We start from the raw sequence: 50,949 nt of genomic DNA, 5'->3' as shown, positions 1-50,949 counted from the left end.
CAGCCCAACGACCAACCTGGCCACCAGTCACACCAAACGCCGTTGCAGTACTAGCACTGCACGGTCAGCCGGGCCTGGCCGAAGCGGTGCGCGGCGAGGTCTTCGGGGCGGATGAGCCAGTAAAGGGTGCCCACGTCGCCCCACTCCATCTCCGTGTCGCTGTCGCTGTCGAACTGGGCCAGCAGTACCCATCGTTCGGCTTCCTGGTCGTGGGACTGGTCGCCCCACGAGTGCGTGCTGCCGAGCGCCCCATGTGCGATCTCGTACTCCACCGGGCCCTGGACGGGTACGGCGTGGCCGCCGATCTGGTGGCCGATGCGGGTGCGCAGGCGGCCGAAGGCACGGAGGAACGGCTTGAGCTCGGCCGAGGTTTCACGGGGGTGGTCCGGCCGGTCCCGGCCTTCGCCGAGCAGAGCTTTCCTGGTCTGTGGCAGCCACAGGTCGGGGGCGCTCTGCTCCATTTCGGCGGTGAGGCCCACACGGGGGAACGGTTCCAGGTCCGGGGGTGCGGGTGTCGGGAAGACCGGGGTGTTCTCCGGGACGTACAGCACCTGGGCCCCGACCCAGGTGTCGGGGTCGTCAGCGGAAACAAAAGCGCCGGCGTCGGTCCGGCCGTCGAAGTAGAAGAAGAGGAGGGTTCCGTCCTGTGGGAACTGCTCGGCAAGCCCCTCGCGTGGCAACTCGTTGCACCGCACTGAAGCGATGAAGGACAGTGGCCCGTGCCCTGGCCACCCGGGCCAGCCGATCCCTGCCGGAAGCTGCGGGTTCCCACCGAGGGTGGCCACGGCCTGCTCGCCGCCCACGGCCCGACGAAGGCGTACACACGGGCGCAGGAGCGCTGTCCAGCGCTGGGCGAAATCGCCGGGAAGGTGCTCGGCGGCAAGCCGTGAGTATCGCTCGTCAGTCATGAAGGCCACTATCCCCGGCACCGCTGACACTGCGGACATCAACCTCCTGTGAAGAAAAGCCGCCTCCGCCTCTTCTCCGCCTCCGCTAACGACGCTTCGCGGAGCAGTGGAACCCGGCGCCCACCCGACACGACAGTCGAGTCATCCCACCTGCCCAACTCGCCGGTCTGCTCGACCAGCACACCCTCGCCGACCGGCAAGAGGAATCCACCGCCTCGTCGCCACCTGATCAACCTGCGGAGGACTTCCTGAGCCGACCACTTGGCCAAGCTGAGAGCCGCCAGGATGCCGTGGTACAGCGCGCCGCCGTCCGCGGTCGACTGTGTAGTGGCCCGGAGGGCCACTGCCCGGTTCTGGTGGGCGCCGTGCCGACGAAGTCCCAGTGCCAGGTCATGGCGGCGTCCTGGAACGGGGACCGACACCCACCGGGACCGGCGTTCAGCTCAGCTAGTGCTCTGACCGGGAAGGTTCGCCGGGTGGGTGGTCGTAGCGGTTGGATGTGCGCTGGCGTCCGTTGATCTGACTGCTGGGGGTTGTGGTGGCTGAGCCTGTCCGTGTGCGCAGGTTGACCGACCAAGAGGGGCGAAAGCTGCAGCAGATCGTGCGCCGGGGCAGCACCAGTTCGGTGCGCTTCCGGCGGGCGATGATGCTGCTGGCCTCGGCCGGCGGGAACCGGGTCCCGGTGATCGCCCAGTTGGTGCATGCCGACGAGGACACCGTCCGCGACGCGATCCACCGGTTCAACGAGATCGGCCTGGCCTGTTTGGACCCTCAGTGGGCGGGAGGCCGTCCCCGCCTGCTCAGTCCTGACGACGAGGGCTTCGTCGTCCAGACGGCCACCACCCGCCCGACCAGGCTCGGCCAGCCCTTCACCCGCTGGTCCATCCGCAAACTCGCCGTCTACCTGCGGAAAGTCCATGGCCGCGTGATCCGGATCGGCCGCGAGGCATTACGGTGCCTGCTCGTCCGCCGCGGCATTACCTTCCAGCGCACCAAGACCTGGAAGGAGTCCACCGACCCCCAGCGCGATGCCAAGCTGGACCGCATTGAGCGCGTCCTGGAGCACTTCCCCGACCGGGTCTTCGCGTTCGACGAGTTCGGACCACTCGGCATCCGCCCCACCGGAGGCTCGTGTTGGGCGGAGCAGGGCCGGCCCGACCGGGTGCCCGCGACCTATCACCGCACTCACGGCGTCACCTACTTCCACGGCTGCTACTCGATCGGCGACGACACCCTGTGGGGCGTGAACCGGCGCCACAAGGGAGCGACGCACTCGCTGTCCGCGCTGAAGTCGATCCGCGCCGCTCGACCTGACGGTGCACCCATCTACGTGATCATGGACAACCTGTCCGCCCACCAAGGGGCAAAGATCCGCGCCTGGGCGGCGAAGAACCGCGTCGAACTGTGCTTCACGCCGACCAACGCGTCCTGGGCCAACCCGATCGAGGCCCATTTCGGACCGCTGAGGCAGTTCACGCTCGCCAACTCGAACCACCCCAACCACACCGTTCAGACCCGCGCGCTCCATCGCTACCTGCGCTGGCGCAACGCCAACGCCCGCCACCCCGACGTCCTGGCCGCCCACCGCCGCGAGCGCGCACGTATCCGCAGCGAGAAGGGCCTTCGTTGGGGCGGACGCTCCATCTCCGACGCCGCGTGATCCGTGCTCAGGCCTCGAAGTCGCTGCCGTCAGCCGCATGCAGGGCGAGGAACCGCGAGGCTTCCTGCCGCACGAGCGATGGCGGGTCGGCCAGCTCCGAGACGATCAGACAAAGATCTCGTACGAGCTCCGGTGACCCGCTCCATACCTCCGGTTGCCGGGTCAGTACCGCACTGAGCAGGTCCCCCTCATACAGGTCGCCCTCCGCCAGCGGGTGCTTCCGCAATACTTCGAGCGCCAGCGGCAGCACGTGGACAAGGCCGACATCCTGCCGGATAAGCATACGCAGGTCCTCGACCGTCAGCGCAACGAGCGGTTTACGACGAAGCGCGTGCATCGTCGCAACAAGGCGGGTCGCCTCACCTGACGGAGTCGGCCAACGATCATGTTCGAGCTCCTCAAGCGAGCGGTCACGGCTGATCTGTCGATTCACCCATCAATGGTCCCATGCCGAAGATCGACATCACCGTCCGAGGCCAAAGGCTAGTGCGGCCACCAACCCGGTGAACGTATGCGGTCACAGCACTAGGCGCACGGATCGATCATCCTCGGGCCCGGGTCCCAGCGGGATACCGGTGTGCTCCACTCCCTCGGCCCGTGGTGCCGGGGGAGTGGAGGAGACTGGTGCGCCGGAATCGGTCGGGAGGTGAGGCCTGACAGGGCCCGCGGCGGTGTGGCGTCAGAACGCCGAGGTGTACGCGGTGAAGAAGGGGGCCTTCACCGGAGTTCCGCCGGGGCCGAAGCAGTTGACGTAGAGCTGGGCGGTACCGCCGGTCCTGGTCCATGGCCTGTACAGGCCGCAGTAACCGGGGCCACTCCCGTAGGCGGTGGCATGAGCGGTGTCCGAAGCGACGGCCACCGACGGCAGAGTGACGGCGAAGGGCGCTCCCGAGCCGCCGAGTGTGTTGGTGGCGCCGCTGGAGTTGTAGTTGGTCAGCGTGGGCAGCGAGCCGTTGTACCAGAGGTAGCCGAACGACTTCGGTGGGAAGGCCGGTCCGTGGACCGCCCGCAGATAGGAGTAGCTCAGGGTCCACTTGGCGTCGTACGGAGCGTCGGACGCGTCGTAGCAGGTGACCACGGCGGTCTGTCCGGTGGAGCCCGGCGCCCATTCGGACACCTTGCAGTGTGCCCCCTGTTTCGGATCGACCGCGGTGACCTGGAAGTTCCCCGCGTGGCTGGACAGTCCGAGACCGGGCAGCCATGCCTTCCAGATGCCGGTCGAGCCCTTGCTCACCGCGTTCGTGGCCCCGGTGGAGTTGTACTGGGTGAGAACCGTGCCGCTGCTGTCGGCGTACACATAGCCGTACGAGCCGGTCGGTGGGGTGGCAGTGCCGCTGCTGCTGGTGTAGAGGACGGTGAAGGTGGAGTTGTCGGGTGCGCCGCTGGGCAGATAGCAGTTCACGTAGACATCTTCACCGGATCCCGAGGGCCGCCAGTCGGCGATCTGGCACCAGTGAGCGGAGGTGTTGACCGCGGTGGCGTGGGCGATCCCGCCCCTGCCGCCGATCTGCGGGAAGTGGACCACGTACGAGCCGAGGCCGAGTTGATCGACCTTGACGGGGTTGGCGGCCGGAGAGGCCCAGCTGCCCCACTGGCGGGAGGGGTCGGGTACGTACCCGGCGGGCGGTGTCGCGTTGTCCAGATAGGCGATTCCCCATCGGTCGGGGACGGTGGCCGGGCCGGCGACGGGCGCGGCGGCGGGGGCGGCGCCGGCTGTGGGCAGGGCTGCGGCCAGGAGCGCGGCCAACATGCCCATGACGAGCAGAACGGCCCGGACGGGTCTGTTCGACAGCGCTGGGTTACGGGTGTGCATAGGTGTCCCCCCTGTGGGTGAGGTCGGTACTGCCTGTGCGGTCCGGTGAGCTGTGCGGAAGTCCGGCGTACGTAGTTCCGGGACGAGCCGCCCTGGCTGTGCTGGGGGCGGCCTTGGAGAGCTGCGCAGGCACGCGTCGCCCGGTGTCTTCCGACGGGGTGCGGTCACATGCTTGGAGCCCGGCGCTCACAGTTCCAGAAGAATCGCCCTCTGTGGCGTTCTTCACCAGCCGTTCCGATATCCGCGACACCTGTCCCAGAGGCCCCGGGGCCCGCTCCACCACCACAGCACGCGGTGCGTGCCGGGCGCTTCGACCGTTCCCCTGTGACCTGTCGTCACATCCCGTCCCGTCTGCCCTATGTCTTCCCCCGAGCAACAGCGCGGCACATGGCCGGAACACGTCTCCACGCCCAGCCCGGACCGCCGTTCAGTGGGTTGCCGCGGCCGACACCGACCTCTCCTCGCTTGCCGGGACGTGGTGACGTCCTGCCCGGCCTCGTACGTCCGCGGTGTCGGTGCCGCCGGTGCGCGGATTTCCGCGCGACCGCGCGGGTGGCCGCACGGCCGTAGTCGACCGGCGCCTCACTCCGTTTGAGGGGCGGTCGGCAGCGGGCTTGAGTGGAGGGTGCCCCGTACGCGTCCCTGGAGCCGGCATGTCGATGGCGTTCGGTTCACCCTTCGGTTCGTCCGATCCTTTCAGCGACGTGCCCAATCGGTTCTTCGGCATGTCACCGGCGTCGTCGCCCCCGGCCGTGCAGCGTGTGCCGATCGGCCGTCTCCTGACGGAGTCGTCGCACGAGCTCCTCAACCTCGCCACCCGCAAGGCCGCCGATGACGGCACCTCCGGCCTCGACACCGAGCACCTGCTGTGGGCCGCGACCCGGGTCGAACCCGCGCGGGGGCTGCTCGCCCAGGCCGGCGTGGACCCCGAGGCGCTCGCGGCCCAGCTCGACGAGGAGCTGCCCCGGGAGTCCGGTGAGCCGTCCGCCGAGCCCGGTCTTACCCCGGCGGCAAAGCGCACCCTCGCTGCCTATGGCCGCTCGCAGGAGGCGGGCGTGTCATGCATCGGCCCCGAGCACATCCTCGCCGCCCTTCTCGACGGCGTCGACTCCGGAGCGAGCCGCCTCCTCGGCGCCGACGACACCGACGTGCAGAAACTGCGCGGCCTCACCGAACGCGCCGCGCACTCCGCCGACGGCAGCCCCGCCGCCGGGAACCAGCAGAAGCAGCCCGCCACCACCCTCGACGAATTCGGCAGGGACCTGACCGAGGAAGCGAAAGCGGGCAGGCTCGACCCGGTGGTCGGCCGGGCCGAGGAGATCGAGCAGACCGTCGAGATCCTCTCGCGTCGCTCGAAGAACAACCCGGTGCTCATCGGTGAGCCCGGCGTCGGGAAGACCGCCATCGTGGAGGGTCTGGCGCAGCGCATCGTGGCGGACGAGGTGCCCGACACGCTGAAGGGCAAGAGGGCCGTCTCCCTCGACCTGTCCGGCATGGTCGCCGGCGCTCAGTACCGAGGGCAGTTCGAGGAGCGGCTGAAGAAGGTCATCGAGGACGTCCAGGCGGCACCGGGCGACATCATTCTCTTCATCGACGAACTGCACACCGTCGTCGGCGCCGGTGCGACGGGCGAGGGCTCGATGGACACGGGCAACGTGCTCAAGCCCGCCCTCGCGCGCGGTGAGCTGCACGTCGTGGGCGCGACGACGATCGATGAGTACCGCAGGCACATCGAGAAGGACGCCGCACTGGAGCGGCGCTTTCAGCCTGTCCTGATCCCGGAGCCGACGGTCGAGGAGACGGTGCGGATCCTCGAAGGTCTGCGTGACGTGTACGAGGCCCATCACCAGGTCCGGTTCGCCGACGGGGCGCTGACGGCGGCGGCCGAACTCTCCGATCGGTACATCAGCGACCGGTTCCTGCCCGACAAGGCCATCGATGTGATGGACCAGACCGGTGCCCGGGTACGTCTGCGGAGCGCCGTCCGTTCCACCGAGGTCGTCAGCCGTGAGGACGCTCTGGCGAAGCTGCGGCGTGAGAAGGACCAGGCCGTGGAAGGCGAGGAGTTCGAGCGGGCCTCGGAACTGAAGCGGCAGATGGCCGAGTTGGAGGGCGAGCTCGCGGGAGTCGAGGAACGCCGTGAGGGTGTCGTCTCGGTCACCGCCTTCGACATCGCCGACATTGTTTCCCGCCGCACCGGCATCCCGGTCTCCCAGCTCACCGCCGACGAGAAGGAGCGGCTGCTCAAGCTCGAAGAGGAGATGCATGCCAGGGTCGTCGGGCAGGACGAGGCGGTGACCGCGGTCTCCGAGGCGGTGCGCCGCAGCCGCGCGGGCATGGGGGATCCGAACCGGCCGGACGGCTCGTGCCTCTTCCTCGGACCCACAGGGGTGGGCAAGACCGAACTCGCCAAGACCCTCGCCGGCCTGCTGTTCGGCGACGAGGACCGCATGATCCGGTTCGACATGAGCGAGTTCCAGGAGAAGCACACGGTCGCCCGGCTCGTCGGTGCGCCCCCCGGGTACGTCGGCTACGAGGAGGTGGGGCAGCTCACCGAGAAGGTGCGGCGCAACCCGTACAGCGTGGTCCTGTTCGACGCGGTCGAGAAGGCGCACTCCGACGTCTTCGACACGCTGCTCCAGATCCTCGACGACGGCCGGCTCACCGACGGACAGGGCCGCACGGTCGACTTCCGGCACTGCGTGATCATCATGACCTCGAACATCGGCGCCCATCGCATCCTCGCTCATGAGGGCGACGCGGCCGAGCTCAAGGACGAACTGATGGGCGATCTGCGCGGCCGGTTCCTGCCCGAGTTCCTCAACCGCATCGACGACATCATCGTCTTCCACAGCCTCACCGAGAAGGACCTGGAGGAGATCGTCGAACACCTCCTGGACCGCGGCAAGCACCGCGTCCACGCACAGGGCCTGCGACTGGAAGTCACCGAGGCGGCGAAGAAGCTGCTGGTCGCGCACGGCTACCAGCCGGAGTTCGGCGCCCGCCCACTGCGCCGCACGAGCCAGACGGAACGCGACAACCGGATCGCCTCACTCCTCCTCGGCGGCGACGCCGAGCCCGGAGACACGATCATCGCCGACGTGATCGACGACTCGCTCCACTGCACCGTCAGCAGCGGAGCCGGGAGCTGACGCACCCGAACGCCGGTACCCCGGCCCGGCGCGGATTGCAGGTCCAGCCCTGCCCCGTGTACGGACCGCTGTGGAGCGGATCCCCGCGGTTCGTCAGGCATCGGCGAGGAGGGGGTCGTACGGGGTACCCGAGCGGCGGCCCGCCATGAAGGAGAGGAAGTCGCCCACGAAGGCGCTCCGGCCGTAGGCGCCGTCGCTGGTGAGGTCGCGGTGGAAGGCGGTGCGGAAGAGGGTTCGGTACTCGTCCGCGTCGATGCTCCCGTTGCCGTCCTTGTCGGTGGCGTCGAAGAGGACCTCGGCAACCCGGATGAGCGCGGGTCCGGCGAGGGAGGGGACGGCGGTGGCGTACTCCGCGGCGCTGACGCGGCCGTCGCCGTCCGTGTCGAGGGCGGCCTGGAGCTCGCGCCACCAGGCGGCGAAGGCGTCGTAGAGCCGGGTCTCCTCGGGTTCGTCCAGGTCGAGGCGAGTGGAGAGTTCGCGTGCCATGGCGGCGAGGTCGGGCCAGTCGAGGTGGCCGTCGCCGGTCTGGTCAAGCACGCGGCGGAAGAACTCCTCCGCCGAGCGTCGGTTCTCCTCTGTGCCCGCCGAAGGCGCCGGGTCGGGGTTGGCGTCGCCACTCAGTGGGGTGAGGAGGCGAAGCAGGGCCGATGCCCGCTTCATGCGGGCACGCAGGGCGGTTACGGTGCGGGCGCGGGGGTCGTCGCTGTCGGGCGAGAGCGAGAGGGCTTCGATGATGCTCTCGGCGTTGATCCAGCCCTCGGGCAGGAATCGGGTGAGTCCGGCGGCGAAGTAGGCGCCCTGCATGAGGGTGGAGGCGCCGGGCATCTCGGGCAGGCCGGCCCGGCGCCGGTAGGGCTCGGGCAGCGAGGCGACGGTGATCGCGCCGAGGAGTGGACCGGCGACAGCGCGGCCGGCCGCCCACAGTGTCGGCGCGCCGTCGAGCAGCGCGGGGGCGGGCAGGTGGTCGAAGAGCCGGTAGAGGATGACGCGGGCCGCCTCGGTGTTCTCCAGCTCGTTCTCGACGACCCGGTCGAAGTATCGCCAGAAGTCGTTCAGGTCCTCGGGGAGTTCTGCGGCGTCGCCGTCGAGCGCGGCGAGGAACGCGCGGTACTCGGCGTACATCCGCTCCATCGTGTCCTGGTCGAGCGGCTGGCCGCTCAGCCGGCACATGGTGACGGCGCTCTCGAAGAGGGTGGCGACCACCCAGGCGCGGGTCGCACGGTCCATCGCGTCGTACGCGCGGCCGCGGGAGTCGGAGCCGCTCATGCGCGTGTGCAGCCGATTGAGCCGTGCGGCCTCCCGTTCGCGTACGGCTGGGTCGGTGCCGAACATGCGCCGCATGCTGAGGAAGGTGTTGCGCAGTCGGCGCCAGGGGTGGGCGACGAAGGTGGAGTTGTCGACGAGGGCGGCGCCGATCTGCGGGTGAGCGGCCTCCAGCACGGTGGCGCGGATTATGGCCAGGGCCCAGCGCGGGTCGTCGAAGAAGGCGCCGAACTGCGATTTCGGGCCGAACAGGGGTGCTTCGTCGGCCATACCCGTGGTTTCGGTGGTCATGATGGCTCTCCGTTCGTATGGGCGGGTACGCCGCCGAAGCGGCGGTCGCGGCGCCGGTAGGTGTGCAGGCAGGCGAGGAAGTCGGGAGCCCGGAAGTCCGGCCAGAGAACCTCGGGGAAGACCCACTCGGCGTAGGCGACCTGCCAGAGCATGAAGTTGGAGATGCGCTGCTCACCGGAGGTGCGGATGACCAGATCCACATCGGGGGTGTCGGGGAAAGGCAGATGGTCCGCGAAGAGCCGCTCGGTCACGTCGTCGGCGGGTGTCCCACTGCGGATCAGCGACCTTGCGGCCTCCACGATGTCCCGGCGCCCGCCGTGGTCGAAGGCGACGGTCAGCGTCATCCCCCGGTTCTCGGCGGTCAGCACAGCCAAGTCATCGAAGTCCTGGGCCAGTTCACGAGGGATGCGGGGATCAGCGACCCCGAGGAAACGGCAGCGGATACCGCGCGCGAGCAGCAGCGGCGCATGCTTGCGTACAACCCGGCGCACCAGGCGCATCAGGAATTCGACCTCGGTACCAGGGCGGTTCCAGTTCTCGGTGGAGAAGGCGTACAGACTGAGCCACTCCACGCCGGCGGAGCGGGCCGCCTCGATGACGTCGATCACGGCGGTCTCCGCGGCCCGGTGACCAGCCGTGCGGGGAAGCGAACGCCGCTGCGCCCAACGGCCGTTGCCGTCCATCACGCAGGCCACGTGCCGCGGCCCCGCAGGCGCCGCCCCCTCGTTCCGTCGCTGCCCGTCGGGTCCGCCACCGCGCTGTCGCCCGCCCGGCCGGTCCTCCGTCACCGCGCGTGCTCGCGGAACGTCGTGGTCCGTCACACCCACCCTGCCTCGCCGCTCCCGCCTCGCCCACGCCCCACCGGCGCGTTGCCTTCCGGGAGTCTGGCAGCGCGAAAGGGCTCTGATCGGCCGAACGAGTGGCCGTCACCCTTGTCTCGTACGTTCGAATCTGTCGGAGTGTTGGAGCGGCGAACTCGCGCACAGGTCCTTTCAAAGCCCCACTCGATGAGCGGGTTGGAGCGTGATCGCATCCAGGCGTCCGCGAACTCGCACGCTTCGCGCAGGCCGGGGGCGGTGGTGGCTGTTCGTGTTGAAGGTCCGTACGCGCCGCCAGGCCGCCCACCGCGCCGATCTCTGCGCCCCACCAGTAGCACCATCACCTGGGACACCACCGACCCCACCACCGTCGACCCCGACGAACTGCTCCCCCGTCTCGCGATGCTGCCCCGGGGCATCGCCCACTGGCAGGCCACCGTCCGCCGGCCCGCAAGTGCTCGCGCTGCGGCCCGATTCGGTTGTGCAGGTGCTGGGTTGAGCCTCTGAAGTGCACTGCTTGAGCATCCGGGGCACAGCGCGTTACCGTCCGGGCGCCGAAACGGAAGACATGCCGGCCGCGCACCGCTCCGGATACTCGGAACGGCACGTCGCCGCCTCCCTGTCGACGGCAGAGACACCGCAATGCTCTCCTGGGTGGAACTGGTTGGAGGAGGGGGAAAGCACGCCTCCGATCGAGGCCGGCCCAGGACTGGCCGCCTCGGACACGGACGCCGAGATGTTCCTTGTGCCGCCCCACCCGAAGACGGGAGAACTCTGGAGCCCGGCCCGCCCAGGCGCGTCAACACACGATCCGGTACCCGGCCTCGCGGTGTCGGCGACACGGCCGGGCCAGTACGAGCCGTCGAACTCCACCACCACAGTCCCGTCTCCCCCTCCCGACGGGAACAGCGTGTCGAGCCGGAATTGGGCCTCTGCGGTGCGAAGCGGGTATTGCTGCTCCCGCCCGTCAGGTGGGTGAGGGTGTCCATTCCGGGCGAACGGGAGCCCTGGCCGTCCGGTGATTTCCCACCGGGATCGCCGGCCGAGGGGCGGTCGAACGTCAGCCGAGGATGGCTTGCATTTTGTCGTGGAGGTAGTCCCCAGCACGTACAGGGCTGTAGGGCCTGAGGCCGAGGGGGGCCGGCAGCGAAGTGATGCGGGTGTGGGGTGCGCAGGCGTGAAAGTACACCAGTGAGGTGAGTTCTTCCTGCGGGGCCTCGGGGGGCGGCGGCAGAACGCGGTGGCGGCCGGAGCGCCAGCGGTCTCCGCTCCAGCGGGCCATGAGGTCACCGATGTTGAGCGTGTAGGCGCTGGGCTCGTAGGGGGCGTCCTGCCAGCCGGATTCATCGTCGTAGATCTGAAGGCCGCCCTTGCCGGGCTGCCGGTTCAGGAGGGTGATGAGGCCGAAGTCGGTGTGCGGACCGACGCGGAACTGGCCGGGTGCAGCGGCACCGGTTTCGTGGGCTGCCGGATACCAGTTGATGGTGAAGTCCCAGTGCGGGCGGGTGGTATGGCGGGTGAAGAGGTCGGTCGGCTGACGCAGGGCAGTCGCCATGACTTCGAGGAGTGTGTCGGCGAGGGTGCGCATCCGGTCGGTGTACGCAGTAACGAGCGGGCGCATGGTGGGGACTTCGTCGGGCCAGTCGCGAGGTATCCGGTGTGCGTTGCCGGGCCGTACGGAGGAATCGACGGCGCATGACCAGACCTCCAGCAGATCCGGCGGGGTGTGGGTGCCTTCGGACCGGGCGGTGGTCACCCGTTCCCGGCCGATCCAGCCACGTCGGTTCTGGTCGTAGTGCCGCTTGGCCGCCTGGGGCATATGAAAGAAGTCGTGTGCCGCGGCGCGTACATGGCCAGGCAGATCAGGTTCGATGCCGTGTCCGGTCACCAGGAGGAAGCCGGTGGACTGCAGGGAGATGTCGACCTGGGCTGCGAGCCGCTCCTGGTCCGCGCTGTGATTCGATGTCCAGCGGCTGAGGTCGATGACGGGAATCGGGGTGGTGGCCATTGTCGGGTCCCTCTCTGAGGTTGCTGTTGGGGCCGGGATACGAGCAAGGCGGACAGGGCCGGGATATGAGCGAGGCTGAAGACGGCCAGTGAGAATGCGGCGGTCTCGGCGTGACACAGGACGTGTCCGCTGAGTGCGTCGTGCCTCAGATCGCCCGGCTCGGCACGGTGGCCGCCGGGATCATTCGATCGCGGCTGTGGACGGTTGGGCGTCAGGGCTGTTTTGGCCTGCGGCTGTTGGTGGGCGTTCTTCCCGGGGCTGTCGGGACAGCCACAGCACGAGAGCGGCTCCGGCCAGGGCCACGGCACCGGCCGCGAGCGCGAGGGTGTTGTGCCCGGTGGCGAACACGCCATGGAGTGTGTGCTCCAGAGAGGCGCGCCGCGTAGCCGGGGCGTGGGCCAGGAGACTGTCGGCACCGCCACCGGAGAGGGTCTGCGCGGTGACGACGGGATCGGCGACCTTGCCGCGGAGGGACGTGGTCATGGTGGAGACGGCCAGGGCGCCGAAGCCGGCCACTCCGAAGGCGTAGCCGAGCTGTTCGAAGGTGCTGTAGGTGCCGCTGGCCGTACCCGCGTGCTCGGCCGGAACGGAGCTCAGCGCGAGAGTTGCCGCGACCTGGAAGATCAGCCCCATGCCGACCCCGCTCAGGGCCAGGCCCCCCACCAGGACGGGCCAGCCCGACCCGGGTCCCAGGAAGCCCTGGGCGCCGACCCCCAGACCGGCGAGAGCGAGCCCGAGGGCAGCGCCCGAACCGGGGGAGGGCTTGCGTCTGCGGAGTCCGCTCAGCACCGCTACCGATGCGGCAGCCGCCGCGTGCGGCAGCAGGACCAGACCGGCGGCAAGAGGGGACAGGTGCTGCACGGACTGCAGCCACAGCGAGGTGTAGGGCATGATTCCGTAGACGGTGCCCTCGCCAACCGCGATCGTGAGCATGGCAGCGGTGAACGCGGGCCGGCGGAACAGCGACAGGTCCAGCAGCGGGTGCCGGCAGCGCTGTTGCACTCGTAGGAAGGCGACGAATGCGCCCAGTGCTGCTCCCAGCGGCACCAGTGCCCCTGTCGACAGCCACCCTTGGACGTGCGCCTCGGTCAGTGCGTAGACGGATCCGCCTGCACCGATCGCGAACAGTACGACGCCGGGAACGTCCAGGCGCCGTGAGGTGTCCCGCACCGGTGGTGGAGTGCGGGGGATGCATCGGAAGGTCATGGCCAGGGCGATCACGGTGACCGGGACGTTCACGTAGAAGATCCACCGCCAGTCCAAGGTCTGGGTGAGCAGGCCTCCCAGGATCGGTCCCAGGGCGGAAGCGCCGGCGGCCACGGCTGCCCAGGTGCCGAAGGCCAGGGCCAGGCGGCGACCCGAGTACAGGGTACTGATCAGGGACAGCGTGGTCGTGAACATCGCCGCAGCACCCAGTCCCTGCACGATGCGGGCGGCAATCAGTACGGCCATGTTCGGCGACAGCCCACAGGCCACCGATGCCAGGGCGAAGACGACCAGTCCGCCCGCGTACATCCGCCGCCGCCCGTGAAGGTCTGCCAGCCTCCCGGCGCCCAGCAGGGCAGCCGCCACCGCGAGCGCGTAGCCGTCGGCGACCCATTGCAGTTGGGACAGTGACGAGCCCAGCGACTCCGACATGGCGGGCAACGCCACCAGCACGATCGTGACATCGACGAGCAACATGAACGTGCCCAGGCAGACGGCTGCCAACGGCCCCCAGATACGCATTGGTTCCCACTTCCCACACCGGATGGACAACGACCCGGTCACCATCCAGGCTCTTCCCGCTCCGGCCCAAGCCGTACGCTTGAAAGCGGGATCATCCGGCGAAGGAATGAGGTATACCGGTGGATCACGGCACCATGGACGATCTCGACCAGCACCTGCTCCGGGCCCTTCAGCTCGACGGCCGCACTCCTTTCAGCCGCATCGCACGAGACCTCGGTGTCTCCGAACGCACCATTGCCCGCCGATACCAACGGCTGCGCACCCTCGGCCTGCGCATCATCGGACTGCCCGTCTCCTCCCGGCTGGGTCTGACCCGGTGGCTGCTGCGCCTGCACTGCACTCCGGACGCCGCCGGAACCATCGCCGAAGCCCTCGCCCGCCGCCCGGACACCAGCTGGGTCACCCTCGCGTCCGGCGGGACCGAGCTCTACTGCGCGTTCAACGCCCGTACGGTTGAGGAACGCAACGTACTGCTGCTGGAGAAGCTCCCCCGTACCCCGCAGGTGCTCTCCGTCAGCGCTCACTGCATGATGCGGATGTTCGTCGGTGCGACCAGCACCTGGTACGCCACCCGGTTCGAGCCGCAGGGAACTGCAGCCACGGTGGATTCCGGCTCATCCACCACCGACCCGCTCAGCTTGGACGCAACCGACCGTATTCTGTTCACCGAGCTGGCCCGGGACGGCCGTGCGACGCTGCCCGAACTCGCCGCGGCCTCCGGCCGCTCCCCGTCCAGCGTCCAGCGCCACCTCGACCGCCTCCGCGTCGAGGGTGCCCTGAATCTGTCCGTCGACTTCGATCCGCAGCTCCTCGGCTACCACATGGCCACCCGGATCTGGCTGAACGTCACCCCCGCGCACCTGCGCATCGTGGGGGAAGCCCTCGCCACCCACTCGCAGATCGCTTTCGCCGCAGCCGTCACCGGCACTTCCAACCTGGTCGCCAGCGGCATCTTCCGCGACCCGTCCGACCTGTACGACTACATCGACCAGCGCATCAGCCTGCTCCCCGGCATCCAGAGCATCGAAACCGCCCCCACTCTGCGGGAAGTCAAGCGCCTTGTTCCCGCCGTACGGTGATACGGGTCCGTGTGAGGGATCACGCTGGATGCCCCGTGCGCTGCGTCCAGAACCGCGCCCGCGTCGTTCGCGCACGCTACGAACGCCTGGACCGCATGGAGACCGGGCCGGTCACCGGGGCCGTTTGACCTGTCCCGCTCGGTGAGCGACTGGGCACCCGATCCGATGGGCCGGGCCTGATGTGAACCTCCTCACCGCCGGTGACGAGCATGGTGACGTATGGGGACGCGCCGGGGTCCCACTGACCTGCACGATGGTGTCCGCCCGAACCGCCCTGCTGCCGGAGACGATGCTCTGCGCCCATACCCACAGGCTGCGTACGAGTACTGGTGGCGCCCATTTGGGGCTCGGGCGGAGCGCCCCGAATCGGGTCGCGCCCGAAATCGAACAAGTGCTCTAATTGGAGTATGACCTTCCCCTTCCCCGACGACCTGGTCCGGGCCCAGCGCGCGTGGCTCGCCACCTACCGGCAGCTCGCCGTGTCCCGCCCCCGTCACACGACCGCCCTGCGCCGCCGCCTCCTGGACCTGTCCTCCCGGATCCAGTGGCATCCGTTCTGGTCCACCCCGCCCGGCCGGACCCCGGCCGCCCGGGTTGAGCTGCGGCGACTCGCTCACCGCCAGGAGCACCGCGAACGGAGAGCCGCATGAACCGTCGGCCGGATCCGCCCAAGGCCCAGCCGACGCCGCAGCAGGTATACGAGCCGACAGAGAGCGGAGCGGCGTAGCCATGTCCGGCGGCATGTCCGACCTCGACAAGTACCGGACCTTGGAGCAGTGGCTGAGTGGCAGCTGCGGCAGGTCCGCAACCGGATCCGAGGGGCTGGAGGTCAAGGACCAGCAGGAGGCGCGGCAGCGTGCGGAGCAGTCGTGGAGGATCCAGCCGCAGCGGGCCGGGATGACCGCGATGCCGCACTGCGGCAGGGTTGGCGTTTGTCCGTTGGCCGCAGCGGTTCTTGTCTACGGATCGAGCCGACGGGCGTGAGATAGGTTGCCCGCCATGACTGACCTCAGACCCGTCGTCCGGCCACCTGTCCCGATCAGGACCGAGCGGCTTGTGCTCCGCGAGTCCGAGGCCCAAGACCGCGCGTCGTTCATCGAGTTGTTCGCCTCGCCGGAGGTGGGCACCTATACCGGTGGGCCTCGACCGCGTGATGAGCTCGGGCGCGCGGTGCCTATCCAGCCGGTGATGTTGTGGAACTGGGAGTCGTTGTTCTCGACGGGGCCGGCGAGGGCCTTGATCCCGAGGGAGAGCAGGCAGGACGGCGAGGGCGAAGACGATGCTGGAGTGGCTCAGGGAGAACCAGAAGCCGACCGACAGGGGGCGCCTGGCCCTCGTGCATGAGTTTGCGGTGGTGTTGTCGATGGCGGCGATGTGGTCGGCGTCGAAGGCGTGGCGCATGCCCAGGGTGTAGGCGGTGATACCGATCCCGACGCCGAAGGTCTTCTCACCCAGGCTGTAGTGCTCGGGCGTGACGATCGCGACGAGCATGAACCAGCCGATGCGACGACACCAACTGACAGTGGACGATGGGTGCCTGTGGGGTCCTGGTTGCCCCAATCCCACTGGGGGACGGGCCTGCCCGGGACCGGCTGGTGTCAGGGGACGTCGCCGTCAGAGTGTTGCCCGCTGCGCGGGCGGCGGCCTGCCGGTCCCCGGCGCCCAGGGCGCGGGAGATGAGGGAGGCCCCGCCCGCGCCGACGGTGGGGACACCGCGCCGAGCAACAGCAGCAGGGGGGCGACCAGGTTGACCGCGGCCATCGCGGTCTCGCCCACGCCGTAGCCGACGAACCAGGCGTTCGTCAGTGCGTAGATGCCGTACACGCCGACGGCGCCCGTGGTCTGGATGCAGGCGCGCCGCAGCAGGCGGCCCACCGGCTCGGCGCCGAGGCGGGTGGTGCGGTCGGGGGCAGTGGGTGTGGAGGTCACCGGCGGCTGCGGCCGAGCAGGGACATGGCCTCGTCGATCCGGAGGCGGGCCCAGTCGTACTGCTTGGTGTCGGTGTGTCCGCGGTACACGGTTTCGATCGCCATGACCAGCACCAGGTAGAGGCAGTAAAGGCGTCGGCGCACCTGCTGGGTTCCGGTCAGCTCGCCGTGGCCGTAGCCGCGTATGAAGGGTGCCGCGACGCCGAAGGCAGCCATCTGGCTTCCGGTGAACCCGGCTTCGATCAGCGGGTCGCCGTAGAAGGCGCGTTCATGGTCGATGATGCAGACGATCTCGCCGTCGCGGACCATGACGTTGCTGTCCCACAGATCCCACTCGACCAGTCGCGGCTCGGTCACTTCGTCGAGGCTGTCGGCGTGTTCGGCCACGGTCGCGCGGACGACGTCGTCGTCCCAGCCGAGGCCGACGCCCCGGCGTTCACCGTTGACGAGTACGTCCTCGACCATGCCCGTGAACACACGCCTCCAGCTCGGGTCGCCCGGCCCGGCCGGCGGACCGAAGTTCTCGCCGCGAAGGAAGTTGATCTCACGGTTCAGCGCGCCGAGTTGTTCCCTGTACGCCTCGCGTTCGGCGCGGGGGAGCGTGTCGACGATGATGCCGAGGTTATCGGCTTTGATGAACGGCATGAAGAAGTAGTCGGCGTCGCACAGTTCACGGCTCCGGTCCGGCGAAGTCCATGGTGGGAACCGGAACGGACGTACGCGTGCGCAGAAGCTCCAGTGTGGCCAGCTCGATCGACATGGCACCGTTCTCGTAGGCCATCACCTCCACCTCCGACGGCGGGGCGATCTTCAGGACAACCTCGGCGCCGTCGCGCAGGCGGATGCGGCAGGCGACGTTGAACCATCCGTGTCCCAGCTCGCTGATCCAGCCCTCGCCTGTCGGAACCCTGTCGGCACCGTAGGCACGCTCGATCATGAGGCGCAGGGCGGCGGTCGACTGCCTGTTCTTGGTGATGCTTTCCACGTGCTGATCTCTCCTCGGCTGTGTGCTGGTGGCGTCGCGGACAGACGCTGCGCCCGTGTGCCGGCCCTTTCCGGGCGGTCCCGGCGCGGCTGTCGATCAAATACTTACCACTCGGTCGGAATTTACCGCCGGGGGGAGTGTACGTTCGTACTTTCTGGGGTTAAGGTCGTCCGTATGACCGTTGACATCGAGGCACGGCGCCTCCGCGCCGGGCGGCACGCACGGGCCGCAGTAGCCGTCCTGTTCTTCACGAACGGGGCACTGTTCGCCAACCTCCTGCCGAGGTATCCGCAGATCAAGGAAGATCTGGCGATCAGCAACGGCGCCTACGGGCTGGCGGTCGCCGCGTTCCCGGCGGGGGCCATCACGGCGGGCCTCGCGGCAGGGGTACTCATCCGCCGCGTGGGCTCGGCGCAGGTCGCGGTCGTCGGGACCCTGCTGACGGGTACGGGCATCCTGGCCGCCGGTCTTGCCCCGTCGGTGGCGCTGTTCGCGGCCGCCCTGTTCCTGGCCGGAGCCATGGACGCACTCACGGACGTCGCGCAGAACGCGCACGGTCTTCGGGTGCAGCGGCTCTACGGGCGGTCCATTCTCAACTCCTTCCACGCGATCTGGTCCATCGGCGCTGTCACCGGAGGGCTGATGGCCGCCGGAGCAATGTCGCTGGGCCTGTCGCGCGGCGTACACCTCGCGCTCTCAGCGATCGTCCTCGCTGTCGCCGCCGTGGCCGCATGGCGCTTCTGCCTCCCCGGCCCGGACAACGAACCGGAAGAGACCGGCCCGGAACAGCGGAACGCCGAGAGGGGAAACGGCACCTCGCATGTCGGGTACGTGCTGGCGGCCCTCGTCCTGATCGCCATAGCCGGCACTCTCGTCGAGGATGCAGGAAACTCCTGGGCCGCCCTGTACCTGACCGACGCCCTGCACACTTCCGCAGCACTCGCTGCCTGGGGCTTCATCGCCCTGGTGGGCGCCCAGTTCATCGGGCGCATCATCGGGGACCGCCTCGTGGACCGCTTCGGCCGGCGCGCTGTGGCCCGGGCCGGCGGCCTGATCACCGCGGTCGGCATGGGGCTGGCACTGGCGGTGCCGACGCTGCCCGGCACCATCCTGGGCTTCGCCCTGGCCGGATTCGGGGTGGCGACCCTGGTACCCGCGGCGATGCACGAAGCCGACGCTCTGCCCGGCCTCAAACCCGGTTCAGGTCTGACGATCGTCTCCTGGCTCATGCGCCTGGGCTTCCTGCTGTCCCCACCGGTCGTCGGCTACGTCGCCGACGCGACCAGCCTGCGCACAGGTCTGCTGGTGATCCCCTTTGCCGGGCTGCTGGTGCTGCTGCTCGCCAAGGTCCTGCAAGACCGCCGCAGTTGAACTCAACAACCGCGAGCTCCTCGGGTACCGGCACGGTGTGTGCTTCGACGTCCGCGGTGCGCAGCTGCCGGACGACCGAACCACGGAGCGGTGAACCGGGCTGCCCGCTGCGTACCGGTGTACCCGCCGAGCGACGACGGGCAACCGTACGCCCCTTGGCGCCCTCGCCGTCACCCCTGGGCCTTTACGCACTGCTGGACCCTCACTCTGTCGTCGCAGCCCCCGGGAAACCGATGGGCGCCGGTCCTCACACGCGCCCGTCACGCGCGCGGACCGAGCCCACCCGCGGGGAGGCACCCCGGACGGTGAGGATACGCAGTCGTGCCCCACGCAGCCGGTGGGATATGGCGGCTCGGATGACGGTCTTCTACTGCGCGAGGTGCGGCGCCGAACCCTGCTCCGCTCACACACCCGGGCCGCCCCGGAGAGCGTGCTGTTCGGCACGATCCACCCGGTGGAACGAGTGGCCGTCCGGTCTCGCACCTCTGGAGGACACCTGACCCATCGTCGGCTGCGGGGCCTGGCGGAAGGGGGACCGTCCGCGGAGTCGGCGCACCGGCCGAAGCGGCGGTCGAGGACTTGACCCCTGGACGTGCTCAAGGCGGCCCTGGGCGAGCCCGCCGGCGCCGGGCAGGCCCGGGGCCGCCTTCCGTGTGTACGAGCACGACGACAGGGGGGAAGACCCCCAGCCTCGGACCGTGACCATGGTGTTCCGGTGAGTGGGTTCCGCGGCCCGTGCGATCGCGACCTCGAACCCTGCGGATCGTCCGGCGGAAGCCCGGCTGCGCCGGACACGGCGGCATCAACCTCAGCCGCCCACCTGGGAGGTGCTTCCAGCGCGCCAACGGAGTCAAGGGGGATTCAGGGTCAGGCCAGGCGCCCTCGTCGTCGAGTGCCCGGTTCGCAGCTTGGGTGAACGCGCGGGTGGCGAGCTGGCCGGAAACCCGCGTGTGCGCGGCCGTGGCCAGTCCGGCCGACCTCGCTCTCATCGTCAATCTGCGCTCTTTCGAGCAACGTGAGGAAGCGCTGATCCGGATCTCCATGAAGAGCCCCGGCGTCGCCGTCACCGAACGACGGCTGGTGCTGCGGCAGGTGAAGGTCTACGGCCGCCTGATGGACGAGAGCGGCTGGTGCGTCGAGGTGATCCCGCCCGATCCACGGGCAGCAGACCCCGGGCAACGGCCGGCTGACTCCGTTGGAACCTGCTGCGTGTACGCGTACGGAACGGGGCCGGCCTCCTCCGAGTGCCGGAAACCGGCCGGTACATCAGCCCGTGCAACCCTCGATCCGTCCGTTCGGGGTGGGGCCCGCATCGTGAACGTCATCCGCCCGGACCGGTCCCGCGCCCGGCCGACGTACGGGAATGGCGGCCGTGAGCTCCTCGGGAGTCACCGCGAGAGCCTGGGCGAGGTTGGCCGTAAGTGCGGCGTCCAGGCCGTCGGACACTGCGAAAGCGGCGATGATGTGGATCGAGCTCCGGGTGTCGGCGGACTCGGTGTCGTGTCCGGCCCGTCGGCAGCGATGCAACAGCCAGCGAGCGAAGCTGTTGTGGGCAGGCTCGTCGTGGTCGGGCACGAGGCGGTTCCCTTCTTTTCCGGTCACCTGAGGGCCGCGCGCGAGCAGTTGGTTCCCTGAACGGCCGACCCTGGAGCGGCGCTTGCGAACGGGCCCGAGACAGCGGCGGATCAGCGACGGCCGATGGCTGACGAGCGATTGGTGAAGGGGCTCGTCCCGGCCGGTCCGGCACGGAGGTAAGGACTTCGGTCTGCGCCCGCTCGGCTGTGGCGTACGCGCGGACCGCGCCGACGGTGTGCGGGGCAACCGCATCGTGACGGCCCCATGGACGACCACGACCGTCGCGTACGTCGAGGCGTGGCTTCCCGGCCGACCGGAAAGCTCCTGGGCCGCTTTGGCCTGGGCCGATGTCGCGTGTCCTGCCCGGCTCCCGCACCGGAGCTGTCCCTGGGCCGAGCCAGGGGCCGGCGCCCACGCCCACCACGGCCTCGGTCGCTTAGGGCAGCTCGGCCGCCACTCGCGCCCCCACCGCCGATCCCTCCGGGTCTGGCGGATGGCGGGTTCCTCATTCACTTTTCCTCTCTCATTGGTTACGATCGAATAATATACGATCGGTTTGAGATCGAGCAAAATGTTGATGGAGGAGGATCATGACCAACCCACAGCGCCCGGACACGGCTCCGCGCGGACCGGGGGCCGTGCCGCAGGCTCACGGCCCCGTGCAGGGGGATGCGATGAGCGGACGCCACGTATCCGTGGTCATCGTCGGCGCGGGATTCTCGGGGCTCGGTACGGCCATTCGGCTGCTGCGGGAGGGCCACCGGGATGTGCTGATACTGGAGCGGGCCGACGAGGTCGGCGGCGCATGGCGGGACAACACCTATCCCGGGTGCGCCTGCGACGTTCCCTCGCGCCTGTACTCGTTCTCCTTCGCGCCCAATCCCGCGTGGAGTCGGCGCTTCGCCCCGCGTGAGGAGATCGGGCAGTACCTCAGGCGCTGCGTCGACGAGTACGACCTGACGCCGAATCTGCGGCTCGGCTGCGAACTGCAACGCGCTGCCTGGGATTCCGGGCGGCAGCGCTGGGACCTGCGGACCAGCACGGGTCCGCTCACCGCCGGGCTGCTGGTACTGGCTCAAGGCCCGCTGTCGGAACCGGCCGTTCCTTCGTTGCCCGGGCTCGACCGCTTCACCGGCGAGGCGTTCCACTCCGCCAGGTGGAGACACGGCCTTGATCTGAGCACCAAGCGGGTGGGAGTGATCGGGACCGGCGCGAGCGCCATCCAGTTCGTCCCTCACCTGCAGCGCACGGCACGGCAGGTGACGGTCTTTCAGCGCACTCCGCCCTGGATCGCGCCGAGGCGCGACCGGGCCGTCCCGCGGTGGCAGCAACGTCTCTTCCGGCTGGCACCGCCGGTGCAGCGACTGGCTCGCGGCTGGGAGTACGCGGCCCGGGAAGCGACGCTGCCGGCTCTGCTCGGCAACCGCACCATGGCCGCACTCGGCCAACGCGAGGCACTTGGCCACCTGCACCGTCAGGTCGCGGACCTGGGCATGAGGGCCAAACTGACCCCGGACTACGAACTGGGCTGCAAGAGGGTCCTGCTGTCCGACGACTACTACCCGGCCTTGGGCCGGCCCAACGTCGACGTGGTCGCTGATCCGATCACGAGCATCGGGCCCGATGCGGTGCTCACCGCGCCCACCGGCGCGGCGCGGGACGGAGATGCCATCGCCGAGCACCCGGTGGACGTGCTGATCTACGGAACCGGATTCCGCGTTACCGACGCCACGTACGCGCAGCAGGTCATCGGCGCCGACGGACGGTCCCTGAGCGAGGTCTGGGGAGGCAGCCCGCAGGCCCACCTCGGCACCACGGTCGCAGGATTCCCCAATCTCTTCCTGATGGCAGGTCCCAACACCGGCGTGGGCCACACGAGCCTCATCTACATGATCGAGTCGCAGATCGACTACCTGCTCAGCTGCCTGCGGCTGATGCGCAGCCGGGGCCTGGCCGCCGTGGAAGTTCGCGCCGAGGCCCAGTACGCCTTCAACGCGGAGCTGCAGAGCCGGATGGAACCCACCGTCTGGGCCGCCGGCGGCTGCGTCGGCTGGTACCAGGACCGTACCGGTCGTATCACGTCCATCTGGCCCGAACCGACATGGCGATTCCGTCGTCGCACGCGAGTCTTCGACCCGCGGCAGTACGTGCTGACGGCGAAGGGTGCCGCCCCGCCGCGTCCGCAGCCGTCAGGCCGGGCCGCACGGAACCCAGAAGGGTGAGTCCGGGATCGTGACGCGTCCTCGTGCCCGCAGCTGCCGGAGGGCCCCGCTCAGGGAGTTGATCGTGCCCGCCGCGCTGAGCCGTACTCCGGCCACCCGCCTCTTCGCTGCCGAAGCGCTGAGCGCAGTCCTGTTCTCGGTGCCCATGCTGCTGTTCACCACGCCCAGTCACCCCAGAGTGCCCGACTGGTTCCAGTTACTGGGGCTCGGCCTTCTGCTCACGATGATAGGCGCCACCGTGCACACGTGGCGGCGGACCATCGCCGACGAGCTGATACCCGCCGGGCGAACGGGCCCGGCGGCCGGGGGCTCCTGCGGGCGTCTGCGTGAACAGCTCGTCGCGGAGCGCCGGTTGCGCCGGCTGCTGATCCTCTATCCAGCCGTGCTGGTGCTGCTGCTGCCAGTCCCCGATACCTGGGTGACCTTCTGGTTCTGGTCCACGCTGCTGGCGGCCGTGGCCGGGCTGGTCTCGCTCGGCCTGCTGCTGTGCGCCCCCGGCCGTCGCGGGCGCGCATGATCGACTCCGGTGGCAGGGGCCCGGACATGCCGGCGGTGTACGCGCCGGGGCGGCGGAGTTTGCGAAAATGGCAAGGCTTTTTGTCGGCCCTCTGGGCGGTGGTACACGCTCGGGGTGGAGGTGATCGCCATGAGCAGTGGTACGGCGAACGATGCGAAGAGCAGTGTGAAGAGCGGTGTTTTTGACGATGGTGTGTACGACGTGGTGGTGGTGGGTTCGGGTGCGGCTGGTCTGAGTGCGGCCCTGGTTCTGGCCAGGGCCTGTCGCCGGGTCGCGGTGGTGGATGCGGGTGAGCCGCGTAATGCTTCCGCCGTGCATATGCACGGTTTCCTGTCCCGGGACGGGATGTCGGCGGCCGGTCTGCTGGCGGTGGGCCGGGCGGAGGTCGCCGGCTATGGGGTGGACCTGTTCGAGGGCCGTGTGGATCGGATCGATCCCGGCTTCTCCGTCCGTCTGGACGGTGGTGCGGTGCTCGGCGCCCGCCGGGTGGTGGTGGCGACGGGACTGCGGGATGAGCTCCCGGCGATTCCCGGCGTGGGGGATCGGTGGGGCAAGGACCTGCTGTTCTGCCCCTACTGCCATGCGTATGAGGTACGTGATCAGCCGATCGGGGTGCTGGGTACCCATCCGGGCGCGGTGCGGCACGCGCTGTTGTTGCGGCAGTGGTCGCACGATGTCGTCTTCTTCGCGCACACCTTGGTTCTCGGTGCCGAGGAGCATGGGCAGTTGGCCGCGCGGGGCATTGTCGTCGCCGACGGGGCCGTGAAGCGTCTGGTGACGGAAGGTGACCGGTTGCGTGGTGTCGAGCTGGTCGAGGGGCATGTTGTTCCCCGCGCCGCGGTTTTCGTCTTCCCCCGCATGGTGCCCCGCGACACCCTGCTCACCGGTCTGGGGTGCGAGCGGGATCCCAACGGCTGGGTGATCACCGACGATGCGGGGCGGACGAGCGTGTTCGGGGTGTGGGCGGTCGGCAACGTATCCGATCCGAAGGCGCTCGTGATCACCGCTGCGGGGCAGGGGGCGGCGGCCGCGTTCGCCCTCAACCACGACCTGGTCGCCGAGGACATCGAGCATGCCGTGAAGGACGGCAGCTCTTCGTCCCGGGAGCCCCTTCACCTGCCGCGGCCGGTCCCACGAACCGCCTCGTCCGGCTGACCCCCGGTCGTTGAGCCGGCCGGCTACCGGCGGATGCGGTTCCCGGTCGGCCGGAAACGTACACCTACACCAACACACCAACACACCAACAAGGGAGAGTTCACCATGGCCGCAAAGTCCGCAGGCTCCGTGGACAGTGTCACCGAGCAGACGTTTCCCGCCCGCGTACTGCAGGCGAAGCGCCCCGTCCTGGTCCAGTTCTGGGCCGAGTGGTGCGGGCCGTGCATCAGGGTCACTCCCATCGTCGAGCAGGTCGCCGCCGAGCACGCGGGTGTCCTGGACGTCGTCAAGGTCAACGTCGACGAGGAGCCCGGACTGGCGGACCAGCACGGCATCTCCTCGATCCCCGCTTTCGTCGTCTACGCCGACGGCACTCCTGTGCAGGCGTGGACGGGTGCCGCCCCCAAGCCCCTTCTGGAACGGAGCCTCGCCCCCTTCCTTCGCTGAGCCTCGGCGTGCACCTCCCTGCTCGGCGCGGCGGCGCCCGGGCCGAGCAGGGAGTGCACGCCGCCCTGCTGGAACTGGAGGAATCATGAACGCACATCACGATCAGGACATCGAGTGGGACGTACTGGGTGTGCACCGGGAACGCGAGGCAGGCCTGCACGCTCCCGCCCTCGCACAGACGATGGACTGGTTGCGGGATCTGCTGCGGACCAGTGGTGGCGGATGCACGCCCGTCCACCGGGTGCTGGACATCGGCAGCGGGCCGGGCGTGGTCACGTGTCTGTTGGCACACACTTTTCCGGACGCCGAGGTGGTCGCTGTCGACCGGTCGCCCGGCATCCTGGAGAGGGTCCGCTCGCGCGCGGTGGCGCAAGGAATAGGAAACCGCGTCGTCACGCGACTGAGGAAATCCCCAGGTGAGTTCGGATCGCCGGATTCCGCGGATCTGATGTGGATCCGAAACGGCTTCCACCGCATCGGGGACCAGGAAGCGGCATTGCGCTCCGTGGCCGGCTGTCTGCGGCCCGGCGGGCTCGTCGCCGTCGCGGGAAGCGGGCTGCCCCCGCGATTTCTGCCCCGTGACATCGGCATGGGGCGTCCAGGCCTGCAAGCCCGCCTGGACGCCGCCGCCGAGGATGCCTTCGGTGATATGCGCGACCAACTGCCCGGATCGGTCAGGACGGTGGAGGACTGGCCAGCCATGCTCGCCCGGGCCGGGCTCATCCCCAGCGGGACACGCAGCTTCTTCACCGACCTCCCGTCACCCCTCGGAATGTCGGCGCGCGAGCATCTGCAGATGCACCTGAGCCGACTGCACGATCAGATCGGTGACCGGCTGGAGCCGGAGGACCGTACGACCCTGGAGCGCTTGACGGACAGCGACACATATACCGGCATCCTCGGCCGTCCTGACGTCTTCTACCTCACGGCCACCACTGTCCACACAGCCCGCTCCTGCCGCAGCTTCTAGCGGCTGTCCCGCCACGGGCTACGGGACAGCCCTTGTGGCAGTGTCCGTGAACCCGCGTACCAGTGGACAGATGCACGGCAGAGCAGCGCCCTGTTCACGGCAGCGTCATGGCCTGCCGGGGCCTGCGTACGGCCCATGCGGGCCCCTCGTGTGGGCGGTGACCGTGACGGCCACCCGCCCACGCGAGTGGCGGCGCCGCCCACCAGCAGCCCGCCGCGGAAGAGGGCAACCTCTGGTACGCCGCGCCGCTGCGGTCGAGCAGCTCAAGGTCACTCCCTACGACGAGGAATGGCCCGGCCGGTACCCGGCTCTCACGTCCGCATCCGGTACCCGGCTCTCACGTCCGCATCCGGTACCCGGCTCCGTGCTCATCCGTCGCGGCGCTGCCCTGCGGACTCGGTCCCCCCGACAGTCTCGTCGTAGAGGCGAAAGAGGCGGACGTGCTGCTCCGCCGCTGTGCGGGACTGCCCCAGCCGGTCCAGGAGCTGCCAGCACTGTGCGACGAGCCGGCGTGCCTCGGTTCCCGGCCAGGGTTGGGGGAGCAGTTCGGGCGGCAGAAGAGGGTCGGGCTCCATCGCATGGCTGAATTCAGCGGCCAGTTCGACCGCGATGGTCAGCTGCTGGAGCGAGGAGGGGGCGGCCTCGTCCTGGAGTCGGCGCAGCCGCGGCTCGGCCACGGAAGCGAGTCGCCGATAGCGATCGGCGATCTCGTCCTGCGGCCACAGGCTGCGGGCAAGCGCGACCGGATCACGCACATCGCCCTGACGCAGGTCGTCGGTGGTGAGGAGGGTGAGGCGGCCGTGGATGCCGAGCCGGCGAGCCTCGTCCTCGACGTAGGGTTCCCATGCGTTGGCGCTGACGTAGAGGCCGCCCTGGACGGGGGCGCCACCGAGCCGGGTGAGAACGGTGCGCAGTGTGTCGCGCGCCGTGCGGGTGTCTTCGGGTACGGCGAAGGCGACCAGGTGCCAGATGCCGTCCCAAGGGGCGAGGCCCGCGTCCTGCCGGAAAGCGTGCGCGACGAACTCGACGTCCGGCCCCAGGGCCTGCACGGTAGCGCCGGTCGCCCGGAGCAGTGCTTTGCGCCCCCTGCCTTCCTGGACGAAGCGCCCCTCTGCTACGAGCCGCTTGATGCACAGACGTACCTGCTGGTCGGTCATGCCGAGCAGGTCGGCAGTCGCGTAGAGCTCGCCGGCGTCGACCGTGTGGTCGGTACGGATCAGAGCCTCGACCAGCATGCGGGTGGGGACCCGGACGGGCGCTGTCGGCGTGTGGAGCGAGTCGGTCATGAAGTGGCGGGCCTTTCTCGTACGTCCAAGGGTGCGGCGCATCGTGGTGCCGAGCCGCACCTCCGCAGGCCGCGCGGCCAAGAAATGCGCTCGGTATACACGGGACGGTATCCGGGTCGCTCGTACTGTGTCCCGGCGCGGGGATTCCACGCCGACGTCCAGTCCGCCACCCCGGCAGCAGTGCTCCATCACGAGGGCGATCCGAGCGTCGCGGGGAGCGCCACCTCCGCACGCCGTCGCACCTGTCGGAGGCGGGTACAGGCACCCGGGGTACCGAGGTCGGGGCGGGTCACGCCCTGCGGTGCCGTGGAAGCTCCCTCCTCGCTCGAACCGGGGGTGGTTCAGGACCTATCGCCTGTCCCAGAACGAGCCGAGCATGACGGCGACCTCGTCGACGCGCTCGATCTGCGGCATGTGGCCGGTCCGGGAGAACAGGTGGGTGCGTGCCCGGGGGAGAGCGGTCGCGGCGTTCACGAGGTGGGTGGCCGGCAGGATCCTGTCGTGGGTGCCCCAGACGACGAGCGTGGGGATGTCGAGCGCCGAGACCTCGGTGAGCAGCTCCTCGCGCCAGCCGCGGCGTACGCCGCGCCACGAACCGAGGGCATGGGACTGGCGCCGGAACATCCGTGCCGCCCCTTCGCGACGGGAGAGCGCGAGTGCCAGGGCGACCCGTTCGGGTGTGGCGAAGGCCGGGTCGTAGAAGATGGAGCGCTCGGACATCAGCGCGCTGTCCGCATGGGGACGCAGAAGCAGCCGCCAGAGCAGCGGAAGGTCGAGGATGCGCAGGGTCCAGGTGACCTCACGGCCGAACCCTGCGCTGTTGAGCAGTGCCAATGACGCCACCCGTGCGGGGGCACCGGCGGCGAGCCGCATCGCGACGGCGCCGCCCAGCGAATTGCCCACCACGTGCGCGCCGGAGGGAACCCCGAGCACGTCCAAGGCTCCTTCGACGTGCCGGGCCAGTGATGCGAGGCGGCAGTCCGGCAGGGCCTGGGACTGCCCGAAGCCCGCGAGGTCGATGGCGATCAGCCGGTACCCGCTCAGAGCGGCACGCAGCGGCTCCCAGTCCTCCAGGCTGCGGCCCAGTCCGTGCAGCAGGATCACGGGCGGGCCGGTGCCCGTCGCGGCGTAACGGACGCGAAGCCCCCCGACCTCGACGAATTCCGCTGTCCGCACGCCGACTCCTGGTTCCAGTGATGGCACCGTGCATCTCCTCGTTTCAGCGGCTCGGGGTGACGGTGGTGATCACACAGTCGCCGGGGTGGTCGTTGTCGGAGGTGTGGGGCAGGTGGTGGGACAGGTCGAGGAAGAACCGCTCGGGTTCGATGACGGCCTCGGGCGGGTGGACGCCGGGCCGGCCGCCGGTGCCGTCGAGAAGCTGGGCGAGCCCCAGGGCCAGCGGGATTCCGGTCGCCTCTGCCATGTCGTCGATCAGCGCGGTCATACCGGACGTCTCGGCGAGGCGGGACAGGACGGTGACCGGCCGGCCGTCGCGGGTACCCGTGGCCGCTGCGAAGAACGGCGGCAGCGACCGGGGGCCCTTGAGACCCATGGCGCTTGCCACCGCACGCAGGCCGCGTAGAACTGAGGGTTTGGCCAGGTCGATGGCGGCGGTTTCGTTGGTGAGTCTGCCGGCGTCGATGTCCCGGCGCAGAACGTCCAGGTAGGCCAGTGTGCCCGGGGTGATGACCATGAGGTTGGCTGCCTCGCCGGTCGGGCGGAAGCTGCGGTGGAGGGTGACCGGCTCGGGATGGCCGACGGTGTACGCCGTTCCGGAGTGCTCGGGGGAGAGGGCCAGTGTGACCGGAAGGAGCGGCCGTCGGTGTACGAGCTGTCCGTCGCTGACGACGGCCACCTTTCCGCTGATCTGCTCCATCCAGTGCACGGCGGCGGCACTGGGCCGCCCGTCGGGGTCGAGCAGCTGCTCGTCGTCCTGATCGTTGCCGGACACGTCGACGGGCCATGCGGTGTACAGGTCCCGGACATGGTCCAGCTGCTGGACGGCACGTGCGGCCAGCAGGTTGCTGACACCGGGGCTGGCGCCCATGCCCACCACCGCGCAGACCCCGGCGGACCGTGCTTCCTCGTCCAGGTCGAGCATCCGCAGGGTCGGCTCCCAGTCGTCGCAGATGTCCAGGTAGTGCGTACCGGTCGCGATCGCGGCACGCAGCACGGTCAGGCCGAAGCGGTAGTACGGGCCGACGGTGTTGAGCACGACGTCGGCGTCGGCCATCGCGGCGCGGAGGGCGGAGTCATCGGTCACGTCCACCTGCAGGGCTCGCATGGGCGCACCACCGGCACCGGCGAGGTGGCGTACCAGTCTCTGGGCCGCTTCAAGGCGTTTGTCGGCCACCACGATCTCGGTCACCTCGGGCAGCCCGGCCGCCACCCGCACCGCCACCGCCCCCATCGCACCGGGTCCGCCTAGTGCCAGGATCCTCATTCGCTCTTCCTCTCTAGTACGTTACGATCGAAAACTATACGATCGGTTTTGAATCGAGCAAGTGCTGATGAGGGAGGACCATGAACGACCCACAGTTCCCGGACACAGCTCCGCACGGGCCGGAGATCGACGACTGCCCGCCCGTGGACGCCTGCGTACGCGTGCTGGCCGACGCCTTTGCCCGCGAGTCGGCGACCTCCTGGATCTGCGGCAGTTCGTCCGCCACCAGGGAGAAATGGTTCGACGCCACCCTGCGCGCCGATGCCACCATTCCCGGATCGCGCCGCTACGCCCTGACCGGGGACGGCGGCCGACCCATCGCGGCCGCCGTTCTCACCCCGCCCGGACCTCGGCTCTCACCTGCCGCGCAGGCGCAGTGGGCGGCCCGTGCGCTCGCGCGTTGCGGTCCCCGGTCCGTGCAGCGGACCCTGCGCTACCTCGGCCTCACCGAAGCGGGTGCGCCCGAGAATGCCTGGACGCTGGAGTTCATCGGGGTGGTTCCCGCCGCCGCAGGCCGCGGGGCGGGGCGGCGTCTCTTCGACCGCCTGCTGGCCGACACACCAGCCACGGCCGGGATTTACCTCACCACCGCGGACCCCGGAAATGTGGCGCTCTATCAGCACTTCGGGTTCGTCACCCAACAGTGCCTGTCCGTCGGACCGCTGAATGTCGCGACCATGTTGAGAAGGCGTACAAGCAGTCCGTAGCCACGGGCGGCCCGAGTGCGAATGCCATGCAGCAACTCGATGACGATTCCGGTTACTTCGATCCGCAGGACCACCGAGACCGGATCGAACCGCTTCACCGACTCCGAGTTGATCCCGGACACCGACCCGCTCGGGTCGCGCGACAGTGCTGAGGAGCGCTACACCGCCGAGCTGCCGATCGTCGCCATCGAATACGGCGGCCCCGGCACGTACCGGCCCGCTGTCCCATCCACTTCCGCTATGAGGTATATCCGTGCAGGTTCCGACCACGATGCGCAGACGAATGCCGGCTCTCGCCGCCTTCCTGCTGCTCCTCCTCACCGGTATCGCGGCCATGCTGCCGCTGCGTACCTCCGAGCCCCGGCCGGCCTCCGCCCCCACCGGTGACTTCTCGGCGGCCCGTGCGGTCGCACGGCTCGACGGAATCGCGAAGGTCCCGCACCCGGCGGGTTCGGCCGCGCAGTCGGACGTACGGGAGTATCTCGTCGGTGAGCTGCGGAAGCTGGGTCTGAGGCCGGAGGTCCAGAGCCGGGTCGCCCCCTCCGACGCAGACAGTCCGGCCATCGTCGGGTCCGTCTCCAACGTCCACGCCACGATCCCCGGCAAGAAGTCCACCGGCCGGGTCCTTCTTGTCGCCCACTACGACTCCGTGCCGATCGCCCCGGGCGCCGGCGACGACGGCTCCAACGTCGCCGCGATCCTCGAAATCGCCCGCGTCCTCAAGGCCGGAGCGCAGCTCCGCAACGACGTCGAGATCCTCTTCACCGACGGCGAGGAGCACGGGCTGCTCGGCGCGAGAGGTTTCGTCGACGCGGAGGCCAGTACCTACTGGGCCGCTGCTCCCCGGCAGACCGTCGTGGTGAACATGGAGGGCCGGGGCACGTCCGGCCCCGCCATGATGTTCCAGATGGCGGGCACCGGTCTCACCTCCGCCGTGAAGGCTTCCGGTGCGGTCACCACGTCGTTCTCCGCCGCGATCTACGACCAGCTGCCCAACGACACCGACCTGACGGTCTTCGACGAGGCCGGCATGCGCGGTCTCAATTTCGCCTTCATGGACGGCTCCGCGCACTACCACACCGGCCACGACAGCATCTCCCGGCTCGATGCCGGGAGCGTGCAGGACATGGGAGACGCGGCGCTCGGCGCTGTCCGCCATCTCGGCGGCACGGACCTCTCGCAGCGCGGTTCGGACGCCACGTACTTCTCCCTGTTCGGCACAGTCGTGTCCTACCCGGCATGGCTGGCCCTGCCGCTCGCCTTGACGGCCCTCCTCGGTGTGCCGCTGCTGCTGTGGTTCGGCCGGAGCCGAGGTCTGACCCCCGGCGGGGCCGGACGGGCCGCCCTGAGCTTCCCGCTCACGCTGATCGGTGCGGCTGTCATCGGCCTGGCCGGGTGGTCGGCACTGAGCCTGGCCCGTCCGGACTTCGCGCTCAGCGAGGGCAGCGTCCACCACCTCGGCCGGTACGCGTGGGGCGGAGCGTTGCTGCTCCTGGTACTGCTCGCAGCCTGGTACCGCTGGGCCCGCCGCAACGCGTTGCCGCTGGACATCGTGGTGGGTGTGCTCGGCTGTTTCGCGATGATCGCCGTGGTCTGCGCGGTGGCCCTGCCCGGGGGTGCCTACCTCTTCACCTGGCCGGCGCTGATCGGGCTGGCGGTCGTCGCCGTGACGCTGCGGTTCACACGGGCGGACTCCCCGTGGCGTGCGGTGGCCGGAGCGATGGCGGCCGTACCGGTTGTGGCTCTCGTCCTCCCCGTCGTTCTCCTGCTGCTGCCCGCCCTGGGACTGTCACTCATCGCCGCCCCGCTGGTCCTCGCGGCACTGCTCGCAGCGGTACCGCTGAGCCTCCTGGAGCCGCTTCCCCCACGTCGTGCGCTTACCGCCGGGATGCTCGCGGTGACGGTGGCAGGTGTGGGCACGCTGGTCGTGGGCACGGCCCTCGACGGCTACAACGCCGAGGAACCCCGGCCGGTCAGCCTCGGCTACGTCCTGGAGTCCGACACGGGCAAGGCCACCTGGGTCAGCGACGGCGATTCATCCCAGCCCGCCGTCGGCAAGCTCCTCACCGGCGAGCCGGCTCGCTTCGAAGACCGCGTCCCCGCGCTGGACGACGCCGTGCTCGCGAACGGGGCGGCCAAGGCCGCCCCCCTGGACACACCACGTACCGCGAACGTCTCAAGCACCGAGGCCGACGGCGTACGTACGGTCCGGTTCCGTATCCAGGGGCCTGCCGACGCCCACACCATCGCCGTACACGCCGATACCTGTGCCCACCAGATCCTCGACGCCACTGTCGAGGGTGCGAAGATCACCGGCGGACCGAAGCGACCGGGGAGCGGCTGGGATTGGAGTTTCGACTACGCCGCCCCGCCCGCCGACGGCCTCGATGTCGTCGTCCGCATCCGCGGCAAGGGCCCCCTGCCCCTCCGCGTAGTGTCCACCGCGGCCGGCTTGCCGGGCGGAGTCGGTGCGCCCGCTCCGGCCGCGGACCAGAGCTGGGCGAGCTGGCCGTCGGTCGCCGGGCAGACCTTCGTCGTACGGACCTTCCGGCTCTGACTCCGCCCTGGTGGCTGCTGGACGCGAGTCGCACCTCGTGCGGGGTGCGGAGCGCCTACAGCAACAGCTCGTACTGGGTGATCGCGCCCTCCCGATCGTTTCGCAGGGCAGGGCAGGGCTCAGGCGAGCAGGTCGGTTTGCGTTCCGACGCCGTGTTGTTCGGCGTGCTGGTAGGCGAGCCAGGCAAGGGCGAGGTCCTGCCAGGGAAGCCCGACAGGAGCGTAGACGGTGCGTGTCGTGGCGCTGGTGCGGCCCGGGTGGTCATTGCGGAGGAGCTCGCCGAGGGTGGCCTCGGCGGCAGTGGCGGGAAGGCCGGCGGCTGCGAGTGCTCCCATGGAGGCGGCCAGTTCACGGTCGTCGACCACGAGGAGCGAGGATGCCAGCAAGTCGGCGGAGAGTTCTTGCTTGCCGGGCTCATCGGCTCCCAGAGACGTGAAGTGTTGCCCGGGCCGAGTATCGGCAAGGCGCAGCAACGGTCTACGTGCCCAAGTTGCCAGCAGGATGACATCAGCGGCCGAGGCGACATCCGTGGGAGACGCGAGCGCTCGTCCGCCGTGCCGGGCGACAAAGGCGGCGGCGCGGGCCGGATCGGCGTCGTGCACCACGACATCGCGGAAGCTCCGCATGCCGCGTAGTCCGCGGACCATGAGCTCGGCTTGTGCGCCCGCGCCGATCACGCCGAGTACCACGTCCCCTCCCGGGTCGGGGGTCGCGAGGACATGAGTCCCCAGAGCCGCTGCGAGTCCCGTGCGCCAAGCGGTGATGGTGGCGGAATCCATCAGAGCGAGGAGCTCACCGTCATGACCACTGTGGAGACAGATCACGCCACGCAAAGCTGGTCGGGCGGCGGGGAACTTGGCGTTCACCTTCACCGTGTAGGCGTCGATCCCGGGCAGCAGCCCAGGGATCAAAGCTGTAGCTGTGCCGGGAAACGGCAGGTCTGTCAGCACTCGCTGTCCCGTTGCCGGCGAGGATCCGGTACTGCGGAAACCTTCTTTCAGGACGGCCATACAGGCCGTGGGCTCAAGCACGGCTTCCAGATTGCTGCGGGTCAGGATTCGGGTCATGTCCCCATGATCCCCATCATCTTTTCCGCAGGGGAACCAAGGTGAGGAGAGTTCTTTCCCTTCCGTGCCCCGGATCATCAACCGCGAGGATGCGGTCATCGCGCCGGCCGAGCCGGACGTCGAGCCCTGGCGGCTCAGGAACTGCCGCTGCCCACCGTTCGCGATCGTAGTTGTTCATGAATGCGGGAGGCACCCGTCCGGCGGCGAGGGCGATGCTCACGAGCACGGGAGGCGCTCCGAACCGAGCCCCGCTTTCCCGGCGACGGGGACGGTTCCCCGAAGCTGCCATGAACTGGCGAATACCTCGGCGTGATGATGCTCCTGGGAACCTGCCGTCTGGCCAGATCGTTTGATAGGCATGCTGCATCACCAGGACACCCCCTCCGTACGTCCCATCACCGACGCCGACGTTCCGACCGCTGTCGAGACCCTCGCTCGGGCCTTCGCCGACTACCCCTACACCCGGCACGTGGTCGCCGCGGACGACCATGAGGGCCGGATCCGGCGCTTCCAGGAACTTTGCCTGACCCGCGTGGGGATGGTGTGCGGGCGCGTATGGGTTGCCGACGCCGGCCGTGCCGTCGCCGTGTGGGCCACTCCCGACCAGGACCCCTCACCCGCCTTTGCCGAGATCGGCCCGTTGCTGGGCAGCCTTGCCGGTGACCGGGCGGCTGCCTTCGAGTCCGCGGAGCAGGCCGTCGCTCCGTACCGGCCACAGGAGCCCGCATGGTTTCTGAACACGGTGGGAGTCACCCCTGAAGCCCAGGGGCAGGGGCTCGGCAGTGCGGTGCTGGTCCCCGGCATCGAGGCGGCCGCACGCGCCGGGTACCCGGTATTCCTGGAGACCTCCAGCGAGCGGAACGTGAAATTCTACGAGCGCCTCGGCTTCGAGGTCACAGCCGAGGTCGTTCTCCCCGACAACGGCCCCCGTACGTGGTGCATGCGCAAGGACCCCCGATAGAGCTGCGGGGCCGCGGTGTGTGCCGGTCCGGTGTCAGTGAGGTTGCGTCAGTGACGTAGTGTCAGTTTTCGGTGTGCGTCGTGAAGCCGTCGACGCCCTGGCCGTCCTCGCTCCGTCCCTGGCCGAGGCGATGCGGACGATCCGGTAGAAGGCGTCGTCATCCTCGACGGCACCCCGCTCCCGATCGACCGCATCGCCGTTGACACTCCCTACTGCTCCGGGAAACACACGCGCCACGGCGTGAACGCGCAGATCCTCACCGATCCGTTCGGACGGCTGCTCCGGCCTCGCCGGCTCTGCCCGGATCGGCTCACGACCTGACCGCCGCACGACAGCACGGGATCGTCGGAACCCTCACCGAAGCAGGAATCCGGTGTTGGGCGGACAAGGTGTATCAAGGCGTCGGCAGACCCGTCCGAGTACCGTTTCGCGGCCGGCGCCTCAAGCGGTGGAAGGGTCGTCACAACACCTCCCCCGCGAAGATCCGCTGTCTCGGCGAGCAGGCCATTGCCACCCTCAAGCGCCGGCGCCTCCTACGCAAGCTCCGCTGCGGCACCAACCGAATCACCGGCGTGGTGAAGGCCGTCCTCGTACGTCATCACGCCTCAGCGTGAGGTGGGACAAGGCTCAGTGCGTGAAGCGCGTCCAGGGCGTCGGCTGGTGGGTGGGCGGCCTGGACGCGGCTGCCGGCCGCCGACTGGGACACGGCGGAGCTCGGGGTGGCCCGCATTACCCCGTGTGGCGGTGGTGGATCTGCGGATCTCCGCCCTTCTCGCGGCTGATCTCCACCAGCTTCGGATAGTCGACTGCGACTCCCCGCAGCAAGGTGTGCACAGCCTGCTCCGCTTCGTCGTCGCTGGTGACGGCGTGACCGAACAGGGCGCGGTAGTGGACCAGCGAGGCGAGCAGGTCCAGCAGCAGGTCCCTGTCGACGTCGTCGCGCAGGTCGCCGCGCGCGATGGCGGCGTCGAGGGCCTGGCCGACGGCGGTCCGGGGCGGGTCGAAGAGGGCAGTCATGAATGTCTCGCGGCGTTGCGGATCGTCGCCGTATTCGGCGAGCAATGAGGCGAGTACGTCCGGTGGCATGCGCTGGAATGCGGCGACGTACAGCTTGATCGCGTCACTGAGGTCGCAGATCGTGCAGTCGGTTGTGGGGGGTTTGAGACGGCCCAGGCGGGCGGTCAGGGCGTCGAGCACCAGGCTGGGCAGGGTTTTCCAGCGCCGGTAGACGGCCGGCTTTGTCGTGCCGGCGCGCCGTGCCACGGCCTCCACGGTGAGCCGGGCGTACCCGACCTCGTCGAGGAGATCGAGCACCGCGTCGAGGATCGCCTGGTCGATGGATGCGTCGCGAGGGCGGCCGCCCGGGGCCCGACCGCTGGGTGCATGTTTCGCTTCAGCCATCCCACCAGTCTAGTGTTAAGTTACGTTCCGGCACGTAATGAATCTCTCGGAGGGGAAGCATGTGACCACCACAAGCGAGGAGCCGACTGCGTCACCGTCACCAGCCGGATGGGGAGCGTTGCTCGGCCGCGAACACGGGGCGGTCGCGGCGACGCTCGCGGCCGGAGTCGCGCTGCATGCTGTGAATGTCTACCTGGCGACCACCATCCTGCCGTCGCTCACCGCCGACATCGGCGGATCGAACCTGTACGCGTGGGCCACCACGATCTTCGTGTTCGCGTCCGTGCTCGGGTCGACGGCCGCGGCCGCCGTTCTCGGAGCCCGCGGCCCGCGCTCCAGCTACCGCTTCGCGACACTGCTGCTCGCGGCCGGAACGGTGGTCTGCGCACTCGCCCCGACGATGCCCGTCCTGCTGGCCGGACGCCTTGTTCAGGGCGTCGGAGGTGGACTGCTCTTCGCTCTCTCCTACGCCATGGTCCGCATTACGCTGAACGAGGCACTGTGGCCACGCGCCATGGCACTCGTCTCCGCCATGTGGGGCGTCGCGACGCTCGTCGGCCCCGCCCTCGGCGGCGTCTTCGCCCAACTCGACCTCTGGCGCGGCGCGTTCTGGGGGCTTCTGCCGTTCCTGCTCTTCTTCGCCTTCTGGGGCGCGGTGCGACTGCCCACGGGGACGGCGGGGGAGTCGGCCCCGCGCATTCCCTGGGCGAGTGTGAGCCTGCTCGGCCTGGCCGTGCTGCTCATCTCCGCAGCCAGCATCTCGTCCCGGCTCGCCATCAATGCCGCTGGTCTCCTGGCGGCCGCGCTGCTCCTGGTTGCCTGGCTGCGACGTGAGCGGCGTACGACGCTCCGGCTCATCCCGGCCACCGCATTCGGCCCGGACGCGCGGCTGCGGCTCGTCTACGTCACCATGGCCCTGCTGGTGCTCTCCAGTACCGTCGAGGTCTATGTGCCCTACTTCGGGCAGCGGCTTCAAGGACTCGGACCTCTGGCGGCCGGGTATTTGGGCGCTGTCCTGGCGGCGGGCTGGACGCTCGGCTCGATCGCGTGCAGTGGCATGCAGCACCGCAGAGGACTGATCATCAGGACCGGTCCGGTCTTCTCCCTGACCGGGCTCGTCGTACTCTTCTTCACCGGCCCGGTGCACTCCGGCGCGGTCACGACCGTCGTGGCAGTCGGCGCCGGACTTCTCCTGCTGGGCTGGGGCATCGGCATGGCATGGCCCCATCTGCTCACCCGGGTCCTGCAGTTGACGTCGAAGGAGGACCAGGACCTCGCCGGTTCCTCGGTCACGACGATCCAGCTCACCGCGACCGCCTTCGGATCGGCGTTCGCGGGGATGGTCGCCAACGTGATCGGATTCTCCGACGACGCGGACGTCACCGACCTGCAGAGCACGGCACGCTGGATGTTCGGTCTTTTCGCGCTCGCACCGTTGGTCGCTGTGTTGACGGTGCGGCGCGCCCGCCGTTGAGGCGTGGCTCCGCACCATGGCGGCAATCCATCGACGGAGGACGGATACCGGCGGCGGAGGCAAACCGACCCCGCCGCCCAACCCTGGCACGTTCTCTTCGATCGGGGCAACATCATCGAGACCGGCACCGACTCCCACCGCCTTGCCACCACCCGCGCCCGCGCCGAACGGCAGGTCGCTGGCTGACCTCGCTTCATCGGCCGGCAGGGGCCTCGACCCGACTTGTCAGACGTGTGGGGCAGGATGGCGCCATGGCACAGACGATCTTGCCCCCGTCGGAGTCCTGGCACCTGATCGACGCCTGGCTGGCGACGCACGTGGCCGCCGATCTCACGCTCCTCAATCCACCAGCGACATCGGACGAGATCCGACACGCGGAGCGGATCATCGGCGCCCGACTGCCCGGTGATCTCGCTGAGTCTCTGCAATGCCACAACGGTGTGAGCACCTGGACATCCATCCTGCCGGAGCAGTCCCCGCTTGCAGTGAGCGGCATCGTGGAACAATGGCAGACCTGCATGACCGTCGCGGCGGAGAACGACGGCCTGACCGCTCGCCCCTGGGACGACGAGCCTTGGTGGCACCCACTCTGGGTTCCCTGGGCCGAGAGCGCCGATGGCGCGACGCAGGTGATCGACCTGCGTCCTGGCCCAGAGGCCCGGCGTCTCGGCTGGGCAGGCCACAGCGGCGGCGGCGACTTCACCGATTCCTGGCCCGATCTGGCGAGCCTTCTCCACGCGGTCGCGCAAGCACTGCACGAAGGCGGAGGCATCCGCGGACTGCATCCCTACCTCACCACGCAAGGCGGGATGTGGTGGGACGAAGAGGATTGCTTCGAACTGAACGGTCACCCGCTGAGGGCCGCCCCGGTCGGGCTGTCTTAGTCAGAACATTCCACACGAATCACCCGAGCGTTCCTGCTTCTCACGAACATTCCCAAGGTGCCTGACCCGCCATCGTTCTCAGAACGCATCGACAGCCGTTCTTCTCGGTGACCTACACAGCCACCCGCGGCTACGCCGTACCACCCTTCTCGCTGCCCGGACCTCCGTCGGTCTGGGAGCGGCTTCCGCCCGGCCTGCGGAGGCTCCTCCTGCTCCTGCGGAACGTCAGGGGGCTCTGGACCGGGCGCTGGACAAGGAAGGCAGATCACCGACCGGTACACGGCGGCGGTGGGCAACCTCGGTGAGGACAAGCCTGACGTACGGCTGGGCGGCATCTACGCCCGGCAGGGAATCATGCAGGACTCCCGCCGCGACCAGCCCACCATCGCCGACGTCCTCGCCGCCTGCATCCGCGCCCACACGGCCAAACCACAAACGAAGGGCCAGGACGTCCCGGCCGACGTCCACGCCGCACTCAGCGTCCTCACCACCCGCGACACAACCCGGGACGGCACCTTTCTCCTGGATCCCCATGCCGCCGAGCTCCCCGCCCTGCAGCAGGCGGTCCGCCAGGCGTCGGTTCGAGCTGGACATGAACAGCCGTCTCGATCTGGACCTGTCCATCCGGGCGACGGAGCCCGGCCCGCGCACCCCGCAGGAAGAGACAGCCGCAGCCCCGGCGTGACACCGGGCTCCGGGTCTGGCCGGAGCCCGAGTGAAGACGATGTTGCCCGGGACGCTTCGGTGTCCCGGGCACCATGGGTGAGCGGCAGCGCCGGGCCTCAAGTGCAGGGCCTGCCGCATGGCCTCGTCGGTGCTGACAGGTCGCGGGTGCGGCCCGCATTCGAACTTCCGGGCCGCCCACCGGTGGGAGAGCGAACAGCGGGCGGCCCGGTCGGGTGCGGTCAGGGAGCGAGCAGGACCGTCTTGCCGGGCAGCCGCCCGGCGCCGGCGTCCTCATGCACGGCAGCCAGCTCGGCCACCGGGCGGTGGGCGGCGACGTGCACCCGGACCTTGCCGGCATCCACCTTGGCGACCAGCTCGGCCAGCTGGGCTCCGTCGCTGCGGACCCACAGGCTCGCGCTGCGCACCCCCCGAGCGGGGTCTTCGGGAATCGGGCCGGCTGTGCTGGCAGCGACCCCGCCGTCGGCGACGTAGTTCGTCAGCTGCGCGAGCTCCTCCGGGGAGACGCGCACATGGTTCACCACGACCTGGAACGGACCGCCCACAGCGGCAGGGCCCGCGGCGAGGGCGAGGGGGCCGACAACCCGGTCAGCGCCGTAGCCCCGAAGGCGGTCGGCGTGCTGCGGCGCGTCCACCGCGGTCACGTGCGCCCCCGCGTCGACGGCGAGCTGCACCACGAGGCTGCCCACCGCGCCCCCCGCCCCGTTGATCAGGACGGTCTGACCGGGCTTCAGCTCGGCGAGCTCGAAAGCCGTCTGCCAGGCCGCCAGGCCGGTCAGCGGCAGCGCGGCGGCGTCGACCAGCTCGGTCGTCCGGGGCGCCGGGGCCAGGGAGTCCGCCGGGGCGAGCACGTATTCGGCGGCACCGCCGGCGGAGTCGAGGGGCAGCATCGCCACGACCCGGTCGCCGACCTCCAGGCCAGTCACGTCCGCGCCGAGTTCAGCGACGGTGCCCGCCAGGTCGATACCCGGCACGTACGGGAGAGTTATCGGGATCATCTCGGCCAGGACACCGGAGCGGATGTGGTCGTCGACCGGGTTGAACGACGTGGCCGCCACCCGCACCAGCACCTGGCCGGTGCCGGGGACCGGACGGTCGACGTCGTCGTAGCGCAGGACCTTGCTGCTACCGAACTCGTGGAAACGCATTGCCTTCATGGCACTTTCCTCCAGGGTGTATCGATGTCGTCGCCAACGGATGAGGCGCTCAGGCGGGAAGGTGAAGCACGTCGAGACACTCAGGTCAGCTGTACCGACCGGGTGGAGTTGCCCATCACCATGCGGTCGATGGCGCTCACGGCGCTGCCGGGGTCATCGGCGGCGCCGACGGTGAGCAGCAGCGGGACGAAGTGGTCAGCTGTCGGATGGGCGACCGCGGCGCCGGGTGCCTTGTTGCGGTAGTCGGTGAGGGCGTCTGTGTCGCCCCGGGCGAGGGCGTCAACGGCCCATTCGTCGAAGGCCATGGTGTCGGCGGCGAGCTCCGGCCGGCGGAAGACAGCGAAGCTGTGCGTCATGAAGCCCGAGCCGAGAACGAGGATGCCTTCCTCGCGCAGCGGCCGCAGGCGTGTCCCGAGCTCGAACAGAGCGCTGGGGTCGAGGCTGGGCATCGACAGCTGCACGACCGGGACGTCGGCCGCGGGATACATGGCCATGAGCGGGATAAAGGCGCCGTGGTCGAGGCCGCGGTCGGCGAACTCGTGTACCGGCGTCAGGCCCAGCAGGCCCGTGAGTCGCCGAGCCAGGTCGGTGGCGTTCGGGGTCGCGTAGGGAAGGGCCTTGTAGCGGGGGTGGAAGCCGCTGAAATCGTAGGAGAGCGGGGTACCGGCCGCAGCTCGGGATATCGCGGCCGGCGCCCGTTCCCAGTGGGCCGAGATGACGACGATGGCCCGGGGTTTGGGAATCGACCGGGCCCAGTCGAAGAGATCGCTGAGCCACTGAGAATCGTCGAGGGTGAACGGGGCTCCATGGCTGACGAAGAGGCTGGGCAGGGGCCCGTCGGAGGGGTTCCACACCCGCTGCTCGCGCGCCTGCGGCAGGACCCGGGCAAGGAAGTCGTCGTATGCCGCGGCTGGTGTGCGCGACGGGAAGGGGGCAGTCAGGCTGCTCGTGGAGGTCATCGAAATTAACTCCTTCACTTGCCAAGGAAAGTGTTTTCACTTGCCGAGGCAAGTCACAAAGTAGCCTAACGAGAGTTGCCTAGGCAAGTGATGTGAGTTGCCCGGGCAAGTATGATGGGGCTCATGGATACTCAGTCGCCCTGGCTCGACGACGACCAGCAGGACCTGTGGCAGGCGCTCCTCACGGTCGTCATCGCCCTCCCTGCGGCCCTCGACCGCCAGCTGCAGCGAGACGCAGGCATCTCCAACTTCGAGTACGGGGTCCTGGCCCAGCTGTCCATGGCCGACGAGGCCACGATGCGGCTCAGCGACCTGGCCCGGGTCTGCGACAGCACCCAGCCCCGCCTGTCGAAGGTGATGGATCGCTTCGAAGCCCGCGACTGGGTCGCCCGCCGACCCGACCCCAGCGACGGTCGGTACACCCTCGCCGCCCTGACCGATGCCGGCCGGCAGAAGCTCGTCGAGAGCGCACCGGAACACGTCGCGCAGGTGAAGCGACTCGTGTTCGATCCCCTCAGCGCCGTTCAGCGCCGCCACATCGAGGCGGCACTCACCCGCATTGCCGCTACCGTGCGCCGGGAACTCGAAGGAGGCTGAGCGCCGTCACAGTCGGGGATCTTGAAATGGCCCTGGTCTGACGGGGAATCGGTGAGCCCAGAACCGCGATTCTCCCGAGGCGGCCATGGGGGAGTTGATTTGTTCGTGCGGTCAGACCCCGTAGAAGTCCGGGTGAAGGTGGTGACCGCCACCTTCAGAACGGTCAGCTCAGCCTGCGGGGTGGGTGGCGACGCGCCAGACCGGGGCCGGGGGATGCGCTGCCGGTCGAGGAAGTCCTGAAGAGCCGTCGGAGTCCGGGGCCGGCGAGCCGGCGCCGGCGGGAGATGGACGTCGATGCGTTCGAGGTTGACCGCGATCGCGGTCAGGACATGCCGGGCGTGTGCCTTGTTCTGGCTTCGGTAGCGGCACTCGCGCATGCCGTGGCCGTCCGCGTCGACCGGATAAACCCGGCGACAGGCCGGCCGCAGCCGCGGACCAATTCCTCCCCCCACGCGACGGCAAACGTCGGCGTTCTCCTGGACGACCTGCCGCCCCACGACCTTGGACACTCTTCGCGGGCTGCTCCCGGTCATCGGACCGGTTTTCTGCGCACCGGCCCAGTCACCGCCGGCAGGTCTGCCCCGAGCCGAAACCCAACTCCGGCCGAGCGGCCACCCGCAGGAAGCGCGCTCCCTGCGCGCTTCCCCAGTGCGCCACATATGCGTCTGGTGCCCTGTCATGTCTCCGCATCCTGGAGGAGCCGACGGAACGGGCCGTCGAGTATCGAAACCCGCTCCGGTCGCATTCCCGCGATGGGTAGACAAGTGCAGGCTGTTCGGACCAGTGGTCCTTGCAGTCTCCAGTGCACTCATGCGTTGCTGGTGACACGAGTCAAAGAGCGTCACCGGAGGAGACGGCCATGGGCGTGATTCAGGACAAGGCGCTGAAGCAGATCGCCGACAACGCCGCTCTCGCCCAGGCGCTCGTCCCGCACGCGCTCCTTCTCATCGAGCGCACGTACGAGCTGGAATTCGAGCGCGTCGCGTCCGTCAAGGATCTGCGTGTCGTACGGACCACGCTCGGGGAGCCGCTCTTCGCCCCCCGCCGAAGGCAGGGGGCCTGGAACCAGGTAACGCCCACGCTCACCCGGACCGAGTTCTGCTGGGAGGGCGAGGGCTCCGAGCCGGTGTGGATCGACGTGGCGGCCGAGCTGGAGATCGACGTGGTCGCGGAGACAGACCCCGGCGGTATCGAGTCGATGGCCGTCCGTGCCGTGGACACGTACCGGACGCTCGACGAGTTCCGCGCCCAGTTCTCCTACTTTGACCTGGATGCCTTCATGGCGAGTCACGGGCTGACCACCGTCGAAGACCTCCGGGACGCCGGCGAGTACCTCCGCACGGAGGTACGACTGCGCCACCCGCCTCCCTTCGACCCGGCCGACCCGCACAACGTCCGCACCGTGCCCGTCACCGCCGCCGTGCTCGTCTCCGACCCCACCGACGTGGTCGGCGCCTTCCGCGCCGCCCGGCTCGTGGCGGCGGCCACGCGCGACAGGCCCCTGCCGCCGAGCACCTTCGGCGTACGCAGCGCGCCCTACGCCCTGGTCACCGCCTTCACCCCGCACCCCCAGCCGGCGAACCAGGCGCTCTCCAAGCCGGAGATCACCACGCTGCTCACCGGCGCGGGCATCGCCCCGCTCTTCCTCTGACGCCGGAAGGAAGCACCCTCCATGACCACCCCCGTCCGCTACATCCGTGTCCAGGCCAAGACCAACTTCTTCTCGCCTGCCACACGCCCCACCGGCAACATCGCGATCATCGGCGCCGTCACCCCTCCGGCCGGAGCCACCGGCCTCATCGATGCGAACAAACCGACAGTGTTCGTCGACCCCGACGACGCGATCGCCCGTGCTCCCGGAGCACTCGGCACGGCCGTGGCCCTCGCCCTGCGGCAGGAGCCCAGCCCGGGCACCATCTACGGGGTGCGCCTCGCCAGTACCCCGAACTACGCGGAGTCGCTGGCCACCATCGCCACCCTGCCGGTGCAGCTCGTGGTCATCGCGGGTGCCAGCCTGTCCAGCGGGACCCCGGCCGAGTCCATCGTGAAGCTGGCCGACCACGTGAAGGGCCCCTTCGCGGACGGTCTGGAGCGTATGGGCGTGGCCATGCTGGCCAAGGGCGACACCGACCCCGCGGTCATCACCGGCACGCTCAGCACCGACCGCATGGTCTATGTGGCCCACAAGAGCGACGAGGACGTGGCGGCCGCCGTGGCGGGCACCATCGGCGGATACGAGCCCCATGTCTCCCTCCTCCTCAAGAAGGTGAACGGCGTGGACTCCGATCCCTTCACCGCCGGGGAGCTGGTCAAGCTCAACGGCAGCGAGAACAACGACGCGGGGCCCGCAGGGCACAACGTCAACTGGCTGGTGAACCCGGCGCTCATCCCGGGCGAAGGCATCTACCTCGGCGAGGGGTACACGGGCGCGTCGGGCCTCACCGACAAGAAGTACATCGACATCGTCCGCACCCTTGACGACATCACGTACCGGCTCAAGGCATCGCTCATCGCGACGATCGGCGACCTCCGGATGACCAGGACCGGACTGCGGGCGCTCACCGGCGAGATGGAGGCGGTGCTGGAGCCGCTGCGTCGCACCGAGGTGATCGACGACTACGAGGTCGTCGTCCCCATCCTCGCCCTGCTCGACAAACCGCAACCGACGCAAGTGGACAAGGACCTCATCAAGGCGGCCCGGGACGCCCGGCTCGCCGAGTCCCTGGTCCGGATCACCTACGCCGGCGCCATTCACCGGCTCACCATCAAGCTCACGTTCGAGTAGGGAGAGCGCACATGTCCGACTGGAACACCCGCCTCGAAGTGAAGCTCGGCGGCCGCACCGTCACCCCCATCAGCAACTTCTCCCCGTCGTTCAACGTTCCCCACACGGTGCTGCACAGCCTGGAGGCGGACGGCGTCGGGTACGTGCGTCAGCCGTTCACCTTCACGTTCACGATGACCGTGCCCGCGGTCGCGTCCGCCGTGGCCGACCTGACCGAACTCGCCGTCAACGGAGCCGAGTTCTCCATCGCGGTCGCCGAGAAACAAGGCAACGACTGGGCCTTCTCCGCCCTCAAGTTCGGCCGCTGCGTAGTCAGCGCCGTGCAGCCCAGCACGGTCACCGTGGACGGGGTTCCCCAAGCCAACTTCACCTGCATGGCGCTCAACGTGGGCGTGGAGGAGTGACATGGACATCGACGAGGAGGAGTTCGCGCGCGTCGACGCCTTCGCCGCCGGCGGCCGGGTCGAGCGTACCGGCCTCGCCCTCGTCCATGAGGGCGAGTACATTGCGCCCGCCGCGGGAAGCGAGGCGGTCGTCACCCGGCACGGCGTCGCCGGCACCGTGCTCCACTACCACTTCCCGGTCGAGGTCGAGGTGGTCGGCGAACTCGGCGACCACCACGTCCGGCAGATCGCGGACCACGTCTTCGCCGAATTCGACCGTGAACTCGGCAGCCGGGGGTGACCCGTGACGGAGAAGGTGCTCGTCGGCACGGTCCCCCTGCTGTACGCGCAGAGCATCACCATGACCGAGGGGTACCGGGTCGAACGGATCCTGGGCAGTCGCTTCTCGCAGGCCACCCAGCCGTCGGCGAAGACGATCGTCATCGAGGCGGTCCTCCTCGGCCCGGAGCGGCACGCCACCAAGAAGGCCCTGGAGGTCATGGCGCTCACCTCACGGGCGCTGCTCGCCGCGGCCGCTCCCGCGCTCGCGGTCTCCGGGATCCCGGTCGTGTGCGGTCTCACGCTCAGCCTCGACATGCAGATCACCGATCTGCGGTTCACGCAGAGCGTGCAGAAGCGCGATGCCTTCGACCTGTCCCTGACCCTCCAGCACGTGCCCCGCTCCAGTCTCACGGCACTGCTCGGCGAGATCGCGGACCTCGCGATGAGCGCGGGCAGCGCGGGCGTGCCGAGTCTGCCCGTCCCCGGCCCCGTACCCCGATCACCCCTGTAGGAGGCGCGATGCCACTGCTGCCCGTCGACGCCGACGAGGGCTTCCCGCAGAGCTTCCGGCTGCGCTCCGGGACGCACGTGTACCGGATCGGTCTGTACGTCAACGCCGACGAGCGGACCGTCGCGGAGGGCGGGGTGCTCGATCTGCTGGGCACCGGGCCGTTCCTGGTGGTGGTCGTGGACCGCGAGGACCCGGACGGGCTCGTGCCGCTGGCACGCCGGAAGGCGGTGCGTGAGCTGCCCTGCCCGGCAGGGCAGTTGCGGCTGGTGTTCCGGGAGGCGCTGGTGCACGTACGGAATCTGAACGGCGCGGGGAGTCACGGGTCCAGGGTCGTGGTGGAGGTGTCGGGATGAGCCTGGTGATCCGCTACAGCGTGACGGTGGACGAGGACGAGCCGCCGGAGGACTCGCCGTTCGGCGCGGTCGCCGGTGCGGTGGCGGGCGCCGTCGCCTCCCTGGTCGGTCTCACAGGGCTGCCGCTGAAGGTCTCCAACCACATCTTCGACGGCTCGCTCGTCCTCGACGCGGAGATCACCGTGACGATGAACGAGGGGGCGGTGGCGGGCACGTTCGACGTGCTGCTCGTCGATGTCCCCGGCGATACCGTCGAGATGCTCCGCTCGAAGATCGTCGACATCCCGCTGAAGGCGGTCGTGCGGCTCGGCTACTTCGACGAGCCGGGCAGCGTCGACGCCCCGGTGATGCAGGGCCGGATCCTCAGGATCACCTCCTGGGTGGGAGAGGACGGCCTGAACCGGGTGCGCCTCACCGGGCAGGACGCGGCCGGGTTCGCACTGCGCAAGCTGGGGGTGGCTGAGCACCGCGCGAACTCCTGCGACGCGCTGGAGTTCGCACAGCGGATCGCGAAAGCCGCCAAGCTCACGCTCGCCGGCGGTTCGAAGCTGCCGGCCGACCTCACCGACCACACCGTGCGTGGCCCGTCCGCGCTCGGCGTCCTGCGGGACCTCGCCGCGTCCGTGCCTGCCCCGGTGGTCATCCGGGACAAGGAGATCTGGATCGGTCCGGCGGTCGGCGCGGAGGACGACCTGGCCCCCGTACCGTTCGACCCGGAGCTCAATCTCGTCTCGTGCGGGGACTCCCAGGGCGAGGACACGGCGGCGATCGCGCCGGACGAGGAGCGGCCGCCGCCCCGCACCTCGCTCGACCTGGTCGTCCTGGGGCACCCCGGTCTGCGGGTCGGCCAGGTGGCGACCGTCAAGGGAATCGACGCGCCGCCCGGCCCACTGCGCGTCACCCGGGTCCTTCACCGCTTCGGCGGGCGCACTGGCTACGTGTGCGACGTCCAGGTCGTGGCCGTCCCCGCCGGTGAGACCGCCGAGGTCCTGGACGGCGGGGTACGCGGGGTGGTCGACCGCATGGAGGCGCGCGCTGACCGCGACCGGCAGGCCCGGCCGTCGGTCGACGTGGGCGAGATCACCACGTACCGGGGCAAAGGCCATCAGGTGTCATTGAAGTACGGGCAGTCCCCGCCGCCGTCCATGGGCGCGCCCAGCGTGCAGGGGGGAATCGGGGACGCGCAGCTGCTCGACAAGCCCGTCGCGTCGCCGTTCGCCTTCGGGCCGTGCGGTCTGATGACACCGGTCTACCCCGGGATGCGGGCGCTCCTCGCGCACAACCGGGACCTCGTCAACGACGCAGCCGTGGTGGGGTACTTGTGGCCGCGCACGCTGGGTGCGAAGGCGCCCGAGCCGCGCCCCGGCGACTACTGGCTCTCCCTGCCGACACGGCTCGGCCCCGACGGCAGCCCCGACGGCCCGGGCGTCAATGACCTGACCGACGCGGCCGGCGGCCGGGTCATCCAGGCGCGGGGTCTGCACATTCACGTCGGCACGGGGAAGCTCCCGACCGTCGGTACCCGGCCCACGCCGCCCAAGGACGACACCGTGACCATCGAGCACCACACCGGCACCACGATCAAGGTGGACACCACCGGGGCGGTCACCGTCAGCACCTCAGGAAGGAAGATCATGTTCACCAACGGGACCGTGAGTCTGTCCCTGGACGGCAACGCGGTGCAGGTGACCTGATGCCTGAGGTCCTCACCAGCTCCGCCGACATCCGGTGCGACCATGGAGCCCCGCTCGTGGTGGTGCCTACCCAGAACTCCCTGACCGTCGCCGGGAACCCGGTCCTGCTCGTGAGCGACCTGCTCGCCGCGACGGTCCCCGCCTGCACCAACCTCCCCACCGCGGCCACTCCGGGGCTGCTGCCGTGCGGCAAGGTCACGAGCCTCACGGACGGGGCCAGTACCTGCCTGCTCGTCAGAGGGACCCCGGTCGCCCTGGCCACGGCCCGCGGCCTCACCCTCGCTTCCCCTGCCAAGCCCGTGCTGTGGAGCGTCGTGTCGCCCGGCCAGAGCGTCCTGAAGGCGAGGTGACGACGGTGACGGAGTATCCCGGCGCGGCCGCCCCGGCGGCGGTGAACGACCCTCTGGGGCTCGGCCTGCTCCTGGACGACGGCGATCTCGTCGTACGGAACGGAAGCCTGGCGGAGGTGCGGGGACTCGCCAATCTCGTCCAGGCGCTGACGCTGTCCCTGCTCACGCCGTACGGCTCCGACCGCTTCGACGGCCGGTACGGGCTCAGCGTCGAGGGGGCGTTCGGCGCGCCCGGCGGGCTGCCCGCGGTGCGGGAGCTGCTGCGACTGGAGATCGTGCGCACCCTCGCCGCCGATCCACGGGTGAACGAGGTGACGGCGGTGACCTTCACCCACCCCCCGGACGACCGCCGCAAATGGACCGTGGAGGTCGTCGTGGAGACCGTCGACGGCCGGACCACCGCCGTGTCGGCGGACCTGGAGGTGTGAGTCATGACGTACGGCGTGACGGACGAGGGCTTCGTCCTCAAGGGAATCGACCAACTTCTCGCCGAGAGCCGGGCGCGGGCCAGGATCGCCTTCGGCGACGATGCCGACGTACGGGCCGCCAGCCCCCTCGGCAAGATCCTGGAGGTGGCCGCGGCCGAGGACTCCGAGCTGTGGAAGCGGATGGAGACCCTCTTCTACGCGCAGTTCCCGGCCACCGCGACGGGCACCGCGCTCGGTCTGCTCGGCGACGACGCGGGGCTGCCCCGCCGGGCCGGGCGGCGCACCGGCGACATCACCTTCACTCTGGGAAACGCGGCGCCGAACCGGGCGTACGTGGTGCCCGAGGGCACGCTGCTCCTGACCACGGCGCCGCCTTCCGGCTTCCCGCCCGCCCGGGTGTTCGCCACCGAGCAGCCGGTCGTCCTCACCCTCGGCGCCCCGAAGGCGACGGTCACCGTGCGGGCTCTGGAGGCAGGAGACGACGCGGTGGCGGCCGAGACGGTCACCCGGGTCCATCCCGAGCACGAGCGGGAGTACCTGGCGGACTGGGCCGGGGCGACGCTCGTCCTCTCCAACCCGGCGCCGTTCACCGGCCCGCTGCCACCCGAGGACGATGCCTCGTACCGGGACCGACTGATCGCCCTGCCGCACGCACTGTGGACCACGGACAGTGTCAGACAGGCGGCGCTCCGCATCGAGGACGTCGTGGACGCGCGCGTGACGGACGAGTTGGGCGGCCTCGACGTGTCGCAGGTCTTCTTCGACGGATTCGACTTCGGAGAGCGCGTGTTCAGCGCCGAACGCCGGATCGGCGAACCCTACTTCGCCGAGGTCGCGGTCGCTCACCGAGGGCCCCGCCCGTGGCTGACGACGAGCGGCGGCCCGGCGCCGGTGACAGGCGTCCATGACCTGGTGGCGGCGGCCGTCGAACGGGTCCGCCCCATCGGTGTGCACGTGAACGTGGTGGAAGCCGACCACATCGAGGTCGCGGTGCGGGCAGAGGTCGTCGTCGATCCCCGGTTCGATCCGGCCGCCGTGGAGACCGGCATCCTGGCCCGCCTCGCCCACGACATCGGCCGGCTGCGGCTCGGCGACGACGTCCTGTACGCCCGGGTGATGTGCGCGCTCGTGGACGAGCCGGGCGTCACCGATGTACGCAATCTCCATCTGCGGCGCTGCCCGCCCGCGTTCGGCCGGTTCGGCTTCGGCACCGTCCCGTACCAACTGGGCGCGGTGGAGGCGCCCGTCGGCGAAAGTCTGGTCATGGGGCCGACCGAGATGGCGCTGTTCACCCGCGACTCGTCGCTCAGCAGCATCGAGGTGGTGCCCCGATGAGCCCCGCCATCGCCACCGGGGCGGCGCCTCCGCCGCTCGCGGCCACCGACATGGCGCTGCGGCTCACCACCCCGTTCGCCCGGGGCGCCGACCACCTCGACCTGGTCGTGCGGGGCCGGACCATCGAGCTGTACGATTTCAAGGTCCACTCCGCGGTGTTCGGACACACTCCCGATCCGCTCTACGTCCTGCAGGCCCGCAAAGACGTGCTTCCCGGCACGACCGTCACCTTCACCCTCCGCGAGAATCCGGGGGGCACGGTCGAGGTGACCCTGCCGGACGGGCTGCTCGCGGGTACCACGGCCGCCCTGCCCCGGTCCACCGGCCTGCTCAGCGGCATCAAGTCGTCGGGGCCCCCGGGTCCCGAGGAGGAACGCTGGCGGCTGACCGCCCTCCTCGGCACGATGGGCAAACTCCTGTGGATCGTCGGCTGGGAACGGGACCATCTGCGCGCCCAGTTGGGGCGCACGGTCGCCGTCCGCTCGCCCCGTGCCGAGGAGGTACGAGGGCGTGTCCTCGACCTGCACGGGGCGGGCCTCGGCGTCGTCCGGTCCAGCGGCGAGAGCGACACGGCGTACCGGAGACGGGTGGAACTCGCCCGCCGCTGGACGCTGCCGACACCGGCCGGATTCGCCGCCGCGCTCAACGCGGCGGTCGGCCCCATCGGCAACACGGCCGAACCTCTCCTCGTCGACGACGCCAACGGCCCGCTGCGGCGCGGGCTGCTGCGGTTGCGGGTGGTACCGGCCACGCTGCTTCCC

46 protein-coding genes and 3 pseudogenes (1 of these 49 cut by a window edge) are annotated in these 50,949 nt (G+C 69.6%); 31 read left to right on the top strand and 18 right to left on the bottom strand.

What is annotated here, in order from left to right; genetic code table 11:
* Nucleotides 1–50 precede the first annotated feature (50 nt).
* Nucleotides 51–908 carry a YwqG family protein gene (locus A6A29_RS16390; protein ID WP_079182790.1) on the bottom strand — a complete coding sequence of 286 codons (858 nt, stop codon included), beginning with the start codon at nucleotides 906–908 and terminating at the stop codon, nucleotides 51–53.
* A 538-nt stretch (nucleotides 909–1,446) separates the two neighbouring features.
* Here A6A29_RS16390 and A6A29_RS16380 point away from each other — a divergent pair.
* Nucleotides 1,447–2,568, top strand: coding sequence for an IS630 family transposase (locus A6A29_RS16380; protein ID WP_073720825.1), 1,122 nt, complete (start codon nucleotides 1,447–1,449; stop codon nucleotides 2,566–2,568).
* Between the two features lie 7 nt (nucleotides 2,569–2,575).
* Here A6A29_RS16380 and A6A29_RS16375 read toward each other — a convergent pair whose 3' ends face one another.
* Both A6A29_RS16375 and A6A29_RS16370 read right to left on the bottom strand, forming a co-directional pair.
* The gene (locus A6A29_RS16375) at nucleotides 2,576–3,001 is read right to left on the bottom strand and encodes a contact-dependent growth inhibition system immunity protein (protein WP_241838514.1); all 426 of its coding nucleotides are present in this window, start codon (nucleotides 2,999–3,001) and stop codon (nucleotides 2,576–2,578) included.
* Nucleotides 3,002–3,247: 246 nt separating this feature from the next.
* Nucleotides 3,248–4,381, bottom strand: a complete 1,134-nt coding sequence (locus A6A29_RS16370; RefSeq protein ID WP_073720806.1) for a hypothetical protein — start codon at nucleotides 4,379–4,381, stop codon at nucleotides 3,248–3,250.
* A gap of 653 nt (nucleotides 4,382–5,034) precedes the next feature.
* On the opposite strand from A6A29_RS16370, the gene A6A29_RS16365 reads away from it, so the two are divergent.
* Nucleotides 5,035–7,533 (top strand): ATP-dependent Clp protease ATP-binding subunit, encoded by a 2,499-nt coding sequence (locus tag A6A29_RS16365; protein ID WP_073720805.1) that lies wholly within the window; start codon nucleotides 5,035–5,037, stop codon nucleotides 7,531–7,533.
* A gap of 93 nt (nucleotides 7,534–7,626) precedes the next feature.
* On the opposite strand, the gene A6A29_RS16360 is transcribed toward A6A29_RS16365, so the two are convergent.
* The 4 genes from A6A29_RS16360 to A6A29_RS16345 all read right to left on the bottom strand — a co-directional run bounded on the left by A6A29_RS16360 (nucleotide 7,627) and on the right by A6A29_RS16345 (nucleotide 13,641).
* Entirely contained in the window at nucleotides 7,627–9,087 is a 1,461-nt protein-coding gene (locus tag A6A29_RS16360) for an oxygenase MpaB family protein (RefSeq protein ID WP_073720804.1), read from the bottom strand.
* Nucleotides 9,084–9,782 (bottom strand): polyprenyl diphosphate synthase, encoded by a 699-nt coding sequence (gene uppS, locus A6A29_RS16355; protein ID WP_274535807.1) that lies wholly within the window; start codon nucleotides 9,780–9,782, stop codon nucleotides 9,084–9,086. The genes A6A29_RS16360 and uppS overlap by 4 nt, the downstream gene beginning before the upstream one ends.
* A 1,183-nt stretch (nucleotides 9,783–10,965) precedes the next feature.
* Entirely contained in the window at nucleotides 10,966–11,913 is a 948-nt protein-coding gene (locus tag A6A29_RS16350; protein WP_073720802.1) for an isopenicillin N synthase family dioxygenase, read from the bottom strand.
* Between the two features lie 180 nt (nucleotides 11,914–12,093).
* Nucleotides 12,094–13,641 (bottom strand): MFS transporter, encoded by a 1,548-nt coding sequence (locus tag A6A29_RS16345; RefSeq protein WP_073720801.1) that lies wholly within the window; start codon nucleotides 13,639–13,641, stop codon nucleotides 12,094–12,096.
* A gap of 119 nt (nucleotides 13,642–13,760) precedes the next feature.
* Here A6A29_RS16345 and A6A29_RS16340 point away from each other — a divergent pair, with 119 nt between their 5' ends.
* From A6A29_RS16340 to A6A29_RS16325, 4 genes and pseudogenes are all read left to right on the top strand, one after another.
* Nucleotides 13,761–14,720: an Lrp/AsnC family transcriptional regulator gene (locus tag A6A29_RS16340; protein WP_107468232.1), complete on the top strand. Its 960-nt coding sequence runs from the start codon at nucleotides 13,761–13,763 to the stop codon at nucleotides 14,718–14,720.
* 407 nt (nucleotides 14,721–15,127) lie between these two features.
* Nucleotides 15,128–15,370, top strand: a complete 243-nt coding sequence (locus A6A29_RS16335) for a hypothetical protein (RefSeq protein WP_073720800.1) — start codon at nucleotides 15,128–15,130, stop codon at nucleotides 15,368–15,370.
* Between the two features lie 79 nt (nucleotides 15,371–15,449).
* Nucleotides 15,450–15,704 carry a hypothetical protein gene (locus A6A29_RS16330; RefSeq protein WP_073720799.1) on the top strand — a complete coding sequence of 85 codons (255 nt, stop codon included), beginning with the start codon at nucleotides 15,450–15,452 and terminating at the stop codon, nucleotides 15,702–15,704.
* A gap of 15 nt (nucleotides 15,705–15,719) precedes the next feature.
* A pseudogene (locus tag A6A29_RS16325) lies at nucleotides 15,720–15,905 on the top strand (GNAT family N-acetyltransferase); the annotation flags it as partial.
* On the opposite strand, the pseudogene A6A29_RS16320 reads toward A6A29_RS16325, so the two are convergent.
* The 4 genes and pseudogenes from A6A29_RS16320 to A6A29_RS46580 form a co-directional block, all read right to left on the bottom strand.
* Nucleotides 15,890–16,280 (bottom strand): annotated as a pseudogene (locus A6A29_RS16320) (HoxN/HupN/NixA family nickel/cobalt transporter); the annotation flags it as partial. The pseudogenes A6A29_RS16325 and A6A29_RS16320 sit on opposite strands and share 16 nt — an antisense overlap.
* Nucleotides 16,281–16,334: 54 nt before the next feature.
* Nucleotides 16,335–16,649 (bottom strand): hypothetical protein, encoded by a 315-nt coding sequence (locus A6A29_RS16315; protein WP_241838513.1) that lies wholly within the window; start codon nucleotides 16,647–16,649, stop codon nucleotides 16,335–16,337.
* Nucleotides 16,646–17,293 carry a phosphotransferase family protein gene (locus tag A6A29_RS16310; protein WP_241838512.1) on the bottom strand — a complete coding sequence of 216 codons (648 nt, stop codon included), beginning with the start codon at nucleotides 17,291–17,293 and terminating at the stop codon, nucleotides 16,646–16,648. Before A6A29_RS16310 ends, A6A29_RS16315 begins: the two co-directional genes overlap by 4 nt.
* A gap of 25 nt (nucleotides 17,294–17,318) precedes the next feature.
* Nucleotides 17,319–17,633: a hypothetical protein gene (locus tag A6A29_RS46580; RefSeq protein ID WP_241838511.1), complete on the bottom strand. Its 315-nt coding sequence runs from the start codon at nucleotides 17,631–17,633 to the stop codon at nucleotides 17,319–17,321.
* Nucleotides 17,634–17,807: 174 nt separating this feature from the next.
* Here A6A29_RS46580 and A6A29_RS16305 point away from each other — a divergent pair, with 174 nt between their 5' ends.
* From A6A29_RS16305 to A6A29_RS16275, 7 genes are all read left to right on the top strand, one after another.
* On the top strand, nucleotides 17,808–19,004 hold the full coding sequence (locus A6A29_RS16305) for an MFS transporter (RefSeq protein WP_073720798.1): 1,197 nt from the start codon (nucleotides 17,808–17,810) through the stop codon (nucleotides 19,002–19,004).
* Nucleotides 19,005–19,916: 912 nt separating this feature from the next.
* Complete coding sequence (locus A6A29_RS44765) at nucleotides 19,917–20,639, top strand: hypothetical protein (RefSeq protein ID WP_143196993.1); 723 nt, start codon at nucleotides 19,917–19,919, stop codon at nucleotides 20,637–20,639.
* 530 nt (nucleotides 20,640–21,169) lie between these two features.
* A complete protein-coding gene (locus A6A29_RS16295; protein WP_241838510.1) occupies nucleotides 21,170–22,801 on the top strand; it encodes a flavin-containing monooxygenase in 1,632 nt (543 codons plus the stop codon).
* Nucleotides 22,802–22,865: 64 nt separating this feature from the next.
* Nucleotides 22,866–23,318: a hypothetical protein gene (locus A6A29_RS16290; protein ID WP_073720796.1), complete on the top strand. Its 453-nt coding sequence runs from the start codon at nucleotides 22,866–22,868 to the stop codon at nucleotides 23,316–23,318.
* A 129-nt stretch (nucleotides 23,319–23,447) separates the two neighbouring features.
* A complete protein-coding gene (locus A6A29_RS16285) occupies nucleotides 23,448–24,473 on the top strand; it encodes an NAD(P)/FAD-dependent oxidoreductase (RefSeq protein ID WP_073720821.1) in 1,026 nt (341 codons plus the stop codon).
* A gap of 105 nt (nucleotides 24,474–24,578) precedes the next feature.
* Nucleotides 24,579–24,920, top strand: a complete 342-nt coding sequence (locus tag A6A29_RS16280; protein ID WP_073720795.1) for a thioredoxin family protein — start codon at nucleotides 24,579–24,581, stop codon at nucleotides 24,918–24,920.
* Nucleotides 24,921–25,005: 85 nt separating this feature from the next.
* A complete protein-coding gene (locus A6A29_RS16275) occupies nucleotides 25,006–25,890 on the top strand; it encodes a class I SAM-dependent methyltransferase (RefSeq protein ID WP_073720794.1) in 885 nt (294 codons plus the stop codon).
* A gap of 368 nt (nucleotides 25,891–26,258) precedes the next feature.
* Here A6A29_RS16275 and A6A29_RS16270 read toward each other — a convergent pair whose 3' ends face one another.
* From A6A29_RS16270 to A6A29_RS16260, 3 genes are all read right to left on the bottom strand, one after another.
* Nucleotides 26,259–27,176 carry a PaaX family transcriptional regulator C-terminal domain-containing protein gene (locus A6A29_RS16270; protein ID WP_073720820.1) on the bottom strand — a complete coding sequence of 306 codons (918 nt, stop codon included), beginning with the start codon at nucleotides 27,174–27,176 and terminating at the stop codon, nucleotides 26,259–26,261.
* A 348-nt stretch (nucleotides 27,177–27,524) separates the two neighbouring features.
* Entirely contained in the window at nucleotides 27,525–28,352 is an 828-nt protein-coding gene (locus A6A29_RS16265) for an alpha/beta fold hydrolase (protein WP_079182788.1), read from the bottom strand.
* 43 nt (nucleotides 28,353–28,395) lie between these two features.
* Nucleotides 28,396–29,619 carry a saccharopine dehydrogenase family protein gene (locus A6A29_RS16260; RefSeq protein WP_079182787.1) on the bottom strand — a complete coding sequence of 408 codons (1,224 nt, stop codon included), beginning with the start codon at nucleotides 29,617–29,619 and terminating at the stop codon, nucleotides 28,396–28,398.
* A gap of 80 nt (nucleotides 29,620–29,699) precedes the next feature.
* Here A6A29_RS16260 and A6A29_RS16255 point away from each other — a divergent pair, with 80 nt between their 5' ends.
* Complete coding sequence (locus tag A6A29_RS16255; protein ID WP_073720793.1) at nucleotides 29,700–30,326, top strand: GNAT family N-acetyltransferase; 627 nt, start codon at nucleotides 29,700–29,702, stop codon at nucleotides 30,324–30,326.
* A 271-nt stretch (nucleotides 30,327–30,597) separates the two neighbouring features.
* The gene (locus A6A29_RS16250; protein WP_143196992.1) at nucleotides 30,598–32,883 is read left to right on the top strand and encodes a M28 family peptidase; all 2,286 of its coding nucleotides are present in this window, start codon (nucleotides 30,598–30,600) and stop codon (nucleotides 32,881–32,883) included.
* Nucleotides 32,884–33,002: 119 nt separating this feature from the next.
* Here A6A29_RS16250 and A6A29_RS16245 read toward each other — a convergent pair whose 3' ends face one another.
* A complete protein-coding gene (locus tag A6A29_RS16245) occupies nucleotides 33,003–33,950 on the bottom strand; it encodes an ornithine cyclodeaminase family protein (RefSeq protein WP_073720791.1) in 948 nt (315 codons plus the stop codon).
* A gap of 358 nt (nucleotides 33,951–34,308) precedes the next feature.
* Here A6A29_RS16245 and A6A29_RS16240 point away from each other — a divergent pair, with 358 nt between their 5' ends.
* Complete coding sequence (locus A6A29_RS16240) at nucleotides 34,309–34,911, top strand: GNAT family N-acetyltransferase (RefSeq protein ID WP_073720790.1); 603 nt, start codon at nucleotides 34,309–34,311, stop codon at nucleotides 34,909–34,911.
* Nucleotides 34,912–34,993: 82 nt separating this feature from the next.
* Nucleotides 34,994–35,525 (top strand): annotated as a pseudogene (locus A6A29_RS16230) (transposase family protein); the annotation flags it as partial.
* A gap of 115 nt (nucleotides 35,526–35,640) precedes the next feature.
* On the opposite strand, the gene A6A29_RS16225 reads toward A6A29_RS16230, so the two are convergent.
* Complete coding sequence (locus A6A29_RS16225) at nucleotides 35,641–36,312, bottom strand: TetR/AcrR family transcriptional regulator (RefSeq protein ID WP_073720789.1); 672 nt, start codon at nucleotides 36,310–36,312, stop codon at nucleotides 35,641–35,643.
* Between the two features lie 61 nt (nucleotides 36,313–36,373).
* Here A6A29_RS16225 and A6A29_RS16220 point away from each other — a divergent pair, with 61 nt between their 5' ends.
* Together A6A29_RS16220 and A6A29_RS16215 are read left to right on the top strand one after the other, a co-directional pair.
* Nucleotides 36,374–37,786, top strand: coding sequence for an MFS transporter (locus A6A29_RS16220; RefSeq protein WP_198953092.1), 1,413 nt, complete (start codon nucleotides 36,374–36,376; stop codon nucleotides 37,784–37,786).
* Between the two features lie 251 nt (nucleotides 37,787–38,037).
* Nucleotides 38,038–38,670 carry an SMI1/KNR4 family protein gene (locus tag A6A29_RS16215; RefSeq protein WP_073720787.1) on the top strand — a complete coding sequence of 211 codons (633 nt, stop codon included), beginning with the start codon at nucleotides 38,038–38,040 and terminating at the stop codon, nucleotides 38,668–38,670.
* 905 nt (nucleotides 38,671–39,575) lie between these two features.
* Here the strand turns inward: A6A29_RS16215 and A6A29_RS16205 are convergent.
* Complete coding sequence (locus tag A6A29_RS16205; RefSeq protein WP_073720785.1) at nucleotides 39,576–40,511, bottom strand: NADP-dependent oxidoreductase; 936 nt, start codon at nucleotides 40,509–40,511, stop codon at nucleotides 39,576–39,578.
* A gap of 80 nt (nucleotides 40,512–40,591) precedes the next feature.
* Nucleotides 40,592–41,470 (bottom strand): DODA-type extradiol aromatic ring-opening family dioxygenase, encoded by an 879-nt coding sequence (locus tag A6A29_RS16200; RefSeq protein ID WP_073720784.1) that lies wholly within the window; start codon nucleotides 41,468–41,470, stop codon nucleotides 40,592–40,594.
* A gap of 123 nt (nucleotides 41,471–41,593) precedes the next feature.
* Here A6A29_RS16200 and A6A29_RS16195 point away from each other — a divergent pair, with 123 nt between their 5' ends.
* From A6A29_RS16195 to A6A29_RS16140, 12 genes are all read left to right on the top strand, one after another.
* The gene (locus A6A29_RS16195; protein ID WP_073720817.1) at nucleotides 41,594–42,067 is read left to right on the top strand and encodes a MarR family winged helix-turn-helix transcriptional regulator; all 474 of its coding nucleotides are present in this window, start codon (nucleotides 41,594–41,596) and stop codon (nucleotides 42,065–42,067) included.
* Between the two features lie 859 nt (nucleotides 42,068–42,926).
* Nucleotides 42,927–43,718 carry a hypothetical protein gene (locus A6A29_RS16190; RefSeq protein ID WP_073720783.1) on the top strand — a complete coding sequence of 264 codons (792 nt, stop codon included), beginning with the start codon at nucleotides 42,927–42,929 and terminating at the stop codon, nucleotides 43,716–43,718.
* 21 nt (nucleotides 43,719–43,739) lie between these two features.
* A complete protein-coding gene (locus tag A6A29_RS16185; protein WP_198953091.1) occupies nucleotides 43,740–44,852 on the top strand; it encodes a hypothetical protein in 1,113 nt (370 codons plus the stop codon).
* Nucleotides 44,853–44,863: 11 nt separating this feature from the next.
* On the top strand, nucleotides 44,864–45,256 hold the full coding sequence (locus tag A6A29_RS16180) for a hypothetical protein (protein ID WP_073720782.1): 393 nt from the start codon (nucleotides 44,864–44,866) through the stop codon (nucleotides 45,254–45,256).
* Between the two features lies 1 nt (nucleotide 45,257).
* Entirely contained in the window at nucleotides 45,258–45,536 is a 279-nt protein-coding gene (locus tag A6A29_RS16175) for a hypothetical protein (RefSeq protein WP_073720781.1), read from the top strand.
* Nucleotides 45,537–45,539: 3 nt separating this feature from the next.
* On the top strand, nucleotides 45,540–46,028 hold the full coding sequence (locus A6A29_RS16170; RefSeq protein ID WP_073720780.1) for a hypothetical protein: 489 nt from the start codon (nucleotides 45,540–45,542) through the stop codon (nucleotides 46,026–46,028).
* 8 nt (nucleotides 46,029–46,036) lie between these two features.
* Nucleotides 46,037–46,381 (top strand): hypothetical protein, encoded by a 345-nt coding sequence (locus tag A6A29_RS16165; protein ID WP_073720779.1) that lies wholly within the window; start codon nucleotides 46,037–46,039, stop codon nucleotides 46,379–46,381.
* Nucleotides 46,378–48,075 (top strand): hypothetical protein, encoded by a 1,698-nt coding sequence (locus A6A29_RS16160; RefSeq protein WP_073720778.1) that lies wholly within the window; start codon nucleotides 46,378–46,380, stop codon nucleotides 48,073–48,075. Before A6A29_RS16165 ends, A6A29_RS16160 begins: the two co-directional genes overlap by 4 nt.
* A complete protein-coding gene (locus A6A29_RS16155; RefSeq protein ID WP_073720777.1) occupies nucleotides 48,075–48,425 on the top strand; it encodes a hypothetical protein in 351 nt (116 codons plus the stop codon). The genes A6A29_RS16160 and A6A29_RS16155 overlap by 1 nt, the downstream gene beginning before the upstream one ends.
* 5 nt (nucleotides 48,426–48,430) lie before the next feature.
* Nucleotides 48,431–48,853: a hypothetical protein gene (locus A6A29_RS16150; RefSeq protein WP_143196991.1), complete on the top strand. Its 423-nt coding sequence runs from the start codon at nucleotides 48,431–48,433 to the stop codon at nucleotides 48,851–48,853.
* A 3-nt stretch (nucleotides 48,854–48,856) separates the two neighbouring features.
* Nucleotides 48,857–50,188: a baseplate J/gp47 family protein gene (locus A6A29_RS16145; protein WP_073720775.1), complete on the top strand. Its 1,332-nt coding sequence runs from the start codon at nucleotides 48,857–48,859 to the stop codon at nucleotides 50,186–50,188.
* Nucleotides 50,185–50,949, top strand: partial view of a hypothetical protein gene (locus A6A29_RS16140; RefSeq protein ID WP_073720774.1) — the start only. The gene runs 1,464 nt beyond the window's last position; 765 of the gene's 2,229 nt are visible here — the first part of the coding sequence; it begins with the start codon at nucleotides 50,185–50,187; its stop codon lies off the right edge, out of view. Before A6A29_RS16145 ends, A6A29_RS16140 begins: the two co-directional genes overlap by 4 nt.

The organism is Streptomyces sp. TSRI0281 (genome assembly GCF_001905125.1).
GTDB lineage: Bacteria > Actinomycetota > Actinomycetes > Streptomycetales > Streptomycetaceae > Streptomyces.
The sequence above is the reverse complement of the archived record's forward strand: the minus strand, read 5'-3'. Positions and strand labels throughout refer to the sequence as shown.

What these genes read in the sequence shown, in the direction of transcription:
- A6A29_RS16390 (WP_079182790.1), bottom strand. Translation starts at nt 908, where the DNA reads ATGACTGACGAGCGATACTCACGGCTTGCCGCCGAGCACCTTCCCGGC.
- A6A29_RS16370 (WP_073720806.1), bottom strand. Translation starts at nt 4,381, where the DNA reads ATGCACACCCGTAACCCAGCGCTGTCGAACAGACCCGTCCGGGCCGTT.
- A6A29_RS16365 (WP_073720805.1), top strand. Translation starts at nt 5,035, where the DNA reads ATGTCGATGGCGTTCGGTTCACCCTTCGGTTCGTCCGATCCTTTCAGC.
- A6A29_RS16360 (WP_073720804.1), bottom strand. Translation starts at nt 9,087, where the DNA reads ATGACCACCGAAACCACGGGTATGGCCGACGAAGCACCCCTGTTCGGC.
- A6A29_RS16350 (WP_073720802.1), bottom strand. Translation starts at nt 11,913, where the DNA reads ATGGCCACCACCCCGATTCCCGTCATCGACCTCAGCCGCTGGACATCG.
- A6A29_RS16345 (WP_073720801.1), bottom strand. Translation starts at nt 13,641, where the DNA reads ATGCGTATCTGGGGGCCGTTGGCAGCCGTCTGCCTGGGCACGTTCATG.
- A6A29_RS16335 (WP_073720800.1), top strand. Translation starts at nt 15,128, where the DNA reads ATGACCTTCCCCTTCCCCGACGACCTGGTCCGGGCCCAGCGCGCGTGG.
- A6A29_RS16330 (WP_073720799.1), top strand. Translation starts at nt 15,450, where the DNA reads ATGTCCGGCGGCATGTCCGACCTCGACAAGTACCGGACCTTGGAGCAG.
- A6A29_RS16310 (WP_241838512.1), bottom strand. Translation starts at nt 17,293, where the DNA reads ATGCCGTTCATCAAAGCCGATAACCTCGGCATCATCGTCGACACGCTC.
- A6A29_RS16305 (WP_073720798.1), top strand. Translation starts at nt 17,808, where the DNA reads ATGACCGTTGACATCGAGGCACGGCGCCTCCGCGCCGGGCGGCACGCA.
- A6A29_RS16295 (WP_241838510.1), top strand. Translation starts at nt 21,170, where the DNA reads ATGACCAACCCACAGCGCCCGGACACGGCTCCGCGCGGACCGGGGGCC.
- A6A29_RS16285 (WP_073720821.1), top strand. Translation starts at nt 23,448, where the DNA reads ATGAGCAGTGGTACGGCGAACGATGCGAAGAGCAGTGTGAAGAGCGGT.
- A6A29_RS16280 (WP_073720795.1), top strand. Translation starts at nt 24,579, where the DNA reads ATGGCCGCAAAGTCCGCAGGCTCCGTGGACAGTGTCACCGAGCAGACG.
- A6A29_RS16275 (WP_073720794.1), top strand. Translation starts at nt 25,006, where the DNA reads ATGAACGCACATCACGATCAGGACATCGAGTGGGACGTACTGGGTGTG.
- A6A29_RS16270 (WP_073720820.1), bottom strand. Translation starts at nt 27,176, where the DNA reads ATGACCGACTCGCTCCACACGCCGACAGCGCCCGTCCGGGTCCCCACC.
- A6A29_RS16260 (WP_079182787.1), bottom strand. Translation starts at nt 29,619, where the DNA reads ATGAGGATCCTGGCACTAGGCGGACCCGGTGCGATGGGGGCGGTGGCG.
- A6A29_RS16255 (WP_073720793.1), top strand. Translation starts at nt 29,700, where the DNA reads ATGAACGACCCACAGTTCCCGGACACAGCTCCGCACGGGCCGGAGATC.
- A6A29_RS16250 (WP_143196992.1), top strand. Translation starts at nt 30,598, where the DNA reads ATGCGCAGACGAATGCCGGCTCTCGCCGCCTTCCTGCTGCTCCTCCTC.
- A6A29_RS16245 (WP_073720791.1), bottom strand. Translation starts at nt 33,950, where the DNA reads ATGACCCGAATCCTGACCCGCAGCAATCTGGAAGCCGTGCTTGAGCCC.
- A6A29_RS16240 (WP_073720790.1), top strand. Translation starts at nt 34,309, where the DNA reads ATGCTGCATCACCAGGACACCCCCTCCGTACGTCCCATCACCGACGCC.
- A6A29_RS16225 (WP_073720789.1), bottom strand. Translation starts at nt 36,312, where the DNA reads ATGGCTGAAGCGAAACATGCACCCAGCGGTCGGGCCCCGGGCGGCCGC.
- A6A29_RS16215 (WP_073720787.1), top strand. Translation starts at nt 38,038, where the DNA reads ATGGCACAGACGATCTTGCCCCCGTCGGAGTCCTGGCACCTGATCGAC.
- A6A29_RS16205 (WP_073720785.1), bottom strand. Translation starts at nt 40,511, where the DNA reads ATGAAGGCAATGCGTTTCCACGAGTTCGGTAGCAGCAAGGTCCTGCGC.
- A6A29_RS16200 (WP_073720784.1), bottom strand. Translation starts at nt 41,470, where the DNA reads ATGACCTCCACGAGCAGCCTGACTGCCCCCTTCCCGTCGCGCACACCA.
- A6A29_RS16195 (WP_073720817.1), top strand. Translation starts at nt 41,594, where the DNA reads ATGGATACTCAGTCGCCCTGGCTCGACGACGACCAGCAGGACCTGTGG.
- A6A29_RS16190 (WP_073720783.1), top strand. Translation starts at nt 42,927, where the DNA reads ATGGGCGTGATTCAGGACAAGGCGCTGAAGCAGATCGCCGACAACGCC.
- A6A29_RS16185 (WP_198953091.1), top strand. Translation starts at nt 43,740, where the DNA reads ATGACCACCCCCGTCCGCTACATCCGTGTCCAGGCCAAGACCAACTTC.
- A6A29_RS16180 (WP_073720782.1), top strand. Translation starts at nt 44,864, where the DNA reads ATGTCCGACTGGAACACCCGCCTCGAAGTGAAGCTCGGCGGCCGCACC.
- A6A29_RS16175 (WP_073720781.1), top strand. Translation starts at nt 45,258, where the DNA reads ATGGACATCGACGAGGAGGAGTTCGCGCGCGTCGACGCCTTCGCCGCC.
- A6A29_RS16165 (WP_073720779.1), top strand. Translation starts at nt 46,037, where the DNA reads ATGCCACTGCTGCCCGTCGACGCCGACGAGGGCTTCCCGCAGAGCTTC.
- A6A29_RS16160 (WP_073720778.1), top strand. Translation starts at nt 46,378, where the DNA reads ATGAGCCTGGTGATCCGCTACAGCGTGACGGTGGACGAGGACGAGCCG.
- A6A29_RS16155 (WP_073720777.1), top strand. Translation starts at nt 48,075, where the DNA reads ATGCCTGAGGTCCTCACCAGCTCCGCCGACATCCGGTGCGACCATGGA.
- A6A29_RS16145 (WP_073720775.1), top strand. Translation starts at nt 48,857, where the DNA reads ATGACGTACGGCGTGACGGACGAGGGCTTCGTCCTCAAGGGAATCGAC.